The 57671-nt window shown below is 43.4% G+C and carries 41 protein-coding genes and 2 tRNA genes (1 of these 43 running past the window's edge); 20 read left to right on the top strand and 23 right to left on the bottom strand.

Annotation, left to right across the window (positions count from 1 at the left end):
* The 3 genes in view from G9Q97_RS23865 to G9Q97_RS23855 are tightly spaced (at most 17 nt apart) and all read left to right on the top strand, a layout consistent with a single transcriptional unit that may run on beyond the window.
* Positions 1–812: the 3' portion of an SMP-30/gluconolactonase/LRE family protein gene (locus G9Q97_RS23865; protein ID WP_166151651.1), read on the top strand. It extends 58 nt beyond the left edge of the window; only the last 812 of its 870 coding nucleotides appear in the window; its start codon lies beyond the left edge, outside the window; it ends in the stop codon at positions 810–812.
* A gap of 17 nt (positions 813–829) precedes the next feature.
* Positions 830–1840 (top strand): Gfo/Idh/MocA family protein, encoded by a 1011-nt coding sequence (locus tag G9Q97_RS23860; protein WP_166151649.1) that lies wholly within the window; start codon positions 830–832, stop codon positions 1838–1840.
* 5 nt (positions 1841–1845) lie between these two features.
* Complete coding sequence (locus tag G9Q97_RS23855; protein WP_166151647.1) at positions 1846–4416, top strand: sodium:solute symporter family transporter; 2571 nt, start codon at positions 1846–1848, stop codon at positions 4414–4416.
* A gap of 56 nt (positions 4417–4472) precedes the next feature.
* On the opposite strand, the gene G9Q97_RS23850 is transcribed toward G9Q97_RS23855, so the two are convergent.
* Entirely contained in the window at positions 4473–6800 is a 2328-nt protein-coding gene (locus tag G9Q97_RS23850; RefSeq protein WP_166151645.1) for a mechanosensitive ion channel family protein, read from the bottom strand.
* A 487-nt stretch (positions 6801–7287) separates the two neighbouring features.
* Between G9Q97_RS23850 and G9Q97_RS23845 the strand changes: the two genes are divergently transcribed.
* From G9Q97_RS23845 to G9Q97_RS23825, 5 genes are all read left to right on the top strand, one after another.
* Complete coding sequence (locus G9Q97_RS23845; RefSeq protein WP_166151643.1) at positions 7288–8769, top strand: Do family serine endopeptidase; 1482 nt, start codon at positions 7288–7290, stop codon at positions 8767–8769.
* Positions 8770–9022: 253 nt separating this feature from the next.
* A tRNA-Val gene (locus G9Q97_RS23840) sits at positions 9023–9097 on the top strand.
* Positions 9098–9174: 77 nt separating this feature from the next.
* Positions 9175–9249, top strand: a tRNA-Val gene (locus G9Q97_RS23835).
* Between the two features lie 681 nt (positions 9250–9930).
* On the top strand, positions 9931–10932 hold the full coding sequence (gene rhuM, locus G9Q97_RS23830) for a RhuM family protein (RefSeq protein ID WP_246255849.1): 1002 nt from the start codon (positions 9931–9933) through the stop codon (positions 10930–10932).
* Positions 10929–11186, top strand: a complete 258-nt coding sequence (locus G9Q97_RS23825) for a hypothetical protein (protein ID WP_166151641.1) — start codon at positions 10929–10931, stop codon at positions 11184–11186. Before rhuM ends, G9Q97_RS23825 begins: the two co-directional genes overlap by 4 nt.
* 202 nt (positions 11187–11388) lie before the next feature.
* On the opposite strand, the gene G9Q97_RS23820 is transcribed toward G9Q97_RS23825, so the two are convergent.
* Positions 11389–13218, bottom strand: coding sequence for a TonB-dependent receptor plug domain-containing protein (locus tag G9Q97_RS23820; protein ID WP_166151639.1), 1830 nt, complete (start codon positions 13216–13218; stop codon positions 11389–11391).
* A 247-nt stretch (positions 13219–13465) separates the two neighbouring features.
* On the opposite strand from G9Q97_RS23820, the gene G9Q97_RS23815 reads away from it, so the two are divergent.
* On the top strand, positions 13466–15418 hold the full coding sequence (locus G9Q97_RS23815; protein WP_166151637.1) for a M1 family metallopeptidase: 1953 nt from the start codon (positions 13466–13468) through the stop codon (positions 15416–15418).
* A 49-nt stretch (positions 15419–15467) separates the two neighbouring features.
* On the opposite strand, the gene G9Q97_RS23810 is transcribed toward G9Q97_RS23815, so the two are convergent.
* Complete coding sequence (locus tag G9Q97_RS23810; protein ID WP_166151635.1) at positions 15468–15920, bottom strand: VOC family protein; 453 nt, start codon at positions 15918–15920, stop codon at positions 15468–15470.
* Between the two features lie 96 nt (positions 15921–16016).
* Positions 16017–17648, bottom strand: a complete 1632-nt coding sequence (locus G9Q97_RS23805) for a S41 family peptidase (protein ID WP_166151633.1) — start codon at positions 17646–17648, stop codon at positions 16017–16019.
* Positions 17649–17824: 176 nt separating this feature from the next.
* On the opposite strand from G9Q97_RS23805, the gene G9Q97_RS23800 reads away from it, so the two are divergent.
* The 4 genes from G9Q97_RS23800 to G9Q97_RS23785 are packed head-to-tail and all read left to right on the top strand — an operon-like array spanning position 17825 to position 20374.
* On the top strand, positions 17825–18583 hold the full coding sequence (locus tag G9Q97_RS23800) for a hemerythrin domain-containing protein (protein WP_166151631.1): 759 nt from the start codon (positions 17825–17827) through the stop codon (positions 18581–18583).
* The gene (ruvX, locus tag G9Q97_RS23795; RefSeq protein ID WP_166151629.1) at positions 18583–18996 is read left to right on the top strand and encodes a Holliday junction resolvase RuvX; all 414 of its coding nucleotides are present in this window, start codon (positions 18583–18585) and stop codon (positions 18994–18996) included. Before G9Q97_RS23800 ends, ruvX begins: the two co-directional genes overlap by 1 nt.
* Entirely contained in the window at positions 18993–19541 is a 549-nt protein-coding gene (def, locus tag G9Q97_RS23790; protein WP_166151627.1) for a peptide deformylase, read from the top strand. The genes ruvX and def overlap by 4 nt, the downstream gene beginning before the upstream one ends.
* A gap of 41 nt (positions 19542–19582) precedes the next feature.
* Positions 19583–20374, top strand: coding sequence for an amidohydrolase (locus tag G9Q97_RS23785; protein WP_166151625.1), 792 nt, complete (start codon positions 19583–19585; stop codon positions 20372–20374).
* A gap of 3 nt (positions 20375–20377) precedes the next feature.
* Here the strand turns inward: G9Q97_RS23785 and G9Q97_RS23780 are convergent, their stop codons facing one another.
* A complete protein-coding gene (locus G9Q97_RS23780; RefSeq protein ID WP_166151623.1) occupies positions 20378–22513 on the bottom strand; it encodes a T9SS type A sorting domain-containing protein in 2136 nt (711 codons plus the stop codon).
* A gap of 457 nt (positions 22514–22970) precedes the next feature.
* Between G9Q97_RS23780 and G9Q97_RS23775 the strand changes: the two genes are divergently transcribed.
* Positions 22971–24263, top strand: a complete 1293-nt coding sequence (locus G9Q97_RS23775; protein ID WP_166151621.1) for a UDP-N-acetylmuramoyl-tripeptide--D-alanyl-D-alanine ligase — start codon at positions 22971–22973, stop codon at positions 24261–24263.
* A 58-nt stretch (positions 24264–24321) separates the two neighbouring features.
* Here the strand turns inward: G9Q97_RS23775 and lpdA are convergent, their stop codons facing one another.
* The 7 genes from lpdA to G9Q97_RS23740 form a co-directional block, all read right to left on the bottom strand.
* Positions 24322–25719: a dihydrolipoyl dehydrogenase gene (lpdA, locus tag G9Q97_RS23770; RefSeq protein WP_166151619.1), complete on the bottom strand. Its 1398-nt coding sequence runs from the start codon at positions 25717–25719 to the stop codon at positions 24322–24324.
* A 62-nt stretch (positions 25720–25781) separates the two neighbouring features.
* Positions 25782–27335 (bottom strand): 2-oxoglutarate dehydrogenase complex dihydrolipoyllysine-residue succinyltransferase, encoded by a 1554-nt coding sequence (odhB, locus tag G9Q97_RS23765; protein WP_166151617.1) that lies wholly within the window; start codon positions 27333–27335, stop codon positions 25782–25784.
* 89 nt (positions 27336–27424) lie between these two features.
* A complete protein-coding gene (locus G9Q97_RS23760; protein WP_166151615.1) occupies positions 27425–30217 on the bottom strand; it encodes a 2-oxoglutarate dehydrogenase E1 component in 2793 nt (930 codons plus the stop codon).
* A gap of 281 nt (positions 30218–30498) precedes the next feature.
* On the bottom strand, positions 30499–31314 hold the full coding sequence (locus tag G9Q97_RS23755) for an NAD(P)-binding domain-containing protein (protein WP_166151614.1): 816 nt from the start codon (positions 31312–31314) through the stop codon (positions 30499–30501).
* Positions 31315–31457: 143 nt separating this feature from the next.
* Positions 31458–32087 carry a sterol desaturase family protein gene (locus tag G9Q97_RS23750; protein WP_166151613.1) on the bottom strand — a complete coding sequence of 210 codons (630 nt, stop codon included), beginning with the start codon at positions 32085–32087 and terminating at the stop codon, positions 31458–31460.
* Between the two features lie 148 nt (positions 32088–32235).
* Positions 32236–33378 (bottom strand): N-acetyl-alpha-D-glucosaminyl L-malate synthase BshA, encoded by a 1143-nt coding sequence (gene bshA / locus G9Q97_RS23745; RefSeq protein ID WP_166151612.1) that lies wholly within the window; start codon positions 33376–33378, stop codon positions 32236–32238.
* Between the two features lie 70 nt (positions 33379–33448).
* A complete protein-coding gene (locus G9Q97_RS23740; protein WP_166151611.1) occupies positions 33449–36418 on the bottom strand; it encodes a glycoside hydrolase family 3 N-terminal domain-containing protein in 2970 nt (989 codons plus the stop codon).
* 255 nt (positions 36419–36673) lie between these two features.
* On the opposite strand from G9Q97_RS23740, the gene G9Q97_RS23735 reads away from it, so the two are divergent.
* Genes G9Q97_RS23735 through G9Q97_RS23720 form a run of 4 tightly spaced genes read left to right on the top strand, consistent with a single transcriptional unit; the run spans position 36674 to position 40665 of the window.
* The gene (locus tag G9Q97_RS23735; protein ID WP_166151610.1) at positions 36674–37090 is read left to right on the top strand and encodes a hypothetical protein; all 417 of its coding nucleotides are present in this window, start codon (positions 36674–36676) and stop codon (positions 37088–37090) included.
* Positions 37083–38924 carry a DNA mismatch repair endonuclease MutL gene (gene mutL / locus G9Q97_RS23730; protein WP_166151609.1) on the top strand — a complete coding sequence of 614 codons (1842 nt, stop codon included), beginning with the start codon at positions 37083–37085 and terminating at the stop codon, positions 38922–38924. The genes G9Q97_RS23735 and mutL overlap by 8 nt, the downstream gene beginning before the upstream one ends.
* A 16-nt stretch (positions 38925–38940) precedes the next feature.
* Positions 38941–39732: a rhomboid family intramembrane serine protease gene (locus tag G9Q97_RS23725; RefSeq protein ID WP_166151608.1), complete on the top strand. Its 792-nt coding sequence runs from the start codon at positions 38941–38943 to the stop codon at positions 39730–39732.
* Positions 39733–39738: 6 nt separating this feature from the next.
* Complete coding sequence (locus G9Q97_RS23720) at positions 39739–40665, top strand: rhomboid family protein (protein ID WP_166151607.1); 927 nt, start codon at positions 39739–39741, stop codon at positions 40663–40665.
* 6 nt (positions 40666–40671) lie between these two features.
* On the opposite strand, the gene G9Q97_RS23715 is transcribed toward G9Q97_RS23720, so the two are convergent.
* The 3 genes from G9Q97_RS23715 to G9Q97_RS23705 form a co-directional block, all read right to left on the bottom strand.
* The gene (locus G9Q97_RS23715) at positions 40672–41298 is read right to left on the bottom strand and encodes a TetR/AcrR family transcriptional regulator (RefSeq protein ID WP_166151606.1); all 627 of its coding nucleotides are present in this window, start codon (positions 41296–41298) and stop codon (positions 40672–40674) included.
* 70 nt (positions 41299–41368) lie between these two features.
* A complete protein-coding gene (gene rlmN / locus G9Q97_RS23710) occupies positions 41369–42418 on the bottom strand; it encodes a 23S rRNA (adenine(2503)-C(2))-methyltransferase RlmN (RefSeq protein WP_166151605.1) in 1050 nt (349 codons plus the stop codon).
* 89 nt (positions 42419–42507) lie between these two features.
* On the bottom strand, positions 42508–43947 hold the full coding sequence (locus tag G9Q97_RS23705; RefSeq protein WP_166151603.1) for a sulfatase: 1440 nt from the start codon (positions 43945–43947) through the stop codon (positions 42508–42510).
* A 235-nt stretch (positions 43948–44182) separates the two neighbouring features.
* Between G9Q97_RS23705 and clpB the strand changes: the two genes are divergently transcribed.
* The gene (clpB, locus tag G9Q97_RS23700) at positions 44183–46798 is read left to right on the top strand and encodes an ATP-dependent chaperone ClpB (RefSeq protein ID WP_166151602.1); all 2616 of its coding nucleotides are present in this window, start codon (positions 44183–44185) and stop codon (positions 46796–46798) included.
* Positions 46799–46967: 169 nt separating this feature from the next.
* Positions 46968–47882, top strand: a complete 915-nt coding sequence (locus tag G9Q97_RS23695) for a glutaminase (RefSeq protein ID WP_166151601.1) — start codon at positions 46968–46970, stop codon at positions 47880–47882.
* Here G9Q97_RS23695 and G9Q97_RS23690 read toward each other — a convergent pair.
* From G9Q97_RS23690 to G9Q97_RS23650, 8 genes are all read right to left on the bottom strand, one after another.
* Complete coding sequence (locus tag G9Q97_RS23690; protein WP_246255848.1) at positions 47879–48826, bottom strand: sugar phosphate isomerase/epimerase family protein; 948 nt, start codon at positions 48824–48826, stop codon at positions 47879–47881. The two genes, G9Q97_RS23695 and G9Q97_RS23690, sit on opposite strands and share 4 nt — an antisense overlap.
* Positions 48827–48874: 48 nt before the next feature.
* Positions 48875–50380 carry a DUF1501 domain-containing protein gene (locus G9Q97_RS23685; protein ID WP_166151599.1) on the bottom strand — a complete coding sequence of 502 codons (1506 nt, stop codon included), beginning with the start codon at positions 50378–50380 and terminating at the stop codon, positions 48875–48877.
* Position 50381: 1 nt separating this feature from the next.
* The gene (locus G9Q97_RS23680; RefSeq protein ID WP_166151598.1) at positions 50382–53117 is read right to left on the bottom strand and encodes a PSD1 and planctomycete cytochrome C domain-containing protein; all 2736 of its coding nucleotides are present in this window, start codon (positions 53115–53117) and stop codon (positions 50382–50384) included.
* A 564-nt stretch (positions 53118–53681) separates the two neighbouring features.
* Entirely contained in the window at positions 53682–54218 is a 537-nt protein-coding gene (locus G9Q97_RS23675) for a DUF1003 domain-containing protein (RefSeq protein ID WP_166151597.1), read from the bottom strand.
* Positions 54219–54277: 59 nt separating this feature from the next.
* On the bottom strand, positions 54278–54706 hold the full coding sequence (locus G9Q97_RS23670) for a DUF1801 domain-containing protein (protein WP_166151596.1): 429 nt from the start codon (positions 54704–54706) through the stop codon (positions 54278–54280).
* A gap of 9 nt (positions 54707–54715) precedes the next feature.
* On the bottom strand, positions 54716–55696 hold the full coding sequence (locus G9Q97_RS23665; protein ID WP_166151594.1) for an NAD(P)-dependent alcohol dehydrogenase: 981 nt from the start codon (positions 55694–55696) through the stop codon (positions 54716–54718).
* Between the two features lie 258 nt (positions 55697–55954).
* Positions 55955–56140 (bottom strand): hypothetical protein, encoded by a 186-nt coding sequence (locus G9Q97_RS23660; RefSeq protein WP_166151593.1) that lies wholly within the window; start codon positions 56138–56140, stop codon positions 55955–55957.
* A gap of 567 nt (positions 56141–56707) precedes the next feature.
* Positions 56708–57607, bottom strand: coding sequence for an oxidoreductase (locus G9Q97_RS23650; protein ID WP_317168812.1), 900 nt, complete (start codon positions 57605–57607; stop codon positions 56708–56710).
* Between the last annotated feature and the right edge of the window lie 64 nt (positions 57608–57671).

Raw genomic sequence — 57671 nt, 5'->3', positions numbered from 1 at the left:
TGATGCTGGAATTGAACCATTATACTGAAGGACCGGCTGTTGATCTTCAAGGATCGTTGTATTTTACAGATTTGGCAGGTAAGGGGATTCGAAGATTCCAAGGGGGGCGTTCGTTGCTATGGGGAAAAGGTGAAAGACCCAATGGGCAAGCCATTTTGCTCAATGGAGATCATTTGGTTTGTGACAGCTTTTCAGCTTGTGTTTTGAAATACGATTCCAATGGAAAACTATTAGGGAGTGTTTCGCCGGAAAGCATCGAAGGACATAAGGTTCGGTGCCCTAATGATATCGCGATTGATCCGGATAGGGGGTTTTATTTTACGGATTCTGTCAGGAAAGAAGGAATGGTGTATTTTGTAGGATGGGATGGATCAGCCAGAACCGTGGCCAGGGGCATAGATTTCGCGAATGGCGTCGTTTTTCAAAAAGAAAAGAATGTTTTATGGGTAGCTGAAAGTTATAAAAACAGGATTTTAAAAGTGGATTTGAATGTCCAGCTTGAAGATGCAGGTTATATGACGGTCTTTGCCTCATTGCCATTTAATAAAAACAACATTGAAACAGGCAACCTTCCTGACGGTATGGCTTTGGACATAGAAGGCAGACTGTGGATTGCCCATTATGGGATGCAGGCCATTCATGTACTTTCTAATGAAGGAGCAATTTTGGCATCTTATGATTCCGGAATCCCCCTGACGAGTAATGTATGTTTCGTAGGTGATGAAATCTGGATAACGGGGGGGATTTCGGAGCCGGGGCCAGGAAGGTTGACAAGGATCAAGGTTGGGGTAGGAGGGTATTCCCTTTTTTAAATGGATAAACTTCTGATATGATATCAATAGGAATTATTGGAGCAGGAAATTTTAGCATCAAACATATTGAGGCCATAGGAAAGTTACCCAACCTTCAACTAAAGGCGGTATGTAGAAGAGATCCTTTCGCCTTGAACCAGCTAAGGAAGACTTATGGTGTGGAGGGATATACAGAATATAAGGGCCTTCTGGAAGATCCCGCCATCGATGCGGTATTGATTGCTACACCGCATCATCTTCATGCGACAATTGCAATTGCCGCAGCCAGTGCAGGGAAGCATATATTATTAGAAAAACCGATGGCTTCTACATGGGAGGATTGCCGGGCCATATATGAAGCCAGTAAGAAAAACAATGTGAAGTTAATGGTCGGGCAGGTTGGGCAGTTTACCCCTGCATTTTTGGCAGCCAGGACATACCTGGAATCCGGAAATCTGGGAGCTATTCACACCGTCAAGGCTACCTCGGCTTCCTTTTGGAAACATGAAGAGCGACAGGATTGGCATTTGCAGAAAAAAACCGGCGGAGGATATCTCTTGTCCGTAGCCGTCCACCAGCTGGATTTGGTTTGTGCTTTGATCCCTTCCGAAGTCCAGCGGGTATATGCCACGATATCCAATCGTTTTCACCAGGATGAAGTAGATGATGAGGGTGTTATCCTTATGAAATTCCGTAATCAACAGCAGGCTTCATTACATTTTGCAGGCTTCAAAAATGGAGTGAATCAGGTAGATGCTGAAATACATGGAACTCAGGGAATGCTTAAAATTAGTTTTTCTCAGGGAGCATTTCTGGGGAAAGACCAGAAATGGAAATTACTGCCTGACTCATACGCCGAAAACTGGATGGCGCTTGCTTTGGAAGCTGAATGGAAGGATTTTGCCTGGGCCATTGAATTGAACCGGGAACCCAAGGTTTCGGGGAAACACAGTTTGCATGTGATGGAGGTATTATTTGCAGCCTTTTTTTCCTCAGAATCTGGAACGGAAGTCAAGCTGCCCTTTAATCTAACCTCAAGATCAAATTAATACGGATGATACCTTTCAGATCCATTTTAAAAATCACATTCCTTCTTCTTAACTATCTATTGGTATCCAATTTGACAGCCAAAGAAATACAATGGAAAGAACTACCGACCATTCCCGACAAGGAGGGTTTTGCCGGAATGTTTGCCGGAGTTAGCAATGGGACATTGTTGGTAGCGGGAGGTGCTAATTTTCCTGATAAAAGACCCTGGGAAGGGGGCAAAAAAGTCTGGTATGATCACATCTATTTTTTGGAAAACCAGGATAAAGGTTGGCAAGTGGCCAGGCAAAAACTTCCCCGACCGCTGGCCTATGGCATTTCTGTCAGTTTTAATAACAAAATTTGGGTGATTGGGGGGAATGGTGCGCAAGGACATTATGATAAGGTTTACAGTTTATCTTACCAGAATGGTGAAATTAATATAGAATCTAATTATCCTTCCCTGCCAGTGACGCTGGCCAACATGACAGGTGCTGTGGTAGATGGAGTGGTCTATATTCAAGGGGGTCAGGTAAGTCCGGAAGGGATTGGCGAGACTGCCTTTTTTATGCTGGATTTGAATAAAGCTCCGTCAGCCATGAAATGGGTGAATGGTCCGGCTTTTCCAGGTATTTCGCGGATTCAGGCGGTTGCGGCCTCCCACAACGGGGTGTTTTATCTTTTTAGTGGTTTTCATTTGCTGAAAAACGAGGACGGAGGGTTGGATAGGCAATTACTAACAGATGCTTATCGGTATTTTCCGGGTGATTCTTCCGTACAGGGGAAATGGGAGCAACTCCAGGATTTACCCAGAGGAGTGGCTGCTGCCCCCTCACCAGCCTTTAGCTTGGGTAATTCCCATATTTTGATTCCCGGGGGATTGGATCAGAAAACGCTCCTTCATACGAATCCTTCCTCTCATCCGGGGTTTTCAGACAAAATGCTGGCCTATCACAGCAAGGCAGAAGCCTGGGTAGAAATGGGCGATATGCCTGCAGGCAGCTCAAGGGTGACCGCCCCGACAGCCTTTTGGAAGGGATATTGGGTGGTTCCTAATGGAGAAAAAGGCCCTGGGGTCAGATCGCCAAAGGTTATGGGTATGGAGACCCAAAATGCATTCGGCTGGGCCAATTGGACTACCTTAGGCATTTACCTTTGCGTGATGCTGGGTATCGGGTTTTATTTTTCCAAACGAGAAAACACGACAGATGAATATTTTCTTGCAGGGGGAAGGATCCCCTGGTGGGCGGCGGGTTTGAGTATCTATGGCACTCAGTTAAGTGCGATAACCTTCATGGCCATTCCGGTAATTGTTTATGCCACCAATTGGCGTTTGGCCATGGGTTCATTTATGATTTTTGCTATTGTCCCCGTCATCATCCGGTATTACCTGCCTTTTTTCAGGAGGCTAAACATCACTACTGCTTACCAATACCTGGAGTTAAGATTCAATATTCATGTCCGCTTACTGGGGAGTTTAACATTTATTTTTTTGCAATTGGCAAGAATGGGCGTGGTGGTGTATCTTCCCGCCATCGCTATTGCATCAGTCACAGGAATGGATATTTTACTTTGCATTGGAATCATGGGCTTGTTTAGTACGGTTTATACTGTAATGGGAGGAATGGAAGCCGTGATTTGGACTGATGTAATTCAGGTGTTGGTATTGTTGGGAGGCGCTTTGCTTTCCATTTTTATCGCCATTGCCAATATTGATGGCGGAATGGAAACAATTATCCAGGTAGCTACTGAGCAGCAGAAATTCAAATTGATCGATTGGTCGTGGGATTATACCCAATTGGTTTTCTGGGTGGCCATCATCGGATTTTTCTTTCTAAACCTAATTTCGTATACCTCGGATCAAGTGGTCATTCAACGCTACCTTACTGTTAAAAATGAGGATGAAGCTGCCAAAAGCCTTTGGACGAACGGCATCATTACGTTGCCAGGAATACTGTTATTTTTTGGTTTAGGGACGGTGTTATATGTCTTTTATTATAGTAATCCCGATAAAATCGGAAGTATCAATCCGGAAGAATTACTGCCTTATTACATCGTGGCAGAGCTTCCCATCGGTATAGCAGGACTTGTAATCGCCGGGATATTTGCAGCAAGCATGTCCTCACTGGATAGCAGTATGAATAGTATTTCAACTGCCTATATCACAGATATCCATAAATTTTTCAATCCAAAATTAGTTGATAGGGAGTACCTGAAATTGGCGAAAATCGTCACAGTAGTGATGGGTGTTTTTGGTACGCTCACGGCTATGTGGATAGCCGTGTCCGAGGTTGGTTTTATCTTTGACCTTTTTCAAAAACTGCTGGGAATGATTGGAGGTAGCCTGGCAGGAGTCTTTGTTCTGGCCATATTCAGCCAAAAAGCAAATGCAACGGGCGTGATTATCGGTACCATTTCAGGTGCGCTTATTACTTTTCTGGTAAGCAGGTATACCGAGGTTAACGGCTATTTATATGGAGCTATCGGCGTGCTAAGTTGTGTGCTTATTGGCTATACCTTTAGCCTACTTTTTCCAAAAGGGAAAAGCCAGCCTCATGGTTTTACCTATAAATCCATTGTTAAAAAAGGATCGTTTTAAAAAGATACAGGAAATACTAAAATAATAGGTCATAAGGTGCCTGCTTTATTCCAGCATTATTCTTCACTTTTTTTAGGATGTATTTTTTGGAATTTTTCAGTTTTAATATGCAAATCCCTTTGAGGAAAGGGGATTTCGATTTTTTGCACTGCAAAAGCAGCATAGATCTCCCTTAATACTTTGTCTTTTACCTGAATCCATTCATCAAAATTAGCAACCCAAAAAAGGATGCGGAATTCTAGTGAGCTGTCCCCGAAATTATGAAGTAAAATATTGGGAGAGGGAAAAGAAAGGATGCCATCTTGGGACAAGACTTTTTTAATGATTTCATGGACCTTTTCAATCTCAGAACCATAGGCCACACCTACCAGAATTTCCACTCTTCTTTTTTTGTCTGATAAGGTCCAGTTGACCAGGTGTTGGGACAACAAGTCTCCATTGGGTATAACCACTTCAGATCCATCATAGGCCTGGAGAGTACTGGAGCGAATACCAACTTCTTTCACCACCCCCGTACGTCCACCTACTTCTATGGCATCACCGATTTGTATTGGACGTTCAAATGCGAGGATAATACCGGAAACCAGGTTATTGACGATGGTTTGTAAACCAAACCCGATCCCAACACTCAGGGCTCCCAAAACGATTGCCAGCTTGTCAAGGGGAAGACCGGAAGCCGTTACTGCAAGGAAAAAGCCCAGGGTCAGGATAAAAAGCCTGATCAATAGAATGGATGATCCCAGTCGCTTTTCCCTTGGTCCAAGGTTTTGACTATCCCGGATAGAAGCGAAATAAGCAATGTTTTTAGCGAGTACAAAGGAAATCCAAATCAGTGAGAAGAAGGTCAAAATACTGCTGTAGGTAAATGTGGTATTGCCAAAAGTCCGGCTAGTTTGCAAAAAAATCAATAACTGATTACCAATGGTTTGATTCAATGAAAGATTCACAAGCAATAAATAAAGCCACATTAGCAATGCCAGGAAGGAGAAAATCTTTTTCATTCGGCTGTAAATAGCCTGGTAATTGAGGTAATTGGCATAATCTTTCTGGTTGTCCTTGCTTAATTCTGAAAGCAGGTAGATGGCCTCCATAAGTACAAGTACAAAAACATAAAGGGAAATTCCCTGCATGGTGCTTAAAGTAGAAGCTACCCCAAGGATTTTACCAAGACTAAACCTTCCTATGATATGAAAGCCAATGGAGACGGTTTGCATCACCAGGAAAAAATAGATCAGATAGGGTAAATTTACCGGGAATTTGCCCGGTTTTTTCCTGATATGGAACAAAACTTTCAGCCCCACCAGAATACCGACTAAAGAGAATAAAAGCAGGTACCATTTTTCCTGATGGGCCAGTTGTGTGATGAGATTACTTGCCCCAAACACCAAAAATGCCATAACCATGACAAGCCAAAGCAACATGTCCCCTCTATCCAGAACGATACGAATCAGAAAAGTAGTGGCCAGGACGCTACCAGAGAGACAGCAAAATATCAAGAAATAGGGGGGGACGGAGAGTAAGAATGGGCTTATGGTAAAAAGAATCAGTGCAGTACTTAGAAAAGGGGAATACCTGAGGTATTTACTTCTGTCAAGTATCAGGTTAGAAAAATCCTTGGTTTGGCTGATTTTCTGGATCATGTTTCGAATGCCAAAAAACAACAATAGAAAAAGTAACAAAATGAAAAGCAACCAGCCATATTTTGATTCGAGGTAATGCTTGACAATGACCCTATTAAGAATTAAGGTTTCCTTAATTACCGACACCAAAGGCTTTTCCAATTCAGAGGCATGTGTTTCCCATAAGTTAGGGCTATCTCTTTTTAAAAGATCTCTTCTGAAACCCCTTTGCCGGATCCTGACTGACTCCAGAAGGTCAACAAGCTGAATCTGTATACCGCCTAACCGGCTCTGCATTTCCAGCCCCTTATTTCTTTTAAGGGTATAAATACTGTCCACATAGGCAAATTTTTCTTTAAGTACCTTTTTTTGATTCAGGTATCCCTGAAGGGCCAAAGTGTCTTCCTCTTCGCCAGCAGAAAATGAAGCTTCGTTGATAATGGATAATTCTTTACCAGACTCCATAAATGCATTGACATTATCATCAATTTCTTTTTGCCAGGTATTGATTTGCTGTTGATATCCTATTATTAAATTTTCCAACTCATTGAGGAACCTTAGATTTACGGTACCTCTTTCGATTAGAGACTGGTCTTTGATCCTGTTCAAAACCAACTCCATGACCAGTATTTCTTCATGCAGGTAAAGGGTGTCTCGGGCACGGGATAATTTTGATTGTATGATCTGAAGCTGATTTAAAAAGGATTGGGTTTGTTGGATTTTTCGTTCAAAGCTTAGTGGTTCTATGGCTAAACTATCAGCCATTTTGACAGTGTCATTTTTGTTTTGGGGTGTCCCATCAAAATTCAGATTTAATCCTTGCGCCAAACCGAATGACAGGGAAGAAAAAAAGATAATGCAAATAAATAGTCCTTTCGGGAAGGGGAGTGATAATAAGACTGACAGTCGGATTTTTCCCTGATTGAATAGTATTGATTTCATTGGATTTATTTACAAATAACCGAAGAATTGCTTATCAATTTATATAAAATTTAGTTTAAAATTTATCCTATGCACAAATTATTCCTGCTTGTTTGGCGGATATTTTTATACATTGACAAACTTTAAATAGCTTTCATTGGTTAATTCAATAAGGTTAGCATGTTTTATTAAAGGCAAGCCTTAAATAGATTGATTTTTATTGTTAAATGCTGTTAAAATCAATACTTTGTTGGCAGGTGGCATCATTTTGGAAGCAACATAAAGGGAAGTTTAACGTGTAATTCAAGTAGTTAAATAAGAAAGGTATACAATGAATAGAAAACAGTTTTTCCTTGGAATGGTGCTTGCATCATTAATCGGTGGTATGGTTGCTGTATTAGGAGTAAATTTAATGCAAAACAACCAGGAATCATCTTCGAATTTTGATGAGAAGCAGAATACCAGTTTTGTTAACTGGCTCAACGATGATCGCTTTGTGGTTCCTGAAGGAATCAATTTCGTGGCTTCAGCGGAGCAGGTGACTCCCGCAGTAGTCCATGTAAGAAGTACGGTTACAATGGGTAACCGGGAAGGGGGCGTGGATCCCCTGGAAGAGTTCTTTGGTTTTCGCTCCCCCAGAGGCGAAGCACCCCCAAGACAAGGAAGGAGTTCTGGTTCTGGTGCGATTATTTCTGAAGATGGATATATCGTAACCAACAATCACGTGATTGAAAATGCATCCAAAGTAGATGTAACCCTTCAGGATAACAGGAGGTTTACGGCCCGGGTTATTGGCACGGATCCCACAACAGATTTGGCTTTACTCAAAATAGATGCGAATAACTTAAATTTCATCCCTTTTGGAAATTCGGACCAGGCGAAAATCGGGGAATGGGTACTTGCTGTAGGCAATCCTTATGAGTTGACCTCTACGGTTACCGCAGGTATTATCAGTGCAAAGTCAAGAAATATAGGTATTCTCAGAGATGAAAGTAATCTACAGGTAGAATCATTTATCCAAACTGATGCAGCGGTAAATCCTGGCAATTCCGGAGGACCCCTGGTTAACCTAAACGGGGAAATTATCGGTATCAACACCGCTATTGCCTCAAGAACCGGAGGATTTAGTGGTTATTCATTCGCTGTTCCCAGTTCTATTGTCAAGAAAGTCATGGATGACTTACTGGAATTTGGAGCAGTACAAAGAGGACTGCTGGGCGTTGTCATCATGGATGTCAATGCGGATTTAGAAGAAATGGTTGGAGAAAAAGTAAATGCAAATCGGGGAGTATACATAAGAGAAGTAAATGAAGGCAGTGGTGGAGAAGAAGCCGGTTTGCAAAAAGGAGATATAATCATTGGCGTAGATGGCTTTGATACTTATTCTACCTCAGCTCTTCAGGAAAGAGTGGCAAGAAAAAGACCTGGAGATAAGGTGGAAGTAAAGTTTTTAAGGGATGGCAAGGAGATGACGACTACGGCCACATTGAAGAATGTTTCCGGAGATACCAAAGTTGTCATCAAGGAGATTCCTAAGACAACCGAGTTTGACGGGGTCATTTTTGAGGATTTAAATGCCTCGATCAAGGAAAGACTTGAACTAGAAGGTGGAGCTTCTATTTCTGTTATTGAAAATGAGGCCTGGAAAGAATCTGGTGTACAAGAAGGCTTTATCATCACCAAAATAGGGAGGACTAAAATCCTGAATGGTGAGGACGTAATTGAGGCTTTAAATAGTTACCGGGGCGAAGAGGTCACTATTTTGGGTGTTTATCCCAATGGGCAAAGATCTTACTATGATCTGGATTTATAAGTGATACCTTAGGCAATTTCACCATTATATAGTTAAAGGCTGTTCCTTAATCAGGGGCAGCCTTTTTTGTTCCAAGACCTTCATTGAGATTGATTTATTTCTATTCAAGACAGTGACATTTGCCATAAAATAAAAAAAATCAAATCAATTTTTGCAACATTGAAATTTAACACTACATTTGCAATCCGATTCTGAGTAGATTTCTCACAGGTGCTGTTTACAAAGTACATTTTCTACTTGGGTTTGAAAGCTTGGGAGTTTAGCTCAGTTGGTTCAGAGCATCTGCCTTACAAGCAGAGGGTCGGGGGTTCGAATCCCTCAACTCCCACATTCTGGAATGGAGCATCATTCCATGTTTCTTTTTTTTTGGGAGTTAGTGCCGGAAAGTTTCAGGAAATGAAGCATGGGAGTTTAGCTCAGTTGGTTCAGAGCATCTGCCTTACAAGCAGAGGGTCGGGGGTTCGAATCCCTCAACTCCCACGGAATGGAATCCTAATTGTCTATATTTTAGATGGTTAGGGTTCTTTTTTTAACTGTGAGGCTAATTATGGGGCTTTTAATTTAAGTTTTTTAAATTTAGAAATCTCAAATTTGCAAACTCCTCCAATTCGGATAAGTTTAATTTTCAGTTTAGACTAACCAATCAACTTCCGGTTTAAATTTATAATTCCAGTCTATACTTTTTCATAAAGACCCTACTGCGGATAAACCTTTACTAATTTATGCCAATATGCGCATATAAGAATATACACACTGGAAGTGTTCTATCCCAATAGGTAGATATTTTCATACCTATATTTATTTTTATATAGATAAAAATATAATTATTCAACTAAATTACAATTCGAAAGCCGTTCATTGAATTCAATCTACAAACCGGAAAATTCCGTTTTGGACAACAACAAATCCGTTGTGCGCAGTCCTTGCAAGTTGTGTGTTTGTCTGACAAAACCTAATGGTTTTTTTCAACCAAACACCGACTCGCCCATCGCCTTAACTACGGCTTTGTAAGGGAGAGGGGAAAAGAAAAATCCTCGCAACTCGGATTTTTTTAACCCACAGGTTATAGAAACCAGTAGGTTTAAGGTGTTAGTTTTACAGCCTCCAAGTCAGCGCCAAATTAGTTAAATTTGGAAATAGCTCCCAAAATTGATGAAAAACATGGAGATTGCAGCATTTAGGGAATACTCAAAAATCATGGAAAGTAAAATCGAAATCTACCAAGGAAGTGATGGCCAGACTCAAATTGAAGTTTTGGTTGAGAAAGAGTCTGTTTGGCTAAACAGAAATCAGATGGCTGTCCTTTTCGGGAGAGATGTAAAAACTATAGGAAAACATATCAATAACGTTTTCAATGATGGTGAATTAGAAAAGGATGCAGTTGTCGCAAATTTTGCGACAACTGCATTAGACGGAAAATCCTACCAAGTAGACCACTATAATCTTGATGTAATTATTACAGTTGGCTACCGGGTCAAATCTGCACAAGGCACGCAATTTCGCCAATGGGCCACCCAGCGACTCAAAGACTACCTCGTGCAGGGCTACGTCATCAATGAAAAAAGATTGGCACAAAAGCAACAGGAAGTCCAAACGCTTAAGGACGGAATTAGGATCTTAAGCCGGGCAATAGAACATAAAGCTAATAATCAAAACCTGGATTGGCTGAACCATTTTGCGAAAGGACTGGAATTGCTGGACGATTACGATCATGAAAATCTAGATACAAAAGGTTTAAGTAAGAGAACGGCTAATTATCCCGAACTATCGGATTACCAACATGTAATCTCATCTATGAAGTCCGAGTTTGAGTCGGGCGTTTTTGGAAAAGAAAAGGACGGAAGCTTTGAGAGTGCCATTTCACAAATCGGCAAAGGCTTTGGCGAAGAGGACTTCTACCCAACCTTAGAAGAGAAAGCTGCCATGCTTCTTTACCTAATTGTAAAAAACCATGGTTTCGTTGATGGCAACAAAAGGATTGCCGCAGCTTGTTTTCTTCTCTTTTTACAGTCAAATAACCTATTGCATAATAGAGAAGGGATTTCAATTATCAGCAATGATGCATTGGCTACCTTAACTTTGTTTATCGCATCAAGCAAACCTGAGGAAATGGACACGGTGAAGAAATTGGTGATTAGTGTTCTAAACCGAAATAAAATATGACGCTAGAACAATTTCATTATCTAATTGACAATACTACCTCATACGGGATTCAGGACCTGGTGGACGCAACCAAAACAACCAACAAACTGTCCGGCCAGACCCAGGTCTTTACGACGGCCATAGACCGGGGGACCAGTCCGAAATCCGAATACCAGTGGTTTAACAACGGAGTGCCGCTAAATTCCCGGGACACGGCAAGCAATACTCTCACCGTCTCCAGACTGGGTTGCGGTGTTTCGGGAGACTATTATTAAGAAATGAAGAGTTCGTTCGAAGGTTTTCCAAAAAGCTTCTGTAAAGAATTACTTTTCAAATTTAAAATTTTTTTTTCAAATTGTTATCATAAGGTTCGGATCCCTCAACTCCCACATTAGGTCTTTCGACGAGCTTTTTTATGGCATATTATTTTTTGGACTTGAAGCATGTATCTTTTCTTTACTTCGGATAAAAATGCATTTATTTCAGTGTAAAATTTACCCCTCCTCTAGCCCATCTGCCGGGCATTTGTACCGTCCCCGCCTCGATATAATCGGTATTGCTCATGTTTGATATTTCAGCAAAGAAGCCAACTTTTTTTAGCCTGTTGACATCCATTCTGATGTCCAGTAAAAAATAGGGTGCCAATTTCATCCGTTCTATGTACCTGCTTTTGGCGGTCAGTTCTATGTTTTCCCGGAATTCGGCCCGAATACCTGCAATGAGTTGATGTTTTAAGGCATTTAATGAATACTGTGTTTCTTGTCCTTCCTTCTCGATAAGGTCTGCTGCAATATAATTGTAGCTCATGGTAATTTCATCTAACCTTACCATATGCTGAGACGCTTCAAATTGGTATTGAAATCCCGCCTCTATTCCTTGAAATACTACCTCGTTAAAATTTTGAGGCTGCCATGCTGTGTCCGCATCCGGCCTTGTCCACTCTATCAGGTTATTGGTATGTCTGTTGAAATAGACCAATTCGGCGTTAAACCCTTTTTTGGATATTTTGACACCCCCTTCATAATTTCGGGCCTTTTCAGGTTCAAGGGCATCATTTCCGATATTGGTTGGTCCTACATAATAGAGGTCAGTGTAGGTGGGGATTCGAAAACTTACCCCAAAATTTGCATAGGTACGCATCCAGGAGTTAATTTGATACCCAAGCTCTGCACCGGGAAAATGTTTCCATCCATACTCCGAGTAGTAGTTGGAATAGATGCCGGCCCTGACATCCCCTTTTTCTGAAAATTCAAGTCGGTGTTCGAGAAAAGCTCCCATTAAGTTCCTGTTTCTCAATCCCAGATTGTTGCTGTCAATGCTTTCTTTCCGGCCCTCAATTCCCATTCCTAAGGTTCCTATCCCGGTTTCTTGTCTGGCATTTATTTCCAAAGCAAAAACATCGGTCTGGTGGATGTTTTGAAAAACAGCAGGGTCATTTCTTACCAGTCTGAATTCATCCTGGTTTCTTCTCCAATAGGCACGAGACAAGATATAACTGTTTCCTTTTTCGAAGGTATGGCTTAGCGAGGCCAGTGTAGTCTGTATGCTTTCCCATTGGTCAGGAAAAGCGCTGGTGTAGAAGCCATTCGCTCCAAAATCCCTGTCTGCGTAAGCCAACATGGTTTTCAACTCCTGGAATTGGTTTAGTGAAAGTCCTCCTTCATAAAAAAAATTATTGACCTTATAATCAGAATTGTACCAATGCCCGTCACTGGCGTCATGGGACACAGCCAGGCTTTGCCGGTATTTCCCAACGGGCAAACTCAATTGAAAAGAAGCTCCTCTCATACCAAAATCACCACCATATAATCCGGACTGGAGTTGGAAGGTTTCGGGTAATTCTGTGATGATGTTAATAGCGCCGGCATAAGCATTCTGTCCATAGATCCTTGAGGCAGGCCCTTTCAGAATGTCCACCCTTTGGATTCCTGAGAGAGGAACCGGGATATTTACCATGTGATGGCCGGTTTGGGGGTCGGAAAGCTTAATGCCATTGACCAACATGAGGGTTTGTTCGAATGATCCACCTCTTATACCAATATCTGCCTGTACTCCCCCTATGCCGCGTTGGCGGACATCCACTCCGGGCGTAAAGGAGAGTATTTCCTGAAGGCTTCTTGCTGGGGTGGTTTCCAGTGCCTTTTTGTGGATGATATTGATGTTTCTTGAGCTTTTTGAAAAGGGGATTTCCATTCGGTTTTCTTTGATGATCACCTGATCCAAGGTAATAGAGGTGCTGTCATCCTGAGCGCAAACCAGGGAAGAAAATGCCAAAAAAAGAGATGGAATTAAGTAATATTTTGTCATAATAATTTGGTTAGGTCATTCAAATTACCCTCCAAAAAACCAAAATTACAAATTTTTAAACCAATGGTGTTTTTAGTAAATAATGAAAAAAATAAAGATCTATTGGAATAAAAACCAAATTTAAATGGCCATCGAATTTTTTCATGGATAAGATAGATGGGGTGAGGGGCTATGTGGGAAGCATGATTCTTCTTCATGGATTTCTTTTTTCCTTAATAAATCTATTATTTTAGCAAAAAGGAAAGATATGAAATATAAACTCACAGGAAAATGGTTGGTACTGTTGCTGCTATTTTCAACGAATTGGCTTTCAGCGCAGGAAACAGAAAATAATCAAAAAGATTTCAATGATTTTACCTACAGACAAGGCAATGCCTATCGGACTGCATCCGGTTTGCCAGGTCCGGAATATTGGCAAAACGAGGCCGATTATCAGATTGAGGTGACCCTGGATGAAAATGAGCATACGCTTATGGGGCAAATAGAAATTACCTATACCAATAATAGTCCCCAAAGTTTGCCCTTCATCTGGCTACACCTGGAACAGAATAGGTTTAAATCCGACTCAAGAGGGACCCTTACTACTCCTATACAGGGCAACAGGTATTCAGGAGATAGGGATGGGGGCTATTCCATTGCTCAGGTTTCAGCAAAGCTGGACAAAAGGGGCAGCAAGACATCTACCAAATACCTCATCAATGACACCAGAATGCAGGTGTTTTTTGATGAACCCCTTGTGGCCAATGGTGGAGTGGCAAAAGTCAGTATGAATTTTGAGTTTAAAATCCCTGAAAAAGGCATGGACCGAATGGGCCGGCTTGATGTTGAGGATGGCACCGTTTATGCCCTTGCCCAATGGTATCCCAGGGTAGCAGTTTTCGATGATGTGGTAGGCTGGAATATTGAACCTTATCTTGGTGCAGGGGAGTTTTACTTGGAATATGGAGATTTTGATTATAAAGTTACGGTTCCTTATGATCATATTGTTGTAGGTTCCGGTGCGCTTCAAAATCCTAAGGAAGTGCTCAATACCCGTCTACAGGAAAGAATGGAAATGGCAGCAATTAGTGACAGTACTGTTTATTTGGTTAAGCCTGGAGAGGTGCTGCAACCAGAACTGACCAGACCAAAGCAGGATGGCAATATCACCTGGCACTTTAGAATCGAAAATGCCAGGGATGTGGCCTTTGCTTCTTCCAAAGCCTTTATCTGGGATGCCGCCATGATCCGATTGCCAGGAGGAAAAACAGCCATGGCACAGTCTGTTTACCCCAGGGAAAGCGATGGGAATGAGGCTTGGGGAAGATCTACCGAGTATAGCAAGGCTTCTATCGAACACTATTCCAATAAGTGGTATGTATATCCATATCCTGTAGCCGTCAATGTCGCTGCAGATATCAATGGGATGGAGTATCCGGGAGTGAATTTTTGTAGCTTTAATAGCAAGGGAAGTTCCCTTTGGGGAGTCACTGACCATGAATTTGGTCACAATTGGTTTCCTATGATTGTAGGGACAAACGAAAGGCGGTATGCCTGGATGGATGAAGGGTTCAATACCTTTATCAACCATTATAGTTCAGAAGCCTTTAATGATGGTGAATACGGATCCAATTTGGATCAGACGCGCAGGTATGTCAGCTGGCTGACCAATCCTGACCGGGAAGGAATAGATACCTATCCGGATGTGGCCAACACTTCCAATCTCGGTATGATTGCCTACATGAAGCCTGCGATGGGTTTGCTGATGCTCAGGGAGTATATTCTTGGACAAGAACGTTTTGACAATGCATTTAAAGCTTACATCAATGGCTGGGCCTACAAACACCCCCAGCCCAATGATTTTTTCAATATCATGGAAAATGTGGGAGGTGAAAACCTGTCCTGGTTTTGGAAATCCTGGTTTTATGGCACTGATAACATTGACTTGGCTATAGAAAATGTGGTGCCTTATGGCAATGACCAGGTTATTATACTATCCAATAAAGGGGGAGTTCCCATGCCTGTGAAACTTGAATTGACGTACGATGATGGCAGCAGTGAGACGATCATGCTCCCCGTTGAAATCTGGCAAAGGGGCGACCGCTGGAATTACCAACACCGTTCGGATAAAGATTTAACAGCAGTTGAAATTGATCCGGAAAAAATCCTTCCGGATATCAATATTGCCAATGACAAATGGCCCAGCAATATTTATGAATAACCAGCACAAAAGGTGGCCATATGGCCACCTTTATTTTTTCAAGCAAAAATTAATACTCATCATTGATTTCTATCCAATATCCATTTGGATCCTGAATATAAATCTGTTTTACACCATCTGGTCGAATATTGATTTTTCCCTTGTTGTCCACCGCATCTTCAAAAGGGATGTTATTGGCAGCTAATTTTTCAATAAATGCATCCAGATCGGCTACGCTGAAACAAAGGTGGTTTGTTTTGTCAATCAGCGGTTCTTTCCAGGGCTTTTCCCTTTCTATGAGATGCATGGAAAGTCCGAGACCTATGTCATACCAGGCATGCAACCCATCTTTGAAAGGCTCCTCAATGGTTTTTAATCCAACGATACTTTCATAGAATTGACTGCTTTCTTTTAAGTCCTTGGCATAAACGGCGAAATGATTGATTTTGGTTTGGCTGAATCCATTCATGGAAATTAATACTAGTAAGGTGATTAATGAAGTAAGTGTGATTTTTTGGTTCATGGGTTTTGTCGTTACATTCGAATGTTTTGGGAAATTTAATCAATAAAAAAAGGCCAGGAAATAATTTCCTGGCCTTTCTTAAATTTCAATTTCATACTACTCCTCGAAAAATGCCAGTGCTTCCGCACTTTCCAGAAGTTTAAGGGCCTGTTGGTAAATCTCATTTATGTCATTGATTACCATGTAAAAGGCGTTGTCATCGTAAAGGTTCCTGGCCATATGGGCCTTAAGAAGGACTTTTAGATAGGTTTTGGACTTGTTAAAGTCTTTTTCATTAAATTTAACTTCGTACTTTTCTCCTGTTTTGACCAACTCGTCAAGCATTTTGTCCGAAATTTCATAATCATTGTAAAATTCATCAAATGACATGTCAGCAAATTTTTTCTTGTTTTCATCCACATAGTCCAAGATGAATTCTCTCCATGATTCTGAGCTAAAAAGTCTGCTGACATATGAACTCGTCATACTGGTATCCATAGGAACGAAGTAGTCGGGCATGATGCCTCCTCCGCCATATACCGTTCTTCCCTTTACTGTTTCGTATTTCAGGCTGTCATTAAAATCAATGCTATCAGCACTGAAAAACTCACCATGTTCCAATCTGTTTATATAATCCATGGCATAATCCTCTTCGCTTTCACCGTAAGGCTTTTGAATGGATCTGCCAGAGGGAGTAAAATACCTGGCAATGGTTAGTCTCAACTCCGCTCCATCGGATAGGTCGATGGGCATTTGTACCAGGCCTTTGCCAAAAGATCTGCGGCCTACAATCAAGCCCCGGTCGTTATCCTGTACCGCCCCTGCCACAATCTCAGAAGCCGATGCACTGCCTTCATTAACCAAGACGATTATTGAGCCATCTTCGAATGAACCTGGCCGCACGGCTCTGGCTTTTTGACTATACCTTTTCAATTTACCTTCCTGGGAGACGATCACGGCATTGTCTTTCAGAATCTCATCTGCAATATTGATAGCAGCACCCATATATCCTCCCGGGTTGCCCTGTAAATCCAGGATCAGACGATCCATGCCTTTCTCTTTGAGTTCTTGCAAAGCAGACCTAAACTCCTCATGGGTATTAGCGGCAAACCTGGTTATTTTGATATAACCCGTTTCTTGATCAATCATGTAAGACGCATTGACGCTGTATTGAGGTATCTTATCCCTGACAATATTGAAATCTAAGAGCTCTTCCTCGTTTTTTCTTTGTATGCCTATTTTAACCTCGCTGCCTTTTGGCCCTCTTAGGAGATCAAATACGTCCCTGTTGGTTACTCCCGTTCCGGCCACAGTTTCTCCGTTTACCTTAATAATCTGATCACCGGGAAGCAGGCCCACTTTCTCCGAGGGGCCGCCTGTCAAAGGAGAAACCACGTAGATGGTGTCTCTCAGAATCCCAAATTCAATGCCGATTCCGTCAAATTCACCCTCCAACTGTGATTTTGCCAAAGCAGCATCTTCAGCAGGTATATAACTGGAATGGGGATCTAGTTTCCCCAGCATTTTTTCTATTCCGAACTCTACCAATTCATTGGTATCCACACTGTCTACATAATCCCTGTTGATGTATGTGATAATTTCCTGCAACTTGTAAATGGCGGATTTCAAGTCGTTTCTGTCCGTTTTGGGCTCGGCGAAAGTAGCGCCTATCCAAATCCCCGCAGAAATTCCAAGTGCGAGAAATAAGGGAAGTCTGATTTGTGCTTTGGTATTTTTCTCTATACTCACGTTATTCCTGTTTAATATTAAAATACATCGAAATGCAGTCTTCTAATTTAATTAATTTATATCAGATTTACAATTAAACATGTATTAAAGGCATTTCGTTTAAACAAACGTATTTAATTTAAAATCGGTGTTGAAAGGTGCCCCTTTTTAAAGTATTTTATTTTATTTTTGTATCAATGCTTTCTTCAGAAAACAAACATAAAAAATCCATTGCAGAACTCGTGAGCGAAAACTATACGCTCGCAGAAGTGTTGCATTATTTTGGAATAAGTTTTTTTCGGTATGAAAAGTATTCCCTTGAAGAAGTTTGCCATCAATATAAAGTTAATCCTGCTCAGGTAATTACAGAATTGGAACAGTGGGCAAACAGACGAGAACCAACTACCGACGAATTGTACCTGCATCCCATCGAAGTGATGGTGAGCTATTTGAAAAAAAAACACCGGTTTTTTGTCCGACAAGCGCTGCCATTTCTGTCAAGTATAGTGGAAGGGATTGAATTGGGGGCAGCCTACAAAGATCTGATAACCGACCTTAGATTGATGTTTCCCCTTTTTGTCGATGATTTTATCCATCATATCCATGAAGAGGAAAATACTCTATTCAATAGGGTAAGCATGTTACAGGATTTTGATAGGGGAGTTTTGCCTTTGTTCCAATCTGTTGAGGTTTTTTCTTTGCCCCCTATTAGTGACATGGCCGCTGAACATGAAGGTCATGATGATGAAATGGTAGGAATCAGAAAGCTTACGGATGATTATAAAATACCAGGTGAGGCTCCGGTTGCCATGAGGATACTTTTTTACGAACTACAGCAACTTGAAAAAGAACTTATTATTCACGCCAAGATTGAAAATGACCTGTTATTCCCCAAAGCAATAGAATTGGAAAAGGAGGTAAAACGAAAAATTTCCCTTCAAATAAAGAATAACTGATGGGCAGAATCATGGCCATAGATTTAGGGACGAAACGAACCGGTCTGGCCGTCACAGACCCTCTGGGAATTCTGGCCAACCCTCTGGAAACTATCCCTACCCATAATTTGTTAGCATATCTTGAAAATTACCAGAGCAAGGAAAATGTGACGGAGATAGTAATTGGTTACCCAAAATCACTTGATGGTAAAACCACGCATATGACCGGACCTGTTTTGGCTTTGGAAAAAAAATTAAAGCTGCTTTTTCCTGAAAAAAGCATTTCTCTGGTAGATGAACGCTTTACTTCCAAGATGGCCATGCAGTCCATGATCAGTATGGGAAGCAAAAAGAAGGACAGGAAGGAAAAGGCAGGCAACCTGGATAAAATCAGTGCGGCCATTATCTTACAAACTTATTTAGAAAGAAAATGATATACCCTATAGTTGCATACGGCAATAACATCTTAAAAAAAGAAGCAGCAGAAATTCAGGAAGGCGAAGACATGAATAACCTGATCAGTGACATGTTTGAAACCATGGGTAAGGCCAATGGAGTCGGCCTTGCTGCTCCTCAAATCAATAAAGGGCTCCGCCTGTTTGTCATAGACAGCAGTTTGATGCTTGAGGAGGAGGATGAGGAGAAAGGCGTAAGAAAGGCTTTTATCAACCCCATAATTCTCGATGAATATGGTGACAAATATGTTTTTGAGGAGGGCTGTCTGAGTATACCCGAAATCAGGGCAGAAATCACCCGTCCTGAAAAGTTGACCATAGAATACTTTGACGAAAACTGGAACCTCAGGGAAGAAGAGTTTTCTGGCATGACGGCCAGGGTCATTCAGCATGAATATGACCATTTGGAAGGGATACTTTTCATTGATTATTTAAAAGGCCTTAAAAGACGCATGGTGAAAGGGAAGCTACTGGATATAAGCAAAGGTAAGGTCCCAACAGATTATCGGATGGTGTATCCCTGATCCGCACCAAAGTGCCTTTAAACCATTAAAGTAATTTTATTTTGGAAAATCTCTCACTAGCTTTATTTCAGATTGATCTTCATTGGGAAAATACTTCGGCAAATTTGGCCATGTTTGAAGAAAAGCTTTGGGGCATGGAAGGAAAGGTGGATATTATGGTCCTTCCAGAAATGTTTACTACGGGATTTTCCATGAACACCCTCAGCCAGGCCGAGCCCATGAATTTGTACAGCACCAAATGGATGCAACGGATGGCAGGGCAATTGGGTACGGTAATTACCGGAAGTGTAATGATCAAAGAAGGAGGGAAGCACTTCAACCGCCTGCTTTGGGCTACACCAGATGGGCAGCTTGCCTATTATGATAAACGGCACCTTTTTAGAATGGCAGATGAAGACCATCACTATGACATGGGACAAAAAAATCAAACCTTCACCTACAAAGGTTGGAAAATCAGACCCCAGGTTTGTTATGATCTCAGGTTTCCGGTTTGGTCCCGTAATGGCTCAACCGAGGAAGGAGAAATGGATTATGACTTAATATTTTATGTGGCCTCCTGGCCGGCACCAAGAGTGCAGGCCTGGGATATTTTGCTTCAGGCCAGAGCCGTTGAAAACTTGTCTTACAGTATCGGTGTAAACAGGGTGGGAGTAGATGGTAATGGGGTAGCATATTCCGGTCATTCTGCAGCTTATGATTTTAAGGGAAATTGCCTGGCATCTGGAGGTGAAAAAGAGGGCATAGTACAGGTTAACCTGGATAAAGCAGCTCTGATGGCATTCCGCGAAAAATTTCCTGCATGGAAAGATGCGGACCGCTTTAGTTTGAAATAATTTTCAGGGACTCACCCATAGCTTTTTGTATTGTCGCTGCCTGTTTTTTCCAATTAACTCCAAAATGTACAATCCGGGACTGAATCCAAAAAGGCTGATTTCAGTAACTTCCTGTCCTTTGATCAACAGGCCTTCCCTGATCAGTTTCCCGCTTGGCCCATAAATAGTAAGGGTTACTTCCTCCTGGTTTACGATCAATTTAAGGTTCTCCCCCCTGCTGGGATTGGGAAAAACGATGGCGTTGAGTTTTTCATCAGGGCCATTTTCATCAGCTGCTATGCGACTCAAATATTCGAGTCCACCGGCCCTGTTGCCAATAATCAAATCCGGATCCTCTCCCAAAAGACCAGGAATGAAGCTGATCCAGGTATTTCTTCCAAACCTGGTTTGATCGAAATCCCCTGATTCAGTCCGGATAGAGAGCCTGCTCATGACAGGGTCAGCCAGAATGTCCTTAACTGAAAAAATAACTCCCCGCTGGTCAATAGCCATCAAAGCAGGATGTTCGCCAGAGCTTGCGGTAAGGGTTAGATTTCTGTTTACCGGATTGTCAGTAAAACCTAAAAAATCCCGCTCCAGCAATTCCAGGGAAGGTTCTCCGGACAGGTTTATGGAAAACAAAACCAATTCCCCCGTTTGCCTGGCCAAGAGTAAATAATCTGTGTTTCCATCATGAAATAGAAATACCTGATCCAGGCCCCTGAGATTAAAGGAGGGAATTTGTACAGCTATTTTTTCTGTGGCTGATAAAACAGGGCTAAGCCAAATCAATTTTTCAGGAATATTATTGATTATCTGCACACCTGAAAGCAGGTGGAATGATTGGCCGGAGGGTGAAGTGTATTCCTGATAGCTCAACTCCCGGAGCCCCAATGCTTCCAGGTCTAAAAAATCTTCATCCACCAATTCAAGTTGATCCCCTTCAAGCTGAAACTGAAATATCTTGCCCTTAATTTCTTTTTGTCCAGTTACGTTTGCCGCAACAAATAGATTGCCCTGGAAAGCATTTCCTTTAAAAAAAGGCCTGGAATTTTCCCCAAAGTCCAGCATGTTTTCCTGCAAAAAAGCATTGGTCAGCGGGAGGCCTTCGCCCGATGGTGGCAAAAGATACATGCTCTGAGCGAAATCAACACCGAAATTGCTGGCTACCTCTGATGAATGACTGGAAATCAACAGGTTTTCTTCATAAGGAAAAGCGGCGTGAAATATTGGGAATTCCGGTAATGGCCCATAGTCAGGTAAGGTAGTGGAAAATGTATCAAAGGCCGGTACCAAATCTGTGCCCGAATTAGGAAGATAATACAAAGTTTCACACAGATCCTGGCCTATTAGCAAATCCCTGATGCCATCATTGTTCAGATCCCGATAAAGGAGGGTATGCCCGCCGGAATGCTTGGTCCTTAATTGTTCTCCTGCATTTTGGATGGAGGATATGGGCTGGCCACTGCAGGTTGTGCCGAAGCTGATGTTTCCACAACCGCAAAATTCAAAATTGCCCCATCGAATTATCGCAGAGGCAAAACCATCAACGTCAGCTTGGCTTTTTCTTTCTATACTGGTGTTTTGGTAGTATTCCAGGTAATCACCCGAGGCAAAATTAAAGGTGAGTACATCCAGGTCCCCATCCCCGTCCAGATCTTCGATCAGGGGAATGTCCAAAATATTGCTGGTCAGGTTAGCGCCATTATCTAGCCGGAGAAAATCCTGAGCTACCTCCCATGCTGGAAAGACTTCACCGGTGTCTGTATTGTTTTTGTACACTTTGATGCCAAATGGAGAACCGGTAAACAAGTCTTTTCTCCCATCTCCGTCAAAATCTTTAAGTAACAGAAAAGCATTGACATCATCGGGAAAATAAAAAGCAGCTTCGGGAATGTTGGTAAATTGCCCCCCGGGTTTTTTGAAGGCCCTGATCATTCCTGCATTGATATCCCAAACCACAAGCTCTTCTATTCCGTCCCCGTCGAGATCAAATTCCTGAACCTGTGCCGCATTGATTCCTCCGGCAAAGGGCATGGAAAGCTCCCGTCCTTCCGTAAGAAACACCTGGGAAATGGCGGTTTCAAATTGGTATGTTTCCTGTGCTCGTACCTGCAGCAGGCTGATCAAAATCAAAGTAATACTAAGGCGGCAGTTCATAGGGATATACTGTATATCTTTGGCTCCTGGATGCAAAGATAGAACTATTGCTATTGCTTGCACTGATTTTAATAAAGCTCCTCTTTTAATAATTAGTTCCATTCCATTTTGTGAATGTTAGGAATTTTAAGATGCGATTGCCAGTAGTGAGGTTCATTGTTGTTTTCTCTGCCATTTCTCATTTTGTGAGCTCTTTAAGGTTAATAATATTGCTGAATATCCTGCAGACTGATTTGTTTTTATAATTGGGCCTGGTCTGTCTCCTGATGGTTTTGTAATGACAGGGTAAAACCATTTTTAAAATAGGTGATGAATAGCTAAAAAATGAAATACCTTAGTTTTGGAGGGAAAAAGTTATTTTTAATCAACCGGAATATAAATTGAGACCAGATATATTACTTTTGTTTGCCGGGAGGCAATATCCCGGTTTTCTTTAATTTGAAAAAATAATTTGAGCATGGAAAGGATCAATCGGCTGCATGACCATTTTTTATCGGCAGGCAGGGTATGTACGGATACCCGGAAACTTCAAAAAGGTGATTTGTTTTTTGCCCTCAAAGGGCCCAATTTTGACGGGAATCAATATGCGGCAAAAGCTTTGGAACTGGGAGCTTCCATGGTGGTTGTGGATGATCCTACGGTTGTAACCGGTGATGGTTTTATTTTGGTAGAAGATGTGCTTAAAGCATTACAGGACCTGGCTACCTTTCACAGAAAACAATTTAACCTACCAGTAATTGGTCTTACCGGATCCAATGGGAAGACAACAACCAAGGAGCTGATGCAGCAGGTACTGTCCCGGAAATTCAGGGTTCTGGCTACAAAGGGTAATCTCAACAACCATATCGGAGTGCCCCTGACATTGTTGGGCATTACCAGGGATACAGAAATCGCCATTATTGAAATGGGGGCCAATAAGCAGGGAGACATAGCCGAACTTAGCCATATTGCCTTGCCTACCCATGGCCTGATCACGAATATAGGGCAGGCCCATTTAGAAGGTATGGGTGGTCCTGAAGGCGTTTTGAAAACCAAAACTGAACTCTTTCAATTTCTATTGGAAACCGATGGAAAGGTGTTTTTGAATACCAGGCAAGCGGTATTTGCCAACATGAAACACAGGTTTAAAGATCCCGTCCTCTTTCCTGAATCAGGTCATTTTTGTCCTGTTCAGTTTCTTGGTGCCGATCCCTTTGTAACTTTCAGCACCGGTGAAGGCAGTATTAGTTATACCTCTCAGTTGATAGGAGAATATAATTTTGACAATATTGCAGCAGCCATATGTATAGGAAAGTTTTTTGGAGTTTCTTTAGGGGAGGCAGCAGCTGCAGCAGCGGGTTATGCTCCCTCAAATATGCGTTCGCAAATCCTGGAGAAGCGTAGTAATTTGATTTTTATGGATGCCTACAACGCCAACCCCTCCAGTATGGAAGAGGCTTTAAAGGCCTTTGGCAGACTGGACAAACGGAAACACAAAATGGTGATAGTTGGAGATATGCTGGAATTGGGGGAGCATACTGTTTCTGCCCATGAAAAGCTGGGGGAACAATTGCAACAGATGAAATTGGATAAAATTTGCCTTACCGGCAAATTGGTGCAACATGCCTTGCCAAAAGTACCAAAGGCATTGTATTTTCCGGATCCGCTTTCTTTCAGGAACTGGTTGAAGGATTCTGCTCTTGAAGATTACCAAATCTTTATAAAAGGCAGCAGGGGAATGAAGTTAGAATCTTTACTGGAATTCATTTAAAAGACAAAGGCCGCTGAGGATACAGCAGCCTTTGTGGGATGGAATCGCTTTGCCCGGATTATACGTGCAGGGCACGATTATCTGTTGCTGCCAGACAAGCTTCCCGAAACACTTCTGTATAGGTAGGATGGGCATGAGACATTCTGGCAATATCTTCTGCGGAAGCCCGGTATTCCATCGCCACCACAGCCTCGGCAATCATGTCTGCTGTTCTGGGACCTATCATGTGAACGCCCAGGATTTCATCTGTTTCGGCATCTGCCAAAACCTTTACCAGGCCATCGGTATCCCCACTGGCTCTGGCTCTCCCGGAAGCCATAAAGGGGAACTTACCCGTTTTGTATTTTTTTCCTTTCTCTTTAAGCTGCTCTTCGGTGTATCCTACGGAAGCCACCTCAGGCCAGGTATAGACTACTCCGGGAATAAGCAGGTAATTGATATGGGGTTTTTGCCCTGCCAACTGTTCGGCTACAAACACACCTTCCTCTTCAGCCTTATGGGCAAGCATGGTGCCTTTAACCACATCTCCAATGGCATAAATATGATCCACACTGGTTTTAAGGTGTTCATCTACTTCTATTTGCCCTTTATCGTTGATTTTCACTCCTGCCGCCTCAGCATTTAATCCTTCTGTATAGGGGCGTCTTCCTATGGATACCAGTACATAGTCTCCTTTGATAGTAACTTCTTTGTCCTCACTATTTTGAGCAGTCACGGTTACTTCTTTGCCCTTTCTTACCACACCAGTTACCTTGTGTTTGAGGTAAAATTCAATGCCCAGTTTTTTCAGGGATTTTTGAAGCTCTTTGCCCATGGTTTTATCCATGGTAGGTATGATTCCGTCCATAAATTCCACTACGGATACTTTGGCCCCCAGTCTTGCGTAGACAGAACCCAACTCAAGTCCGATGATCCCACCTCCTATGATTACCAGGTGTTTGGGCACTTCTTTGAGTTCAAGGGCTTCTGTGGAGGTAATGATCCTTTCTTTATCCAGATTGATAAACGGAAGATTGGCAGGTTTTGATCCGGTGGCAATGATGATATTTTTACCACTGATCTCTTCTTTTTTGTCTCCCTCCTTTTGGATGACTACCGTATTTTTATCTTTGAAAACACCAAGACCCTGGTGAACATCAATCTTGTTTTTTTTCATCAGGTATTGGATACCGTCTACGTTTTGTTTGACGACATCCCGCTTCCTGCTAATCATTTGTTTGAAATTAACCTTTAAATCCTTCAGGTCTATCCCATGGGTTTTGAAACTGTGCGCAGCATTGTGGTAGTGCTCTGAGGAATCCAGCAAGGCCTTGGAGGGAATACAACCCACATTCAGACATGTGCCGCCCAAAGTCGGGTATTTTTCTATTATGGCAGTTTTCAGCCCCAGTTGGGCTGCTCTAATAGCTGCTACATAGCCACCCGGACCGGAACCAATTACGATTAAATCATACATAGTAAATCACGTTTTAAATGATACCTGTGCCTGTAAAGGGCATAGGAAAGGTTGAAAAGACTTTAGATGCCGAGTAACAGCCTTGCGGGATCTTCCAGCAATTGCTTCATGCGGACCAGAAAGCTTACAGACTCCCTGCCGTCAATGATACGATGGTCATAGGAAAGTGCCAGATACATCATAGGAAGGATCTTTACCTCACCGTTTACGGCCATGGGTCTTTCTACAATATTGTGCATGCCCAAAATGGCTGCCTGCGGGGCATTGATGATAGGGGTGGACATCATGGACCCAAAAATACCACCATTGGTCAGGGTAAAGGTGCCACCGGTCATCTCGTCTATGGTCAATTTGCCGTCTCTTGCCTTAACTGCCAGACGAACCACTTCTTTCTCGATTTCAGCAAATGAAAGTTGCTCTGCGTTTCTGATTACAGGAACTACCAACCCTTTGGGAGAAGACACGGCTATAGAAATATCACAAAAATCATGGTATACGATTTCATTTCCATCAATTTGCGCGTTGACTGCCGGCCACTCTTCCAGCGCAATGCATGCCGCTTTGGTAAAAAAGGACATGAATCCCAGGTTTACCTCGTAGCGCTCCTTGAACTGGTCTTTGTATTGTTTTCTTAAATCCATGATTGGCTTCATGTTCACTTCATTAAAAGTGGTCAACATGGCCGTTTCATTTTTGACACTTACAAGCCGCCTTGAAATGGTTTTTCTCAGGGAACTCATTTTTTCCCTTCGGCTTGGCCGTTCGCCCTTTGCCTCAGCTGCAGGTTTTTCCTCTTCTGCTTTGTCTTTTGTAGCGGTAGTTTTTGATGGGGAAGGAGCAGTTTTCTTTTCTGCTTTATCCGCATCCTCTTTGGTGATGCGGCCATCCTTTCCAGTACCATTTACTGATTTGGGATCGATTCCTTTTTCAGCAAGTATTTTTGCGGCGGCAGGAGAAGCATGACCTGTGGCATAATTTTCCTTGCCTGAGCTTTTCTGTTTGCCTTCATCCTTGGTATCACTTTCAGTGGCGGAGGATCTTTCCCCGGCAGCCGGGCCATCAGTTAGTTCAATTTTACAAATCAATCCGCCAATTTCCAGGGTTTCCCCTTCAGCCGCCACATGTCTCAATATTCCCGATGCCTCAGCAGGCAATTCAAAAGTAGCTTTGTCCGAATCTACTTCCGCAATGATGTCATCCAATTCCACAAAATCCCCATCTTCCTTAAGCCAGGATGCAAGGGTCACTTCGGTGATGGATTCCCCCACTGTAGGAACATGCATTTCCTTGATTTCACCAGTGCTTTTGGTTTTTTCAACTTTTTCAGAAGTATCCGCTTCCTTTTTGGTTGCTGGCTTTTCTGTTTTGGTTTCTTCTTTGGCATCAGCATCAATTTCGCAAATCACTGCGCCAATTTCCAGGGTTTCACCTTCTTCCGCTTTGGTGTGAAGTATACCTGCCGACTCGGCAGTAAGCTCAAAAGTGGCTTTGTCGGATTCAAGTTCACAAAGGACCTCGTCCATTTCTACAAATTCTCCATCGTTTTTAAACCACTGCCCTACGGTGACCTCGGTGATGGATTCGCCTACGGCGGGGACTTTGATTGCTATGCTCATCGGTTATTTGATTTTATCCGGACTTCGGAGATGTACCGGCTTGAAAATTTCAAAATTAGTTTTAAAATAATAAGTTATGAAATGGAAAATTAGGAATTTATTTTTAATGCCTTTTCTAAAATTTGCTTTTGTTCTGTCAGGTGTACTTTATGGTAACCCGTAGCAGGAGAAGCACTGGCTTTTCTGGCTATCACGTCCATGTTCAGGTCTTTGAATAAATTTCTCACCATAAATGCCCAATAACCCATGTTTTCAGGTTCTTCCTGGACCCATAGGGTTTCCACGTTTTTGCCATAGGCTTTAATGGCTTTCAGGATCTGATTCTTTGGAAGGGGGTGAAGTTGTTCCACTCTGATAATGGCCACATCTTCCACCTTTTCCTTTTCCCTCATTTCGGCCAGTTCGTAATATATTTTTCCAGAGCAAAGAACCACTCGTTTTACCTTTTTGGGATCCATTTGCTCATCTACGATTACTTCCCTGAAACACCCTTTGGTAAATTCTTCCAGGGGGGATACCACTTTGGGGTGGCGAAGAAGGGATTTGGGAGACATGACTATGCAGGGTTTTCTGAAGTTCCATGCCAGCTGCCGCCGCAGCAAATGAAAGAAATTGGAGGGTTCGGTCACATTGGCCACCACCACATTGTACTCGGCAGCCAGCTGCAGAAATCTTTCAGGTCTGGCATTGGAGTGCTCAGGACCCTGCCCCTCATAACCATGGGGAAGCAACATGACCAGCCCGTTCATTTTTTGCCATTTGGATTCACCAGAGGTAATAAACTGGTCGATCATGGTTTGTGCCCCATTGGCGAAATCCCCAAATTGCGCCTCCCAGACGGTAAGGGCATTGGGGTTGGCCATGGCATACCCGTATTCAAATCCCAAAACAGCATATTCAGATAACAAGGAGTTGTAAATGTAGAATTTACCTTTGCTGTCTTTGAGTTCTTTCAGGGAATTATAGGGCTTGTTGGTATTCGCATCATGTACCACTGCATGTCTGTGGGAAAAGGTACCCCTTTGACAATCCTGACCGGTGATACGGACTGTTTTGCCCTCCAAAAGCAAAGAGCCATAGGCCAGCAACTCTCCTGCGGCCCAATTCAATGATTTGGTCTGGAAAAACATTTCCTTCCGCTGCTTGAGCTGAGCCTCGATCTGCTTGATGGGTTTAAATCCTTTGGGCATCACAGTTAGGGCCTCTGCTATTTTTTCTATGGAATCGGCACTGATGCCCGTATCCGGGGATTTTTCAAAATCTTCGGGTTTCGCCCGGTCCAGTGCCTTCCAGGCTTTTTCAAATGGGCTGAAGGAATAGGGAAGGGGTTTTTCCTTGACCAAATTCAGCCGGTCCTGCAAAAGCTGGCGAAACTCCTTGTCCATTTGCTTGGCCAGTTTGGCATCAACCTGCCCTCTCTCCAGTAATGTCTTGTTATATATTTCCCGGGGATTGGGATGCTTGGAAATAAGGTTATACAGTTCGGGCTGGGTAAATTTTGGTTCATCCGATTCGTTGTGCCCATGCCTCCTGTAGCAGACCATATCCACAAAAATGTCCTTGTTGAATTTTTGCCGGAAATCGACAGCCAGTTTGGCCGCATAGACCACTGCTTCAGGATCATCCCCGTTTACATGAATAACCGGTGCATCAATGATTTTTGCCACATCTGTACAATAAATCGAACTTCTGGCATCATCAAAATCAGTGGTAAAACCTACCTGGTTGTTGATCACAAAATGGATGGTCCCCCCAGTATAATATCCTTTGAGGTTGGCCATTTGGGTGACCTCATATACTACTCCCTGTCCGGCCACTGCTGAATCCCCATGGATTAATATGGGGATCATTTTATCCTCATCACCTGCATAATGGTCATCTATCTTGGCCCTTACAAAACCCTCTACTACCGGATTTACTGCCTCCAGGTGAGAGGGGTTGGGGGCCAGTTTCAAAATCATCAATTTCCCGTTCTTTGCGGGTACTTCTGAAGAAAATCCAAGGTGATATTTTACATCTCCATCGCCCATGGTAAGGTCAGGCTTGGCCGTGCCTTCAAATTCCGAGAATATCTGCTCGTAGGTTTTTCCCATGATATTGGCCAGCACATTTAGCCGGCCCCGGTGGGCCATGCCTATCATTACCTCTTCCACACCGCTATCCGATGCCTGGTTGATCAGGGAATCCAAAAACGGAATTGTACTTTCCCCCCCTTCCAGAGAAAATCTTTTTTGCCCCAAATACTTGGTATGCAGGAAATTTTCGAAAACCACCGCTTCATTCAACTTGGAAAGGATTCTTTTTTTATCCTCCAGAGGGGGATTGAATTCCAGCGCATCCTTTTCTACCTTTATCCTGAACCAATCCAGCATCTCGGGATCCCGGATATAAAGGTATTCAAAGCCCATGGATCCCTCATATATGATCTTAAGGGATTCAATAATCTTGGAAAGCCTGGCATCTCCTATACCAATTTCGTTTCCGGCTTGATATACCGTGTCCAAATCGTTCTTATCCAGTCCGAAATCTTCCAGGTCCAATAAAGCTTTTCGGTCTCGTCTTTCCCTGACAGGATTGGTTTTGGACCTGAGATGGCCTCTGGATCGGTAGGCATGGATCAGGGCCCTAACCTTAATCTCCTTTGGCAATCTCTCCATGTCCATAATGGTGCCTTTGGTAGCCAGATTGCCGTTTACAGGACCCTGCACATCTGCTGCTGCCCCTCCGTTTTCATCCTCTCCGTATTTACTGATGGCAAACTCAAAACCATCAAAAAATGCTTTCCAGCTGCTGTCAATGGCTTCAGGATCTTTTTTGTAGTCATCATATAGCTCATCTATGTAGGCTACATGGGCATTGGCGATGTAAGAATATTTATCCATGGGTTATTTATGTTCTGCTGACAAAATTAGCTTATTAAGTTATTTTTTAAAAACCGCTTATGCGGGTTTACAAATATATTTGAATATCAATATTTTAAATTTTTAATACCAGAATAAAAGTTGATTAATTTTAAAAAATCAGTATATAATTATTACCAGGCTATTTTTTTAAAAGTTGATTCGGATTGCCAGGGAATTTAAGGGATGGCTTTTTGTCAATTAATTTGTGTTTTTTTGGAATGGGCTTTTCCACCTGCAGATTCTGGCAAATAAATCCTGCATCAGGGGGTGTAGCTAAAGTCCAGAGGGTTGTCAAAGTCAAAGATAAAACCTGTTTGTAACCATTTTTCAGGTGAAATTTTTTTCCATTGCTGCCCTTCAGGATTTTCATAACTTGCAGGTGGGGGAAAACCAAAGTCCGCCGCATTTTTTTCAAATACTTCTTTTTTGGAGGGATGTACCGGACTCACGATATTAAAAGTTTCGTTCCAAAGCTTGTTTGTCAGAATCCAGGGTATAGCTCGTACAGCATCCCTTCGATGAATGTAATTAACCGGTGGATGACCGGCAACATTTTCTTTACCGGAGAAGTATCTTCCCGGAATCCTGTCATCCCCCAGAAGTCCTCCAAAGCGGATCACCGTCAGGTCATAGTTTTTGTTTTCCCACAATAGGTTTTCTGCATTCAGCAGGCTAGGGTTTCCGGTATTGGCCGGGGACAATGTGGTTGTTTCCCGTGCCAATTGGTTTTCACTTGGATACACAGAGGTGGCACTTACATACAAAACCTTTTTTATCTGATTTTGGACGATTAAATCTTTAAGCTGCTGGATTTGTTTCGGGTGAAAATCTGCTGGCTTACTCCGTCGGGAAGGAGGTACATTTATTACCAAGATGTCAGTTTCAAACAGGGATACTGGCAATTCCCCTTTCACCCCGGGGTCCAGGATAAGCTGAAAGGCCTCTATGCCATCCGCTCGCAAAAGGTCTCTTTTATCTGGTTTTGTGGTACTTCCTTTTACGGTATATCCCTGATTTTGGAGCTCTGCAGCCAGTGGCGTACCCAGCCAACCTAATCCAATGATACTTATAGTCATGTTTGAAGTATTTAACTTTCCGGAATAGACAATCGATTACGGCGAAGTTAGTGAACAATAATCATTAAAAAAGCGGTCAATTCCATGAATTGCCGCTTTTTTTAACGGATGAATGATTTTCCACCAATAGCTGTCACCGGAATTCAATGTTGTTTTTTTGGTACAGTTCCAAAGACAAAATCCCAAAGTGGTGTACTTACACCGAAGGCTACATCCGGATCTTTGTAATGGTGTATGGCATGGTTTACCCAAAGGGTTTTCAGGAAGTTTTTTGGTGGCTGGTAGGCATGTACCAGAAAATGCACCCCCAGGTACATGGCATACCCAATTAAAAAGCCCGGCAGGAAATAAAGGGCCATTTCCCCCATGATGAAATCAAACAGGAAATAAAGTATAGCTGCATACATACCTGTAATAAACGGAGGTAGTGCTAGTCGGTCCTTGTCTTTTGGATAGTCATGATGCACACCATGCATGGAATATTGAAGCTTATCCTTAAACTTATTATCCGGGACCATGTGATAAACATAGCGGTGCAACAGATATTCTACAAAAGTAAATACCAGAAATCCACCTGACATCAGTAAGCCTGCCTTTAAGAAAGAAATATCCGTTGTCGTTATCCCCATATAAATTGAGAAAGTGCCAACACCCAAAAACATGGCTATGGGTATGCTGATATGGGTTCTGCTCAATTTTTCCAAAACTGGATTGGCAAACATTTTAGCACTCCCGCTATTGTCCGGACGGTCCAATCTTCCAATTTTTTTCATTATTCAAGTAATTTTTAATCGATATCTTACCTTCAATTTTGATGCCTAAGTTAAGGAATATTATCCTTAATCGAAGATTATATGTACTCTAAACGAAAAGCTTGTTACCAGGGGTTACATTATTGAGGAAAATAAATTATGATTTTAATCAGATATTTGAAGCCAGAAGAGAATTTTCGATGGTTTTAGCGTAGAATACCTCATATTTGGGCAGAATTGCCGACACATCAAACATCTTTGCCCGGGCCAGGGCATTCTTTTTAAAATTGGGTAAATTTTTGCCATCTAAAATAAAAAGTGCTTTTTCAGTCATTTCAGCAATATTTCCCACTTCGCAAAGGAAGCCTGTCTCTCCATTGATATTCAATTCAGGAATGCCCCCTACATTGCTGGTCAATAAGGGGACTTCGCAAGCCATGGCTTCCAATGCTGCCAGGCCAAAACTTTCCTTTTCCGATGGCATGAGAAAAAGATCTGCTACGGATAGCACCTCTTCCACTGCTTCAAGCTTACCCAAAAACCTGATGTCCTCACAGGTGCCCAACTGACGGCATAACCTTTCCATTTTATCCCTCTCAGGACCATCTCCAACCAATAGAAGCTTGGCCGGAATAACTTTGCGCACTTCAAAAAAGACCCTAATCACATCCTCTACCCGTTTTACTTTACGAAAATTGGAGGTGTGAACCAGGAGTTTTTCATCCATGGGGCAAATGGCCTTCTTGAAATGTTCCTTCTTTTGCTTTTTAAATCTGTTGAGGTCAATGAAATTGGGAATGACTTCAATATGGGTATGAATATCAAAGTGTAGAAAAGTGTCCTTCTTCAGGTCCTCTGATACGGCAGTCACACCATCGGATTCATTGATGCTGAAAGTCACCACTGGCTCATAGCTGGGGTCTTTTCCCACCAGGGTAATGTCCGTGCCATGCAAAGTGGTTACTACCGGAATGTTGATGCCTTGTTTTTTTAAAATTTGTTTGGCCATATAGGCTGCTGAAGCATGTGGTATGGCATAGTGAACGTGTAACAAATCCAATCCCTCGTACTTCACCACATTGACCATTTTGCTTGCCAGGGCTAATTCGTATGGCGCATGCTCAAACAAGGGATAACTCTTGATATCCACCTCATGGTAGAATAGGTTTTCACTAAAAAAATCCAGCCTGGTGGGCTGACTGTAAGTAATGAAATGAATCTCATGACCTTTGGCAGAAAGAGCTTTTCCCAATTCAGTAGCGACCACACCGCTTCCCCCAAATGTCGGGTAACAGACTATCCCGATTTTCATTTTTTTGTTTTTTTTAAGGCCAAGCCAGATTTATGTATCAAACTTTAACACGTTATCCCTGTTAATTTGTTCATTTTTCGGCTAAAAGTATTTGGGTTTTTAAAGACTTGTAGACAATATCCTGGATGTCGGAGCGCACATTGTCACGCAATAACCGGTTATTTCCTGCATCCGGATGAACCCTGTTGGATAGAAAAATATATATCAATTGATTTTCCGGATCAGCCCAGGCAGCTGTTCCGGTGAATCCAGTATGGCCAAAAGTGCTTGGGGGGGCGAGGTTTCCGGTAGGTCCTTTATCCTTTTCCGGATCAGGTTTATCCCAACCCAATGCCCGTCTGCTCTTAAAAGATTGCTTGCTGGTAAATTTATCAATGGTTTCCTGGTCCAATATTTCTACCGCGCCGTACTTTCCCCCCTGAAGCATCATTTGCATTAATTTGGCCAGATCATTGGCTGTTCCAAACAGGCCTGCGTGACCGGCCACACCCCCATACAGGGCGGCCCCTGGGTCATGCACATAACCGTGTACCAGGGTTTTGCGGAAGAGCCTGTCATCCTCTGTAGGGGCAATTTGGCGTGGATCGAACTTTTGCAAGGGTAAAAATCCGAAATGGTTCATGCCCAAAGGACTGTAGAATTGTTGCTCTAGAAATTCATTCATGGGTTGGTTTACCATGGTTTCAATCAACCGGTGCAGTAAATACATACCAACATCCGAATACCGATAACTATATCCCCTGCTTTTGCTGCCTTTATATCTCAGATCGGATTCTACCGTCCATTTCCAGAGGCTGTCTGGCAAAGAATGGTGTGCAAACACCCCGTCAGCTACTGGCAAGGTAAAGGGAGGCTGATTGCTGCGGCTGTAATATTCCCTTTTCCATTCGGATCCTTCAAGTGTTTGGGTAAAATGGGGAATATAAGGTAACAAACCGGCTTCATGGGTCAGGATGTCTCTTATGCGGATATCGGCCTTATTGCTCCCCGCCAATGCAGGAAGGTAAGTTTCCAGTTTTTCATCCAGGTCAATAAATCCCCGGCCCTCAAGAAACATAATGGCCTGTGTGGTGGCCATGACCTTTGTCAGCGAGGCCAAATCATACAGGGTATTTTCGGTAACGGCCTGCCTCTCGCTGTAATCATAATGCCCATAGGACTTTTCAAGCACCACTGATCCATTTTTTGCCACCAGTACAGTACCGCCTGGTGTGGCTTTGTCCGCTATTGCTTTTTCCATAAGCCGGTCAATTTTTAATAATTCCCGGCTATCCATGTTTTGGGCTTCAGGTGTGCTGTAAGCCAGGCGATCCAATGTAGCTGTCTGAATGCCATGACCCAAAACCCAACCCTGATCCAGACTTATTGGTAGCTTGCCTGTTCCTGGTCTTCCCCCGAAGATTACCTGAGGAGCCAGACTTTCAGTAAATTCATTTTCCTCATAAACCAATAGCAGATTTTTCTGCTCCCTGAATTTTGCAGCAGAATAGGCATTGCCAAAAACTACGGTGATGACCTGGTGGGTTTCCTGAAGCCTGTTGATGAAGGCAATTTCCTCCTCATTAAGACCAAAATTTCTCCGGCTGTTGTTGGTCATTCCCATTACTCCGACCACGATCGTGTTGTAGTCTTTCAGGTTAGCCTCCATGGCAGCGTAATTATCCCGATTGCTATTGGACCTAAGCGTATAGTGGGTGAAGGCCGCATACTTGTCAAGAAATGATTTAAAAGTTTCTCCTTTACCGCCCAAGGTTAGCGAAGCCATCTGGCCCATGTCAAGGTGGCGTACAGGTATAGCTTCGTCCTGATTATTTAAGACGGTTATTGAAGATGCATATAGTTGTTCGATCAGGGCTTTAGTTCCAAAATTGCTCAAACGCTCCACCAATTTTTGGGGGTTGATTTGTTGGGGTTGATGCAAACCTGCCCAATATTTGGCGTTCAATACCTTGCGTACTCTTTGGTCGATTTCTTCCTTACTGATTTTTCCTTGTTCCACTGCCTCCAGAATCAATTTTTTCGATTTTGGCACATCTTCGGCGTACAATAGAATATCATTTCCAGCAAGCAAAGCCAACAGATCTACTTCCCCCGGCTTGTACAGGTCACTTACTCCCTTCATGTTAAGGGCATCAGTAAAAATGAGTCCCTGGAAATTCATTTCCTCTCTAAGCAGTCCGGTGACCACCTTGGGAGATAATGTGGTTGGAAGCTTGTCTTCACTTCCAAGGCTGGGAATATGCAAATGAGCCACCATGACACTCATCAAACCTTTATCAATCATTTCCCGGTAGGGATATAGATCTATGTCCACAATTTTTTCTTTACTGCTCATAATGACCGGCGTGGTGTAATGAGAATCAGAATTGGTATTTCCATGACCCGGAAAATGTTTGGCATTGGCAATGACGCCATGGTCCTGCAGCCCTTGCATGTAGGCCAAAGATTTTCTGCTGACCAATTGCTTTTCTTCCCCAAAAGAACGGTAGCCTATGACAGGATTATCTGGATCAGAATTGACATCCACTACAGGTGCAAAATTGATATGCATGCCCATTTCCTGAAATTGTCGCGCAATCTCTCTGCCCATATGGTAAACGAGTACTTCGTCCTTAGCTGCTCCAAGGGTCATCTGTTTAGGAAACCTCAGCACACTGTCTAATCTCATGCCAAGGCCCCATTCTGCATCCATGGCAATGAAAAGTGGTGTCTTTGCCAACTTCTGGTATTCATTGGTCAAATGCGCCTGACGAACAGGTCCTCCCTGAAAAAAAATCAGGCCCCCAAGGTTTTCACGCTGTATCAACTGAGAAATTTCTTCCTGATGGTCTTTTCCTTTGTTGGAATAGGCCGCTACCATGAATAGTTGCCCGAGGCGCTCCTCAAAGGTCAGGTTATTGAAAACACTGTCTACCCAAACTTGCTGGGCAGTAGTGTTTTCACTTTGAAAAAGGTCCAGATCAGGTGCATACGAGTGGCTGGAAACCAATCCTAAAAGTAGGATGCAACAAATGGACAAAGCATAAACTTTTTGACACATGGGCGTGTTAAAATTTTATTGGTAATAATTTAAGGATAACTTTGTGTAACACAAATCCCGGAATTATCCAAACATACATAATTTCCGGATTTCTACCTATGTAAAAGTGATGAACAGGTGTAAATTTATTCAAAAAACAATAGTTAATTAAATTCGGTTTCGGTGGTACAATGTTTTTTCCAAGTTTTGGATTCCTCCAAGTACGCCTAAACATCAGATCACCTTACCGACCCTTGAAAACAGACAACTGACCGCATGAAATTTCCATCTATATTCAGGGTAAACCAACCAAGAAGATTTCAGATCAATCCAAGGCATTATGATCCGGTAAAAGAAGAAATCCAAAGCAGGACCGAGGGTATCAAAAGAGAATTAGAGGCCAAAGGAGTGCTTTCACCTGATGAAAATGGATTGAAACAAAAGTTGGGGTATCACCATGGCTCTGCCATCAGGGGGGCGTTTACCAGTGGAAGTCCTATTAAGAAGCAACCCTCTGGCATACTGCAAAGTGCCGGATTGATGCGTACCATAATTTTTGTTCTGCTTGTAGGCGGGTTTGGGGGGTACTTGTACTTTGGTCCCGATATTATTTACTACCTGCTCTATCTGGGATCGGCGGTAGCCTTATTGATCGGGTTGTTCAAGTTAAAACCCCGTAAAAAAAATGAATGACCTGATTCAGTTGTTGCCAGATGCGATCGCCAATCAAATTGCGGCCGGGGAGGTAGTCCAAAGACCTTCCTCAGCATTAAAAGAACTTTTGGAGAATGCCATTGATGCCGGTGCCAAAAACATCCAGGTAGTGGTAAGGGATGGAGGAAAATCCCTCATCCAGGTCATAGATGACGGCATTGGGATGTCCATCACAGATGCGCGGATGTGCTTTGAAAGGCATGCCACCTCCAAGATCAAAAGATCAGAAGACCTGTTTAATATCCGCACCCATGGATTTAGAGGTGAGGCAATGGCTTCCATAGCAGCGGTGGCCCAGGTTGAATTGAAAACCAAACGCGAGGGAGACGAATTGGGCAGCCTGATCCAAATTGAGGGGTCTATGGTAAAGAAGCAGGAACCAGTAGTTTTTCAGGGCGGCACCTCTATAGCTGTAAAAAACCTTTTCTTTAATGTACCTGCGCGGAGAAATTTTCTCAAATCCAATGCGGTGGAGACCAAACACCTGCTGGAGGAGTTTCAACGGATTGCACTTGCATACCCTGAGGTGGCATTTTCTTTTTACCAAAACGACATGGAGCTGTTTAAACTAGCCTCCGGAAAGCTCAGTAAAAGAATAGTGGGTATTTTTGGGAAGCAATATAGGAACCAGCTAATAGTATGTCAGGAATCATCTCCTCACATAGATATCAAAGGGTACGTAGGGACTCCTGAACAAGCCAAAAAAACCCGTGGAGAACAATTTTTTTTCGTCAACAACCGCTATATAAGAAGTAATTACCTTCACCACGCCCTGCTGAATGCCTTTGAAGCACTCATCAGTTCAGATCAACATCCTTTTTATGTACTTTTTTTAACCATTGATCCAAAGCATATTGATATCAACGTTCATCCAACCAAAACTGAGATCAAGTTTGATGACGAAAGAACCATATATGGGGTAGTCAGGTCAGCTGTAAAACAGGCCTTGGGGGCACACCATGTAGTTCCTACCATTGACTTTAGCCTGGACGTGAATTTTACGGACAATTGGGACAATGACAACAACAAAGGCCATGAGGTAAGTACGGAAAACAACTACAGGACCTTCAGGGGACCCAGCTCCCTAAACAAAGACGCCAGGGGATGGGAACAAATGTTCCAGCAGGATCATGAAGAAAGAGCCATCCATTTTGACCCTGAAAAGGAAAAACAAGGGAGCGGCCAGCTGAAGACCTTCCCCAGCAAAGCCAATAGTGCGGATATTTCAACGGAAAAGCCGGCCGCAGGTCCGGGAAAAACATTTCAGATAGGGCAAGCTTACTTCGTAACCCAAACATCCTCCGGCATGCTTGTTTTTGACCAACAGGCCACGCATCAACGGATCCTATACGAAAGGTATATCAGGCAACTGGATCAATCAGCAGGAGCTTCCCAACAATGCCTTTTCCCGCAGAATATCCAACTGAGTCCTGCAGACTTTGCCCTGGTCATGGATTTAAAAGAAGAATTGAACAACCTTGGTTTTCAATTGACGGTTTTTGGCAAACATACCATCCTGATCAACGGAGTCCCAACCGATATTCATATTGCCAGTGAAAAAGTCCTTTTTGAAGAAATGCTGGAACAATTCAAGCATTTTAAAGATGAACTATCACTCGGCAGAAAAGAAAACCTGGCAAGGTCTTTGGCAAAGAAAACTTCCATAAAGAAAGGAGATCAATTAAAAAGCCAGGAAATGGAAAACCTTGCCGGCCAGTTGTTTGCCTGTCAAAACCCAAATTATAGCCCGGAAGGAAACAAGACCTTTATTAAATTAGATTTAAATAAGATAGAAAGATTTTTCTATTCCTGAAAATAAACAAAAACCTATGTTCAGAGCCCTTACCCCCATTGTGAAGAACCTCCTGCTAATCACTGTGGGGATGCACGTAGTCGTCTCCTTTTTTCTGCCACAACTTAAAAGTCTATTTGCCCTTTACTATGTGGAGAGCAGGTTTTTCATGCCTTTTCAGTTTGTGACCTACATGTTTATGCATGCAGACTTCTGGCATCTTTTCAGCAATATGTTTGGGCTATTTATTTTTGGGCCTCTTTTGGAGCAGTTTCTTGGTCCAAAGAAAATTTTGATTTTGTGGATGGTTTGTGGGGTAGGGTCCGGAGTGATGTATTCCGGCTACAATGCCTATAAGATGGGAAAGCTGAGCAATAGCATAGAAGCCTTTACCGCTGATCCGGATCCTGAGTCATTCAATCGCTTTGTTTCTGATAACCGGCACATGTTTAATCCAGCCATTTACGATTTTATTGACAGTTACAGCAGAAATCCAGATAATTATGAAATTCAGGAACAGGCCAAAAGAGCCATGCTTGATGTCAGGGAAAGTCAGGCAAACATTCCTATGGTAGGTGCTTCCGGGGCACTTTTCGGGATTCTCATTGCTTTTGGTATGCTGTTTCCGAATACCCAGTTGTTTTTACTCTTTCCGCCAATGCCGGTAAAGGCAAAATACCTTGTATTGTTCTATGGACTATACACAGTTTATAATATATTTGTATCTAATCCCACTGATAATGTAGCTCATTTTGCGCACCTATCCGGGCTGATGATCGGTGCTGTGTTGGTCGTATACTGGAAAAAAGACAGAAGAAATTTTTATTAAGAAAAAATGTACGGAGGATTTTGGTATCATATCAGGCATGCCTTTGACCATAAAGATAATGGTCTGTATAAGATTATTGCGATAAATTTATTGGCTTTTTTGGTGCTAATGGTGTTGAGGGTTTTTCTGACCATTGGAGGTGCGGAGGAAGTCTATCGGTCCATTGTATCCTTTTTCATGATGCCGGCCTCGATCACCAGGTTTTTGATGCAGCCATGGACCCTGATCAGTTACATGTTTTTACATGAAGGTTTTTTACATATCATATTTAACCTGCTTTTTTTATACTGGTTTGGTTTATTGGTTCAGGAGTATTTGGGTAGCCGCAAGTTGGTAAACCTTTATTTTCTGGGAGGAATTGCCGGTGGTTTATTGTATATGGTGTTGTACAATATTGCCCCCTATTTTAGTGATAAGGTTGATGCCGCATTGATGCTGGGGGCAAGTGCGGGGGTGTATGCGATCGTAGTCGCTGCGGCCACACTAAGGCCCGATACACAGTTTCACCTCCTCCTTATCGGCCCGGTAAAAATAAAATACATTGCCATATTTTACGTGTTGATTGCTTTTGCCAATTCGGCAGGCTCCAATGCCGGTGGGGAGTTGGCCCATTTGGGTGGTGCCGCACTGGGGTATTTTTATATCCTTCAGCTTAATAAAGGCATAGACATGGGCAGGCCCATTCAGGCAATTGGCCAGTTTTTTGAAAAATTATTTACTTCCAAGCCTAAAGTGAAAGTGACTTACAGGAGAGGTCCGGATTCAGGGAAAAGTGCTTCAACCAAAAGCAGACCAAACAAAACGTCTGGCGGAAGTAGTAGCACCCAGGAAGAAATTGACAGGATACTGGATAAAATTGCTGAAAAAGGCTATGATAACCTGAGTAAAGAAGAGAAACGCAAACTCTTTGATTTTAGCAATAAGGATGTATGAGTCAAATTAATGGTCTGATTTGTCATACCCCAATATTTTTTTGTATGATTTCAACCCTTCTTTTGTAAGAAAAGGTAAGACCATTGAAAAAACCAATTTGCTATAATACTGGAAATGGAAAATTTCCTTGCCGAAAATGATCTGGTTATGGGTGGGCCAGTAGTCAGATAACATGGTCATTTGATTGGCCAGGTTTTCGTAGCTTCCAGTGAAGTTTTCCTCAACAAAAATATTTTCCTGATGCAGTAAAGTAAACAGGTGAATCAATTGGGCCTTCCGCAATGAAATCAACTCAAAGTAACGGTCCTTGACGGGCTCATGGTTGTTGATTATGGCACCTAAGTCCATGAAGAAAAAACGGTATTTGACCTGGATGCGATAGGAACTGATGGTGCTTGCATACAGTAATTCCAGGGAGGTGCTGTTTTTATCAATTTCAGCTGTGGCAGCATCCGATTCAGAACACAGGCTGTAAAAAATCTTTGTGATCAGGTCCTCAAAATCAGTGAATTCTCTTTTAAAATCAGATGGCCTGATCTGTAGCTGCTCCATTAACAACTCCATATCTGTACGGTGGTACCCATGCTCATTAAAAACGGTAAGTGATTTGTCTATAAGGGTCTGAAAATCCATTGTTGTTATTGAATATGTATTTCAAATTTAAAAAAAAGGAATTCATATACGAAATAACTTGCATTATTTCTTACACCTCATTTTTATTGGCCAATTGACCGCAGGCTGCATCAATGTCCTGACCACGGGATTTTCTGACCTTGGCCACAATTCCAGCTGCGTTCAGGATTTGGAGGTATAAAGCTACTTTGTCAGCTGAGGCTTGCCTGAATTCCCCCTCGTCAATAGGATTGTATTGGATAATGTTGACTTTTGAAGGTACATGCTTGCAGAATTTTACCAATGCCCTGGCATGGGCCTCGTCATCATTAATACCATCCCAAATCACATATTCGTAAGTGACTTTTCTTTTGGTTTTGGCATACCAATACTTTAAAGCATCCGCCAGGTCCTCCACAGTGTTGGACTCATTGATAGGCATTAGCCGACTCCTGGTTTCATTTATAGCAGAATGCAATGAAAGTGCCAAATTGAATTTAACCTCCTCATCCGCCAGTTTACGGATCATTTTTGCTATTCCCACTGTAGACAATGTGATACGTTTTGGGGATATTCCCAAACCCTCCGGGGAGCAGATTTTTTCTATGGCTGCCAACACGTTTTGGTAATTGAGCAAAGGTTCTCCCATACCCATGAATACGATGTTGGTCAGGGGGCGTTCATAGTAGATCCTGGCCTCTTGCTGAATGGCCACCACCTGATCATAAATCTCATCCGGATTCAGATTCCTCATTCTTTTCAACCTGGCAGTAGCGCAAAAATTACAGTCCAGACTGCAGCCTACCTGAGAAGATACACAAGCTGTAATGCGCTTTGTCGTGGGGATAAGGACAGACTCCACAATTTTGTTGTCAAATAGTTTGACTGCATTTTTGATGGTGCCATCACTGCTGCGTTGAAAATGGTCTACATGGATATGATTGATGCTGAAATTTTCTTTTAATATTTCCCGGGTGGTTTTGGAAATATTGGTCATGTCATCAAAATTTTTGAGTGACTTGTTCCATAACCATTCATACACCTGCCGGGCCCTGAATTTCTTTTCTCCTATGGATACAAAATAATGCTCCAATGCAGCCAAATCCAGTTTTCTGATGTCTTGTTTATTTTTTTCTTGCATGAATTTCGTTTTTTCCGGGCCACTCAAAACAACAACGACCTATCAATTGGTTCAAATCTCTAAGCTGCCGTCAACCCTCTCACGTTTAATCAGCGTTTATGCCTGGGAAACCTGGCTCCTGTAGCCTCCAGCTGCTGCATCAGTTTGTGCTGCAACTCGGCTGCTTTTTCCGGAAATATCCCGCTGAGATCTTCATTTTCTCCCGGATCTTTTTCCAGGTCAAAAAGCTCACTGACTTTGTTTTCATAAAAGTGGATCAGCTTCCATTTGCCCTCCCTGATGGCGGAACCCGGCTTCCAGGCACTTCCATGGTAATGGGGATAATGCCAGATCAAACTTTTCCTGTCCAATTGACTCTCCCCCTCCAGAAGAGGTGTCAGATTCTTTCCATCATTGGCTTCATGGGGGATCCCGGCCAGACTAAGTAGCGTAGGAAACATGTCCATACTGATCACGGGGGTATCCGAAATGGCTCCCCCATTTTTAATGCCTGGTCCCTTGATTATCAGGGGCACCCTGATGCCGCCTTCATAGCACCAGCCTTTTCCCGCTCTCAAAGGTCCGTTGGCAGTAGGTGCCCCTTCGGTGAAAAGGGTGGAAAGTCCACCATTATCACTGGTCAATACCACCCAGGTATTTTCCTCCAATCCGGCCTCTTCCAGGGCCTGAAGGATTTTCCCTACATTGCTATCCAAGGCAGCCACCATGGAGGCGTAAGCAGCATTGTCCTGTACCAATTTTGTTTGCCCGCTTCCCTCTGCTTTGTAAGGAACCTGATCAGCTTCCAGCTGAAGTTTGTTTTTTTTCTCCTGGAAATATTCGTAGCGCTCCGGTGCTGCCTGAATAGGTGTATGCACGGAATAGAAGGAAAGATAAAGTAAAAAAGGATTGTCGCGGTTATCCTGGATCAACTCAATACTTTCCGCTGTTAACCTGTTGGTTAGGTATTCTCCTTCCGGACCGTCTTCAAGCCTTGGGTTGCCATAGGGAGAATAGTAACCATTGGCTTCTCCTTTTTTTAGCTGTGGCGCTCCTACGCTCCATCCCCCAATATTAATATCGAACCCCTGATGTTCAGGCCAGAACCGCTCTTCTTCTCCCAAATGCCACTTGCCAATAAAGAATGTCCGGTATCCCCCTTCTTTGAACTTTTCAGCCATGGTGGTTTCACTCAATGCCAGTTCATGATTTATAGCAGGTGTTTCCAAGGTCCAGTTGTCCATGTTCCGGCTGAAGCCTGGAATCCAATCGGTTATATTGACCCGGTTGGGATGTTTTCCGGTCATCAGTGCAGCTCTTGTCGGACTACATACCGGATGGGCAGCATATGCTTGTGTAAACCGCATGCCCGCAGCCGCCATGCGGTCCAGATTTGGCGTTTCGTAATAAGTTTCCGAATAGTTAGCCTGAATATCCGCCCAGCCCAGGTCATCCACTAAAATAAAAACAATATTCGGTTTTTTCTGAGCTTGGTCCCGACATGAAAAAAGAAACAGGCTTAGCAACAGAGGTAAAATCAATTTTTTCATCGAAGGCAATTTAAGCTTAAAGATAATTAAAACGCTTCATAATGCAGGTAATCCCTTTCCAATTTCTATTTGGAAGAAAAACCTTTATTTTTTCTGCCAAAAAGTCTGGAATAAGCTGCGTCACTGTTCGAAATCGGACATATTTACAGGTTTTGCCCGTAAATTGGATTTGGTTGCATATTTGATAAATTGAACCAAAGAGAATGTCAATACACAGCACTTAACCCATAACATCATGGATTTCAAACAATTTACCATTAAGTCTCAGGAGGCCATACAAAAAGCCCTCGAGCTTTGTACCGCAGGGCAGCAACAGCTTATTGAGCCAGCCCATTTGCTCAAGGGCATTATTCAGGAGGACAGCAATGTCACTGAATTTTTGTTTAAGAAATTGGGGGTCAATAGCAGCTTGCTTACACAAAAGCTGGATGAAATCATCCAGCAACTTCCGAAGGTAAGCGGCCAACAGCCCTATCTTTCCAACGCAACCAATCAGGTACTGCAAAAGGCAAAGGATTACCTGAAAGATTTCGGAGATGAGTTTGTTGCGGTGGAACACCTGGTGTTGGGGATTTTGGCCGGTTCTGATAAGGCAGCTCAGCTTTTAAGGGATCAGGGACTGGGTGAAAAAAAATTAATTGAAGCAATAAAGGAACTAAGAAAAGGAAATAAAGTGACAGATCAAAACGCAGAATCCAAATACAGGTCCCTGGAAAGGTATTCCAAAAACCTGAATGAATTGGCCAAAAAAGGTAAAATTGATCCTGTAATCGGTAGGGATGAAGAGATCAGGCGGGTTTTGCAAATCCTGGCAAGGAGGACCAAAAACAACCCCATTTTACTGGGCGAACCTGGGGTGGGCAAAACGGCAATAGTGGAAGGCCTGGCCCAAAGAATCGTCAGTGGGGATGTGCCGGAAAACCTCAAAAGCAAAATCCTTATTTCCCTGGATATGGGCTTGCTGGTGGCGGGTGCCAAGTACAAAGGAGAGTTTGAGGAAAGGCTAAAGGCAGTGATCAAGGAGGTTACCGATTCGGAGGGAGAAATCATACTATTCATAGATGAGATCCATACGCTGATCGGTGCAGGTGGGGGTGGAGAAGGCGCCATGGATGCGGCTAACCTGCTGAAACCTGCCCTGGCCAGAGGAGAACTGCATGCCATAGGAGCTACTACCCTCAAGGAATACCAGAAGTATATAGAAAAGGACAAAGCACTGGAACGAAGGTTCCAGCAGGTGATCGTAGATGAACCTGATGCAGCTGATGCCATATCTATTCTGCGAGGTATCAAGGACAAATATGAATTGCATCATGGTGTGCGTGTAAAAGACGATGCTGTTATTGCTGCGGTAGAGTTGTCCCAACGGTATATTTCAGACCGCTACCTGCCGGACAAAGCCATTGACCTGATGGACGAAGCTGCTGCCAAGCTAAGAATGGAAATAGATTCATTGCCCCAGGAGCTGGATGAGCTCAACAGGCGGATCATGCAGTTGGAGATTGAGCGGGAGGCTATCCGCAGAGAAAAGAACAAGGACAAGGAAACTGTTCTCAGTAAGGAATTGGCTGAACTTACAGAAAAAAGGCAAGGTATAAAAGCCAAATGGGAAAGCGAGAAAGCGGTCATTCAGGGCATTCAGCGGGAGAAAGAAAACATAGATAAATTTAAACTTGAAGCCGAACAAGCAGAAAGGTCCGGTGATTTCGGTAAGGTGGCTGAAATACGCTATGGAAAGATTGTGGAGAGCGAGAAAAAATTGCACGCTTTCCAACAGCAGCTCAAGGAAATGCAGGAAGGCTCCCCATTGCTAAAGGAAGAGGTGGACAACGAGGATATTGCTGCGGTGGTCAGCAAATGGACCGGCATTCCCCTTGCCAAGATGATTCAGAGTGAGCGGGAAAAACTACTTTATCTGGAAGATGAATTGGGTAAACGAGTGGCTGGTCAGCGGGAGGCCATAGCGGCCATCTCAGATGCCGTGCGAAGAAGCAGGGCCGGATTGCAGGACCCCAAGCGGCCCATAGGTTCATTTATCTTTCTGGGAACTACGGGAGTAGGAAAGACCGAGCTGGCCAAGGCGCTGGCTGAATACCTCTTTAGTGATGAAAATGCCATGGTAAGGATAGACATGTCTGAGTACCAGGAGCGGCATGCAGTCAGTCGCCTGGTAGGCGCACCTCCCGGATATGTGGGTTATGATGAAGGTGGACAGCTGACCGAAGCTGTCCGGAGAAAACCCTATTCTGTAGTTTTGCTGGATGAAATTGAAAAGGCCCATCCGGATGTCTTCAATATCCTGCTCCAGGTATTGGATGATGGCAGGCTGACAGACAATAAGGGGAGGGTAGCCAACTTTAAAAATACCATTATCATCATGACAACCAATATTGGCTCTACTTTGATACAGGAACGATTTGATACCATGGATGAATGGAACAAGGAGCAAGTAATGGAAAGCACCAAGGAAGAGGTTTTTGCCCTCTTGAAGAAATCTGTTCGTCCTGAATTTCTGAACCGCATAGACGAGACCATTATGTTTGAGCCGCTAAACAAGGATATATTACGAAAAATTGTAGATATCCAGTGGAGAGAGATACAGCAGCGTTTGGCAGAATCGAACATTGAAATTGATGCCACCCGGGAGGTGCTGGACCATTTGGGTGAAGTAGGTTTTGATCCACAATTTGGGGCCAGACCGCTGAAAAGGACCATGCAACGCCTGGTATTGAACGAATTGTCCAAGCAGATACTCAGTGGGTATATCAAGAGCGATAGTGCTGTTTTGGTGGATTTGGATGCTGACGGGCAGGTTTACTTTAAAAATGTAGACGCTGTTTCAGTGGAATAAATTTGGTTTGTTGGTTAGAAGTGAAAGCAGTTGGCCGGAATCCCGGTTGACTGCTTTTTTTATGGCTGTTTCTTTTATGAATTTGAAACAGGGATGACGAGGCTGGCTTCAATAAATAAGCTATTTTTGATTTTGGCATTTGGTAGTATTAAAATATAAACCGTAAGCGATGGATTATCAGGAATTGATTTCAGAGGTATATGAGGAGGTAAATGCCCTGGGCCTTTCCGGCAAAGTGGCGGATTACATCCCGGAGTTGGCGAAAGTTCCTGGCGATCGTTTTGGAATGGCTTTGGTGGATTTGAAGGGAAATGTTTATGGAGCCGGAGATTATCAGGAGCCTTTTTCCATTCAAAGTATTTCCAAGGTATTTACCCTTACCATGGTGTTTCATGTGTTTCGCAGTAAACTCTGGTCCAGGGTTAATGTGGAACCCAGCGGCAATCCTTTCAATTCAATTGCCCAGTTGGAATATGAACAAGGTATACCCAGAAACCCCTTTTTGAATGCCGGAGCCCTGGTAATCACTGATGCCCTGACCAGCAAATTTGAAAACCCGATCCAATGTATCCGGGAATATATTGATGAATTGGCAGGGCAGCATTGCGTACGGATCAACGAGGAAGTGATGCAGTCCGAGCTCAGGCATGCGGAAAGGAATACAGCCATGGCCTACTTTTTAAAGGCATACAAGAACTTTGACAATGATATTCAGGAAGTGGTGAAAACCTATGTTTCCCATTGTTCCATAGAAATGTGCTGCGAGGAATTGGCCAAGTCCGTTTCTTTTCTGGCCAATGACGGTTATTCCATTTTTGCCAACCGGGAGGTGCTGAGCGAAAGCCATACCCGGCGAATCAACGCACTGATGCTCACCTGTGGTTTTTATGATGAATCAGGTGAATTTGCTTTTCGGGTAGGACTGCCTGGCAAAAGCGGTGTAGGTGGAGGTGTAATCGCCCTGATGCCCGGTAAGTTCAGCATTGCCGTATGGTCTCCTGAACTGAATGAAAAAGGAAATTCGGTTAAGGCCATCAAAGCCCTGGAAATACTGACCAATAAGCTGAAGTTTTCTCTGTTCTAAATCAGGTTGATGGTTCGCCACATGGCCTTTGAAGTAGCGGCCAATGCCTTGTCATTGTCCAAAGCGTTCAATTTCGCATTAAAAGGTTCTGCTCTTACCGGACCATCATAGCCGATATTTACCAGGGCCTGCATAAACCCCTTCAGGTCAATCAGGCCGCTGTCACCCGGAAGCTGTCGCTCACCGTCAATTTGTTCGGCCAGGCTCCTGCCGGCTGTGGCATCATTGAGGTCACAGGTAACGATCTGGTCATTGGATAATTTTTCCAGATCTGCAGGGGTTTCATTGGATGTGTACCAATGGAAACTATCGAGTTGAATGCCCACGTTGGGACGGTCAATATCGGCAATGAGTTCCAGCATCTCTTTCATCGTACCTACAAAGGGATATCGGGATCGGATTTTCAGGTTTTTGGTGCCTACATATTCAAACCCGAGTTTTAAGCCTTCCTCTCCGAGAATTTGAGCTGCTTTTCCCAGCCTTTCACTGTGTTGTTTAAAATTCTCCAGATAAGACAATTCATCATGCGTAGGCATGATCCAGGTACTAACCCTGCTCACCCCGCATTTTCTAAGGGTCGCGGCCGCTTTGGGCAGTTCCTTTAATCCCTGCTCAAATATGGCCTTGTCTTTCCTGAAGTCTACGGGCAGACCAGCAGCATCCCATGTCAATTGGTGGGCTTCCTTTTTGGCCAGAAACTCATTTAGCTTCCCGGGTGACATGTCCATCAGTTGCCCGGGAACCGGTAAAATGGCTTCAAAATTAAACTCCAGGGCTTTATCGATCATTTCTTCCTGATTGATGTCTACCCCAATGGCATAAGGATTCAGGCTTAGCCTGAACTTCCTTTGTCCGGGTATTTCTGAACCCATGGACCAGGCGGAGCCGGTGGCCATGGCCATGGACAGTAAACTGCTTTTTTGGATAAAATTTCTTCTTTTCATTGGGAGTCAGGTAAATGGTTTGAATAGGTTTGTTTATGGGGTTTTTTGCTAGGCCAGGATTTCCCGGATGATCTCCCCTTCCACGTCTGTAAGCCGAAAGGGTCTTCCCTGAAAATCAAAGGTAAATTTTTCGTGGTCAAAGCCCAGTAGGTGCAGGATGGTGGCGTGCACATCATGAACGGATACCTTTTCCTCCACCCCTGAAAAGCCAATTTCATCTGTCTGACCATGGGAAGCGCCTTTTTTGATGCCGCCGCCTGCCATCCACATGGTAAAAGCGTCTACATGGTGGTCCCTTCCCTTGAAACTTTGGGTTTTCCCTTCCCTATTTTCCTGCATGGGGGTCCTGCCAAATTCTCCACCCCAGACTACCAGGGTTTGATCCAGCAGCCCCCTTTGTTTGAGGTCGGTCAACAAAGCCGTTATGGGCCTGTCAATTTCCCTGCATTTTTCTTTCATGCCAATGTCAATGGCAGTGCTCTCACCTGTTCCGTGGGCATCCCAGCCCCAATCGTAAAGCTGAACAAAACGTACGCCCTTTTCTACCATTTTTCGGGCCAGCAAGCAGTTGTTGGCAAAGGATTCCTCACCGGGTTCAGTTCCGTACATTTGCTGTATGTATTCCGGTTCATCATTGATGTTCATCACCTGAGGGACTTCTATCTGCATGCGGTAAGCCATCTCATACTGATTGATCCTGGCAAGGATTTCAGGATCCGCATAGGTTTGGAAGTCTTCTTCATTTATTTTGTTGATGGCATCCAGCATTTTTCGCTTCAGGTTTCTACTCATCCCATCCGGATCTTCAATGTACAAGACCGGATCTCCCTTGGAACGGCACTGAACACCCTGATAAACTGAAGGTAAAAAACCACTTCCCCAAACACTTTTTCCCGCATCCGGGGTTTTTCCCCCGGAAGTAAGCACCACAAAGCCAGGCAGGTTTTGGTTTTCAGAACCCAATCCATAGGTGACCCATGAGCCAATACTTGGGCGGCCCAACCTCGGACTGCCTGTCTGCATAAAAAGCTGTGCAGGCCCGTGATTGAACTGATCGGTATGAACGGCTTTCAGGAAAGCCACCTCATCCACTACTTGTTTGAAATGAGGCATGTAATCAGAGACCCAATTGCCGGATTCCCCGGATTGTTCAAACTTTGCCTGGGGCCCCAGAAGTTTCGGCCTTCCCCGGATAAAAGCAAATTTCCTGCCCTCCAGCAAGGATTCGGGACATTCCTGGTTATGTAGCTTCAGGAGCTCCGGCTTGTAGTCAAACATTTCCAGCTGGGAGGGGGCTCCAGCCATATGCAGGTAAATTACGGACTGAATTTGTGGCGAAAGTGGAGGGGCCATGGGAGCCAGTGGATTCAAATCCCTTTCCGAAAGTTGCATTCCTCCTCCGCTTTTTTTCTTTGGTCCCTCGCATCCCAGAAACATGGAGCCTAGCGCCAGACCACCCATGCCGCTGACACAGCTTTTGACAAAATGACGTCGGGTGCTGGCTTGTAATTCACGTTCCAGCCTTTCGGCAATCAATTTTTTCAGTTTATCCATATCAGGATTTGTTTAAATATTCGTCCAGATTCATCAGCGCATTGGCTACTACTGCCAGGGCGGCAAGTTCAGGTGTTTTGCTTTCCTCCTCCGCAAATTGCAGCCATTCTGCCATGGCTTCGGGCTCTTTAATGAAGTCATTCAAGGCATATTGGTACAGCTGTTCCAGTTGTTGCTGTTTATTTGGGCTGATGGGATGCAGCAGTAGCTTTTTATAAGCCCAGGCAATGGGTTTATCTTCCGGGATTTTTTGCATTTGTACTGCCAGGTGAAAAGCTGCTTCCTGATAAACCGGATCATTCATGGTCACCAAAGCCTGCAAGGGGGTATTGGTAAGGGTTCGGTCAATGGTGCATACTTCCCTACTGCCGGCATCAAAGGTGATGAAGGAAGGGTAGGGGCTGGTCCTTTTCAGGTAAGTATATACTGATCTGCGGTAGCGATCCTCGCCCTCACTGGTGTTCCAGGACTCTCCATTATAAACGGTTTGCCATACATTTTCCGGTTGTGGCGGCATGACACTTTTGCCATACATTTTGCTGCTCAGCAGACCGGACACTGCCAATGCCTGGTCCCGGATTTGTTCGGCACTTAACCTGAATCTGGGCCCTCTGGCGTACCATTTATTATCCGGGTCTTTCTCATACAATTCGGCAGAGGAAAGGGAAGATTGCCGGTAGGTGCCTGAAAGTACCATGTCCTTGATCAGGGGTTTGATCTGCCAGTCATGCTCATGCATAAACCGCATGGCCAGCCAGTCCAGCAATTCCCTGTGACTTGGGGGTTCGGATTGTGTGCCCATATCCTCAAGGGTGGCGACCAGGCCTCTGCCAAATAATTGGGCCCAGATTCTATTGGCCATGGTTCTGGCAGTTAGCGGGTTTTCCTTACTGGTCAGCCAGTAAGCTAATCCCAGTCTGTTTCGGGGCCAGTCGGGGTTCCAGGCATTCAGGACCTCCGGAACATCCGGAGTTACCTCTTCACCCTTCATGAGCCAGTTGCCCCTTTCAAAAATCCGGGTTTCCCTTTTCATGTAATCGGGATTTTCAATCATGATGGGGAGCGTCGGGGTGTTTGTGTTGAGCAGCGCTAAAAAGCTTTTTTCTGTTTCTGTGAATCCCGGTTGGTTTTTACCCGGCAGATCCGGGAAAAAGGCTATCCAGTTAATGGCCGAGGTAGTTTGCTGGGGACCAAGGGTTTTATTTTCCATATGGAAATACAGGTCTACCTCCCCCTGAATGTCTTTTATAGGAAAGCGACGAATTTCCCTGCCATCCGTTTTTCCGAGACGAAACTGGCTCAGAACCTCTCCTTCCGGCCCTCCTTTTCGGATGGTCAGTAAGTTTCCTTCATTTCCTGTCCAGTAGTTCAGGTAGATATAGGCCGATCCACCGGTGTTCATTCCCCGAAAATAGCAGGAGCCATCATCCCAGAGCCCTAGCCATTTGGTATCGATCAATTCCCCGTTTTCAAAGTCTTCGGCAAGGTGTGCATGGTATTTTGGCTCCTGAAATAACAGGATATTTTCCATTTTTTCCTGCAAGTCCTTATTTCCATGTTCCCCGACCCAGGATTTAATATTGGCTACCTGAATGCTGTCTTCCCCCTGATAAAATTTCAATTTCGGTTCCTCTCCATGGGTGTCCTCGTCCCGGCTGTTATTGAAAAAAGCCATGGACTGGTAATAATCCTCAAATTTAAAGGGATCATAAGGATGGCTATGGCATTGCACGCAAGCCATGGTAGTGCTCTGCCAAACCTCAAAGGTGGTATTGGTGCGGTCTATTACTGCCGCAACCCTAAACTCTTCGTCCTCAGTACCCCCTTCATCATTGTTCATGGTATTGCGGTGGAAGGCAGTTGCGGTAAGCTGGTCTAAACTGGGATCAGGCAAAAGGTCTCCCGCCAATTGCTCAATGGTGAATTGGTCAAAGGGCATGTCCTGGTTCAATGCTTTGATCACCCAATCGCGGAAGGCCCACATTTCCCTGCCTACATCCCGCTCATAGCCTTTGGTATCTGCATAACGGGCCAGATCCAGCCACCAGGAAGCCCATTTTTCTCCAAAACCGCGATGAGCTAAAAGTTCATCCACCAATGTTTCATAGGTAATGGATCCTGATTCCCATTTTTCAACCAATTCTTCGTCTGGAGGAAGTCCTGTCAAATCCAGGCTAAGCCTTCTGAGGATTGTCATGGGATCGGCTTCAGGTGAGGGCAGGAGTTCCTTGTTTTTTAGTGCTGCTGCTATGAAATGGTCAATGTCATTCCGGAAAAAATCACCACTGGATTCAGAAGAAAAACCCGCCTGAAGGATGGTCTCCGGTACATCTGGTTTTTGGGGAGGCTCATAAGCCCAGTGCTTGCCCCAAGATGCCCCTTGATTGACCCAGTCTGTAAGGATTTTGATTTCCTCCTGACTAAGGGGAGGCTTGTCATAGGGCATGCGCAATTCAGGGTCTTCATGTTTTAGCCGGCTGATGAATTCACTGCTTCCCGCATCTCCCGGAACGATGGCAGGATGTCCGGACTCTGTGGCAGCCAGGGCTTCTTCTTCAAAAAGCAGGCTGAATCCCGCATTCTTCTTTACTCCTCCATGACAGGAAATGCAGTGCTGGTTCAGGATGGGCTTTACCTGCGTACTGAAGTCAATCTCCTTTTCTCTGGATAAGGCAAAGAAAATGGTTCCCGCCAGCAGCAAACTGGCCAATCCAATAAAAAGACCTGATTTTTTCATGGGTGAAACGTCTGCAAGTAATAATGGCAAATTAGCCAGAAAAGCCTGGAATCACAAGGTATTGCGAGAGGTGGACGGAGATTTACATTTTTTTTGGAGGGATGAACCTCCAACTGGCCTAAAACTTACCCAACAATCAATATAATAGTTGGAAAATGGCAAATTCAGATTGTTCTAAGTTTGGAAAATTACTTATATTAAGTCAAAAATACAGTCTGATTTGATCTATTATAAAATTCCCTTATTTGCTTTTTGCCCTGCATTAAAATCTCTTGACCATTATGATAAAGCAACAGTAAATCAGGTTACCCTCACTATTTGATTTTTAAGCCAGTTGGGTAAATTTTTTCGTTGAATACCGATCCTATTTTACTCAAAAGTTTAGAAGATAAGTAAGGTTTTTAGTCTGCCTTCAACCTCCACCTAAAGACATTTAACTGAAGTATCCTCACCTCAGGTAGGAGCAGGTTTATAGGGTGGTTTTGTAGTCCGGGATGAAATTGTGGAACGCTCCATTTATTGCAAAATTGGTTTTCCAGTCGGCGATGATCTGGTCAAAAACGCTTATTGTCGATGCTTCTTTTCTATTCTTTTTAATATTTCCAACTGCGCTGCCTGACTATCCATTAATGATTGTATTTGTTCTTCAATGATAAGGTCAATTTTTTGATTTAATGCGTTAATTTCCAATTCTGCCTTCAAATTAATAAGATAATCGTTTTCGCTCCGTTTTCTGTCTTTTTCTTCCTGCCGGTTTTGGCTCATCATGATTACAGGAGCTTGTAAGGCGGCAATACAGGAAAGAATAAGGTTCATCAATATGAAGGGATAAGGGTCAAAAATTTCCTGTGCCGGAGACAAGCTGTTAAAAAGAATCCAGGCCGCCAATAGTGTAAAGAACAGGATGATGAACGACCAGCTTCCTCCAAATTTTGCCACATGATCAGAGATACTCTCTCCTCTAGTTAGCATTTCCTTTGGAGGATTCAACAAGTTCGTAGTAATCAGGTTTTCATCTTCGATGGCTTTTTTTACGATGTCCTGAAGCTTCTTGATTTGAGCTGTTTTAGCTGTGAGTAGTTTGTCTATTTCTTTGTCCATCTCCTGAATATAAGGAGAATCTACCGGCTTTTGGCTTACTGCAGGTTGATTTCTTCAAATCAAATCCCCAAGGTCAGTTGGTCTTTGACCCTGTGGTATCGTAAAGCCGCTTTGATGCATTCCTTTAGTTCCGGGACCGGGATTTGCTGGTTTATTGCAAATATAATGGCCCGATTTCCCTCGTAGTGAAAGGTACGGTCAAATACCATTCTAAAGGTATCCACCAGGCGACTCGAGCATTGGAAATACAAGGCATACTGCTCTGGTGTTTTGGTTTTCCAATCCATTCGGATGGTGCTGCCATTTTTTGTCAGGAAACTAGGTTCGCCCCATTTTAACGTTTCCACCAGTTCGTCAACCCCCTCAGTTTCTTCGGCAGTTTCGATAACCAATTCCCGTAAACGAGCCATTTTTTCTCGAACGGGGTCAGGATAACGCTCAAATATCTCCTTGACGGTTGGGTTAGTTTTTCGTGTTAATAGTTTCATGGTCTATTTTTATTCAGCATGTCCCGGCCTGATTACCACCTTTCCCCGATGCTTTCCTTCTCCGAAGTATTGGATGAGTCTCGGGGTATTCTCAAGTAAATAAGGCCCGTCAATGAGGACCTGAATTTTCTTCTGGTGATAAAGTTCCAGGAAATCCTCTAAATCCTTATTGGGTTTTAGACTTACTATTTGAAGCTTTTTTGAGGAGAATAGGGATAGTAGTTTGCCAAAAAAGAGCATTTGAATCAATCCGCCCGGTTTGCCACCAATAGTAACGTATTTTCCGTTCGGGGATAAAGCCCGTAAATAGGACCAGGGATATTGGTTGGTTTTGCAATCCAGGACCAAATCGTAGGTTTCGCCACTTTTTGTGAAATTGGTTTTCTTGTAATCAACGACATAATCATAGCCGATTGCCTTCATTTGCTCTAGCTTATCTCCTGAATCAACTCCGGTTACCACGCAACCTTCCAGCTTGGCCAGCTGCACGGCAAAGGTTCCTACACCACCACCGCCGCCGTTGATTAGGATTTTCTGCCCTTTTTTGATATTTCCCAGGTCATGCAGCGCTTGGATGGCAAGGCAGAATGCATGAGGAACTGCTGTGGCCTCATCGAAACTCAGGGCAACTGGTTTTTTTTCCAATGCATTGGCATCAATGCAGACGTATTCGGCAAAAGTTCCGAAGCCGAACGCTGAAATATCCCCAAAAACAGCATCTCCAACGGTAAATTTGGTCACATCTGAACCGACCTCCTGCACAATTCCAGCTAATTCCATACCGGGGATTTGCGCCTTGGGCTTAAACAGACCAAAAAACAGTCGGTAGAGGTAGGGTTTGCCCCTTACCAGGCTCCAATCGTAATCATTTATTGCGGTAGCCACAATGCTAACCAATACCTCTCCTTTTCCTGGTATTGGGAAATCCACCTCTTTTATTTCAAGTACTTTTTCCGGTTTTCCGTATTTTATAAATCCTGCGGCTTTCATTTTCTAAGCGTCTTTTTCGTTTACACAAGTCTGTTGAAACCCGATTGTCTGAAGCATGAGAACTACAACCGCATTTATGCTCAAACTTGCATACCTACCGCATCGAAGGTCATTTTTCAGTCAATTTGGCCATCTCCCGCTGATCTATTGGAAATATAAGTCGAAAACGGTTAAATATTATAAAAGTAGGGTATTTTAAGACGATTACCAGTGCGCTAGCTCAAAAGTAGTAGGTTTAATGCACAGAACTTGAATTGATCAATTGCACACTATTGCCCTTGTAGGATGTGCGATCGTTCCTTTTTCAGATTTATGTACTTTTAATTCAATTTTGGTCATTATTTCAGGCAGAGCCTGTTCTTTTACGCCAGGCAAGGTGCCAGCCAAAAATTGTTTTGGATAGATTTTAATCAGCTCAATATCCAGCATTTGCTTGACAAGCAAATAGTACCGGGCAGTTTTCTCAGGCTTTTCCTGAGGGTAAATTGTTTCTCCGGGATCTTTTTTTAGATTGAACAAAAGGGAGTCATGTGCATCAACTTTTATATGCCATTAAACTAGCTTCTAAGAAATTAAAGACCCCAAACAACACCCTTAAATACGTGCTTAACTGCGTAAACGGAAACCGATCAATTATGAAGACCCTGTTTTCCTGTTCGATGGTGCTGTTTTGTTGCCAGGTAGAGATGCTTCGGGTTTACTAAAAAATTGGAATTGGACCACTGATACCCAGCGGCCTGTAAATTGAATAATTCTGAGTATAATTGCCCGTTTGCCATCAATTCTTCGTGTGTTCCAATCTCCAATACGCTTCCTCCCTTGAGGACCTTAATGCGGTCTGCAATCCTTACGGTACTAAAACGGTGTGAAATGATCACTGCTGTTTTACCATGTGTTAAGGATATAAAACGATTGAATGTTTCCGATTCGGCACGTGCATTTCCACTGGCGGATAAAAAATGATCATTTAAGGAGGAAAAAAAATCATAGTACTTTGGATTACGGCAACTATTATAAATATTTCATTCCCACTAATTCTTCTGCTACTTCCCAGAGCCGTTTTGCCAAATCTTCATCATTTGCTAATGCTGTGCCGGATACTTTACCCGGCTTTCCTTTGAACTCTTGAAATCCTGTTGGGCCAAAATAGTCACCCCCTGCTGCATCACCAATTGCCGCTACCAGGGTAGGTATCGCACCTTCTTTTGGCGCATGCGTCAGTAGTGGAGCCACTGTGTATTTCAAAATACCATAAACTAATTTGGGCATATGCCTGGCCAACTCGGTAGTGGCAATACCTGGATGTGCAGCCGTTGATATCGTTTGGTCATGCCCTGCTTTCTTTAGCCTTCTATGTAATTCAAAAGCAAATAGTAAGCATGCCAGCTTGGACTGACCATAGGCGGCTGATGCGGAATACTTTTTCTCGCTTTGCAGGTCGTCAAAATTGATCTTCCCATTTTTGTGAGCGATAGAGCTTAAGTTTACTATCCTGGAATTGGGTGTTTTTAAGATTGTATCCAATAGTAAACCAGTAAGAAGGAAATGCCCCAGGAAATTGGCCTCTAACTGTAATTCATAGCCATCTTTCGTCTTGGTATAAGGAGGCATCATGACGCCAGCATTGTTAATCAAAACATCCAAGCGGTCATATTTTGATTGATAGGCTTTGGCAAAATTCCGCACAGCATTCAGACTACTTAAATCAATTTGCATCACTTCTACATCTGCCTTAGGTACTACTTTTTTTATGGTCTCTCTAGCTGCGTTGCCTTTTTTCAGGCTCCGGCAGGCCATAATCACTTTCGCTCCTTTTTTAGCCAATGATAGGCTATTCTCATAACCCAAGCCTGTATTGGCTCCTGTTACGATAAAAATGCGCCCATTTTGTTCTGGTAACCTGAGTTCGATTATTAAATTCTACGAAATCCGACGATTTAGGGATGCCCATGTATAAATCTGATTAATTATGAAA

It is taken from the genome of Cyclobacterium plantarum (genome assembly GCF_011290685.1).
GTDB classification, from domain to species: domain Bacteria; phylum Bacteroidota; class Bacteroidia; order Cytophagales; family Cyclobacteriaceae; genus Cyclobacterium; species Cyclobacterium plantarum.
This window is presented reverse-complemented; position numbering and strand designations above follow the sequence as displayed.

Coding starts and splice junctions, on each gene's coding strand:
- G9Q97_RS23860 (WP_166151649.1), top strand. CDS start 830: ATGATATCAATAGGAATTATTGGAGCAGGAAATTTTAGCATCAAACAT.
- G9Q97_RS23855 (WP_166151647.1), top strand. CDS start 1,846: ATGATACCTTTCAGATCCATTTTAAAAATCACATTCCTTCTTCTTAAC.
- G9Q97_RS23850 (WP_166151645.1), bottom strand. CDS start 6,800: ATGGCTGATAGTTTAGCCATAGAACCACTAAGCTTTGAACGAAAAATC.
- G9Q97_RS23845 (WP_166151643.1), top strand. CDS start 7,288: ATGAATAGAAAACAGTTTTTCCTTGGAATGGTGCTTGCATCATTAATC.
- rhuM (WP_246255849.1), top strand. CDS start 9,931: ATGGAGATTGCAGCATTTAGGGAATACTCAAAAATCATGGAAAGTAAA.
- G9Q97_RS23825 (WP_166151641.1), top strand. CDS start 10,929: ATGACGCTAGAACAATTTCATTATCTAATTGACAATACTACCTCATAC.
- G9Q97_RS23820 (WP_166151639.1), bottom strand. CDS start 13,218: ATGACAAAATATTACTTAATTCCATCTCTTTTTTTGGCATTTTCTTCC.
- G9Q97_RS23815 (WP_166151637.1), top strand. CDS start 13,466: ATGAAATATAAACTCACAGGAAAATGGTTGGTACTGTTGCTGCTATTT.
- G9Q97_RS23810 (WP_166151635.1), bottom strand. CDS start 15,920: ATGAACCAAAAAATCACACTTACTTCATTAATCACCTTACTAGTATTA.
- G9Q97_RS23800 (WP_166151631.1), top strand. CDS start 17,825: ATGCTTTCTTCAGAAAACAAACATAAAAAATCCATTGCAGAACTCGTG.
- ruvX (WP_166151629.1), top strand. CDS start 18,583: ATGGGCAGAATCATGGCCATAGATTTAGGGACGAAACGAACCGGTCTG.
- def (WP_166151627.1), top strand. CDS start 18,993: ATGATATACCCTATAGTTGCATACGGCAATAACATCTTAAAAAAAGAA.
- G9Q97_RS23780 (WP_166151623.1), bottom strand. CDS start 22,513: ATGAACTGCCGCCTTAGTATTACTTTGATTTTGATCAGCCTGCTGCAG.
- G9Q97_RS23775 (WP_166151621.1), top strand. CDS start 22,971: ATGGAAAGGATCAATCGGCTGCATGACCATTTTTTATCGGCAGGCAGG.
- lpdA (WP_166151619.1), bottom strand. CDS start 25,719: ATGTATGATTTAATCGTAATTGGTTCCGGTCCGGGTGGCTATGTAGCA.
- odhB (WP_166151617.1), bottom strand. CDS start 27,335: ATGAGCATAGCAATCAAAGTCCCCGCCGTAGGCGAATCCATCACCGAG.
- G9Q97_RS23760 (WP_166151615.1), bottom strand. CDS start 30,217: ATGGATAAATATTCTTACATCGCCAATGCCCATGTAGCCTACATAGAT.
- G9Q97_RS23755 (WP_166151614.1), bottom strand. CDS start 31,314: ATGACTATAAGTATCATTGGATTAGGTTGGCTGGGTACGCCACTGGCT.
- G9Q97_RS23750 (WP_166151613.1), bottom strand. CDS start 32,087: ATGAAAAAAATTGGAAGATTGGACCGTCCGGACAATAGCGGGAGTGCT.
- bshA (WP_166151612.1), bottom strand. CDS start 33,378: ATGAAAATCGGGATAGTCTGTTACCCGACATTTGGGGGAAGCGGTGTG.
- G9Q97_RS23740 (WP_166151611.1), bottom strand. CDS start 36,418: ATGTGTCAAAAAGTTTATGCTTTGTCCATTTGTTGCATCCTACTTTTA.
- G9Q97_RS23735 (WP_166151610.1), top strand. CDS start 36,674: ATGAAATTTCCATCTATATTCAGGGTAAACCAACCAAGAAGATTTCAG.
- mutL (WP_166151609.1), top strand. CDS start 37,083: ATGAATGACCTGATTCAGTTGTTGCCAGATGCGATCGCCAATCAAATT.
- G9Q97_RS23725 (WP_166151608.1), top strand. CDS start 38,941: ATGTTCAGAGCCCTTACCCCCATTGTGAAGAACCTCCTGCTAATCACT.
- G9Q97_RS23720 (WP_166151607.1), top strand. CDS start 39,739: ATGTACGGAGGATTTTGGTATCATATCAGGCATGCCTTTGACCATAAA.
- G9Q97_RS23715 (WP_166151606.1), bottom strand. CDS start 41,298: ATGGATTTTCAGACCCTTATAGACAAATCACTTACCGTTTTTAATGAG.
- rlmN (WP_166151605.1), bottom strand. CDS start 42,418: ATGCAAGAAAAAAATAAACAAGACATCAGAAAACTGGATTTGGCTGCA.
- G9Q97_RS23705 (WP_166151603.1), bottom strand. CDS start 43,947: ATGAAAAAATTGATTTTACCTCTGTTGCTAAGCCTGTTTCTTTTTTCA.
- clpB (WP_166151602.1), top strand. CDS start 44,183: ATGGATTTCAAACAATTTACCATTAAGTCTCAGGAGGCCATACAAAAA.
- G9Q97_RS23695 (WP_166151601.1), top strand. CDS start 46,968: ATGGATTATCAGGAATTGATTTCAGAGGTATATGAGGAGGTAAATGCC.
- G9Q97_RS23690 (WP_246255848.1), bottom strand. CDS start 48,826: ATGAAAAGAAGAAATTTTATCCAAAAAAGCAGTTTACTGTCCATGGCC.
- G9Q97_RS23685 (WP_166151599.1), bottom strand. CDS start 50,380: ATGGATAAACTGAAAAAATTGATTGCCGAAAGGCTGGAACGTGAATTA.
- G9Q97_RS23680 (WP_166151598.1), bottom strand. CDS start 53,117: ATGAAAAAATCAGGTCTTTTTATTGGATTGGCCAGTTTGCTGCTGGCG.
- G9Q97_RS23675 (WP_166151597.1), bottom strand. CDS start 54,218: ATGGACAAAGAAATAGACAAACTACTCACAGCTAAAACAGCTCAAATC.
- G9Q97_RS23670 (WP_166151596.1), bottom strand. CDS start 54,706: ATGAAACTATTAACACGAAAAACTAACCCAACCGTCAAGGAGATATTT.
- G9Q97_RS23665 (WP_166151594.1), bottom strand. CDS start 55,696: ATGAAAGCCGCAGGATTTATAAAATACGGAAAACCGGAAAAAGTACTT.